Origin of the sequence: Oscillibacter acetigenes (genome assembly GCF_025567605.1) — a bacterium.
GTDB classification, from domain to species: Bacteria; Bacillota; Clostridia; order Oscillospirales; family Oscillospiraceae; genus Oscillibacter; species Oscillibacter welbionis.
This window is the reverse complement of the sequence record NZ_JAOQKG010000002.1, coordinates 135677-191244: the sequence shown is the minus strand read 5'-3', so window position 1 is coordinate 191244 and position 55568 is coordinate 135677. Positions and strand designations below refer to the sequence as shown.

Sequence of the window (55568 nt, the reverse complement as noted above, 5' to 3'; positions counted from 1 at the left end):
GCGCCAGGGCGGTTCTTTGTTCACTGCAGCTCGTCCAGGGTCAGGGAGAAGCTGTCCATAAAGGTCTCCAGAAAGTACGTCACTTCCGGCAGTTCGTAGCCCTCCAGGGCTTTCCGGGTCTGGCCGGCGGCCTGCCGGAATTCGTTGTTGCCGGCTTTCAGCTCCTCTATACACTTGATATAAGCGGAGAGCTTGTCCGCCGCCTTCACCACCTGCCGCACCTCCGGGTCGGACTGCGTCAGGATGGGCCCGTACACCCCCTGAAGCTCCGGCGGCAGCATGTGGAGCAGCTTGCCCTCCGCCACCGCCTCCACGTCCTTGTAGGCGTTTCGGATGGCCGGGTTGTCGTACTTGATGGGGGTGGGCATGTCGCCGGTCAGGATCTCGCTGGCGTCATGGTACAGCGCCGCCACCGCCACGGCGCCGGGGTCCAGGCGGCCGCCGAACTTCTCGTTGCGGATCACCGCCAGAGCGTGGGCCAGGACGGCCACCTGATGACTGTGCTCCTGGACGTTCTCCGGCGCGGTGTTGCGCATCAGGGCCCACCGCTGGATGAACCGCATCCGGGAGATGTAGGCAAAGAAATGGCTCTTCATGTCAGTCCTCCAAAAGCTCACCCAGCAGGGATGCTCCGTCAGTGCCGGTGACTTTCACATTCCGCACCTGGTTATGCAGGTCCGTCCCGTCCGCCAGCACCTCCATATAGTTGGGTGCGTGGCCGAAATACCTGCCGTCCTTGGGCTGTTCAAAGAGGACGGGATACACCGCTCCCACACAGGCCGCGAGATAGTTCCGGTGGAGCGCCTCCGCCACCGCCGCCGCCTGGCGGGCCCGCTCTTCCTTCACGGCCTTCGGCACCTGACGCATCTTGGCCGCCGGGGTGCCGGGCCGGACGGAGTAGGGGAAAATGTGCATCTGGGCAAAGCCGCACCGGCGGATGAAGTCCAGCGTCTGGGCAAATTCCTCCTCCGTCTCCTCCGGAAACCCGGTGATGAGGTCCGTGGTGACAGCGGGGTGGTCAAAATATTGATTTAAAAGTGCAACGGACTGCGCATATCGAGTGGTATCGTATTTCCGGTTCATTCGCTTCAGGGTGTCGTCGCATCCGGACTGCATAGACAAGTGGAACTGGGGGCAGAGGTTCGGCAGGGCGGCCGCCCGGCGGCAGAACTCCTCTGTGATGGTCCGGGGCTCCAGGCTCCCCAGCCGGATGCGGACAGCCGGTGCGGCGGTGCAGACAGCCTCCAGTAGGTCGATCAGGGTCTCTCCGTTCTTCAGGTCCTGGCCCCAGGAGGAGATCTCGATGCCCGTCACCACGATCTCCCGGTAGCCCTCTGCCGCCAGGGCCCGAGTCTGCTCCACGGCAGTGGGGACGGGCAGGGACCGCACCCGTCCCCGGGCGTATGGAATGATGCAGTAGGTACAGAAGTTGACGCACCCGTCCTCCACCTTCAGCATGGCCCGGGTGCGGCCCCCCAGGCCGCCGGCGGGCAGGACCTCGAACACCCGCCGCTCAAAAGGCTGGTCGATGGCCTCGATCTGCCGCTTCTCCGCCGCGGCCTCTTCCAGAAGGCGGATAAAACCCGTCCGGTCGCCGGTGCCGGAGATCAGGTCCACCCCCAGCTTCCGCACGTCGTCCGCGTGGGTCTGGGGATAGCAGCCGCACACCGCCACCACGGCGCCGGGGTGCTTCCGCTGGACGCCGTGGATCACCTGCCGGGACTTCTGGTCGCTGACTGCCGTGACGGAGCAGGTGTTCACAATATAGGCATCCGCCTCATCGGAAAACTCCGTGAGCGTGTGCCCCCTTGCCAGCAGCTCCTGCTCCATGGCCTGAGTCTCATATTGGTTCACCTTGCAGCCCAAGGTATAGATGGCAACTTTCATGGAATCTCCTTGCACTTTCCGCAAAACCTTTATATAATAACTTGATGCGTTTCGATTATACTGTAATTTTTACTGTTGGGCAAGGCCCAACTGCAAGGAGATCGTTTTTCATGATTTATCTGGACCACGCCGCCACTACGCCCGTTCCCCGGGCGGTGGCGGATGCCATGTATGAGGTGCTCACCGAACAGTTCGGCAACCCCAGCTCCCAGTACCCCATGGGGCTGGAGATGAAGCGCCGGGTGGAAGTCTGGCGGAAGACCGTGGCGGACGCACTGGGCTGTGGGGCCAAGCAGCTGTTCTTCACCTCCTGCGGCACGGAGGCGGACAACTGGGCTGTCACCGCCGCCTGCTGGCAGAACCGCCACCTGGGCCGCCACATCGTTACCACCGCAGTGGAGCACAGCGCCGTGCTGGAAGCCTGCCGCTGGATGGAGCGGCAGGGATACGAGGTGACGTATCTTGTCCCGGCTCAGGACGGCTCCCTCTCTGCGGAGCAGGTCCTCGCCGCCGTCCGGCAGGACACGGCGCTGGTGTCCTGCATGCTGGTGAACAACGAGCTGGGAAACATCTATCCCATCGCTGAGATCGCCCGGGGCCTGGCGGTGAAGAACCCACAGACGTTGCTGCACACCGACGCGGTCCAAGGCTTTTTGAAGGTCCCATGCTCCGCAAAAACGCTGGGGGCGGACTTCCTCACCATCTCCGCCCACAAGATCGGCGGGCCCAAGGGCATCGGCGCTCTGTACATCGGTCCCCGGGTCCGGAATCCAAAGCCGCTGCTGGCCGGCGGCGGGCAGGAGGGCGGCCTCCGGGCCGGCACCGAAGCCACGGCCCAGATCGCGGGCTTTGCCAGGGCTGTGGAGCTGCGGCGGGAAAATTTGGAGGAGAAACTCCTCTGCATGGCGAAAATCCGGGACTATGCCGCAGAGCGGCTGTCTGCCATCCCCGACTTGAAAATCCTCTCCGCTCCCGGCGGCGCGCCCCATATCCTCTCCATCTCTCTCGTGGGCTGGCCCAGCCAAAATATTGTCAATGACCTGGGCAGCCAGGGCGTCTGCATCTCCGCCGGCTCCGCCTGCCATCAGGGCAAGCCCAGTCACGTGATCGCGGCCTTGAAGCTATCCAAGAAGGTCTCCGGCGGGGTGATCCGCCTGAGCTTCGGCCCGGAGACTGACAAGGGCGACATCGACGCCTGTGCGGACGCCCTGCGGCGCCACCACGACACGCGGATGCCCATGCTGTAAGGCAATTTTACTTTTCAGTTTCAAGAGGTTTCGTCTTTTATGTTTCGTCATCTTCATCGGGAGCCCGGCTTCTACAAGCGGCTGTTCTTGCTGGCTCTGCCGCTGATCCTGCAGAATCTCATCACCACTTCCCTGGGATTTGTGGACACCTTCATGGTGGGTATGCTGGGGCAGAATGAGCTGTCCGCTGTCACTGCCGCCAACACGCCCATCTACCTGCTCCAGATCATCATCCTGGGCCTGCTCAGCGGACTCTCCGTCCTGGCCAGCCAGTACTGGGGCAAGGGGGACACCGACAGCATCAACCGCTGTATGGGCGTCAGCCTTTACGCCGGGCTCATCATTGCGGTTTCCGTGGCCGCTGTGCTGTTCTTCTTCCCCCTCCATGTGATGGCTCTGGTGACCAACAACGACCTGCTCATTGAGTTGGGCGCCCCCTATCTCCGGATTGTTGGCCTCAGCTATATCTTCAACACCATCAGCTCCGTCTACATCGGCATGCAGCGCAGCACGGAGAATCCCGCCATGGGCATGATCGTCTTCGGCATCTCCATGCTGACCAACACGGGCTTGAACTACATTCTTATTTTCGGCAAGTTCGGCGCGCCTGCGCTGGGGATCACCGGTGCTGCCATTGCCACCCTGACCTCCCGGGTGCTGGAGTTCGTGATCGTCGCGGTCTATGCCCCCCGCTACCGCCGAGTGCCCCTGATGCTCCGCCTGCTGCTGCGGCCCGGCGGGGCCATGGCGCGGAGCTTCCTGAAATACGCCACCCCCGTTCTGGTGAACGAGGTGCTGTGGGGTCTGGGCGTCAGCGTTATGACCGCCGTCATGGGCCACATGGCCATCAGCACGGATATGCTGGCGGCCCACGCCATCATGGGCAACATCGACAAGTTCTCCACTGTGGCCTGCTTCGGCATCGCAGGCGCCACCGCCGTGATTGTGGGCAAGCGGATCGGTGAGGGCGCCGGCCGGGAGGAGGTCTACTCTCTGGGCTGCTGCCTGCTGACGGTCTCCTTCGGAGTGGGTCTCGTGGTGTCGGTGTGCCTGGCGGTCCTCCTGCCTACGGTGTTCATCCCCTATCTCTATCCTCTGTTCCATTTGGAGGGGCTGGCGCTGGAGATCGCCGTCACCATGTGCGTCGTATATCTCTTCATGCTGCCGCTGAAGGCCTTTGACATCACCAACATCACCGGCCTGCTTCGGGCGGGCGGCGACTCCCGCATGGCCTCCATCATCGACCTGAGCTGCCAGTGGGTCATCGCTGTACCTCTGACCTTCCTGACTGCCCTGGTGTTCAACGCCCCGGTAGCGGTGGTGTGCCTATGCATCCAGTCGGAAAATGTGTGCAAGTGCCCCTGGGGTATCCTGCGGCTGCGGAGCCGGAAGTGGATCAACGATGTGACGGGCGAGGACACGTGATGGAAAGTCTTTTCCGCTGCCCCGTCTGCGGGGCGCCGCTGGACCGCGGAGACCGGGCCTATCGCTGCCCGGCCGGACACAGTTATGACATCGCCCGGGAGGGCTACACCTATCTGCTGCCCCCCAATCAAAAGCACTCCGCCGCGCCGGGGGATGACCGGGATATGGCCGCCGCACGGCGGGATTTCCTCTCCAAGGGGTATTATGACCTGCTTCTCAATACGCTCTGTTGTCAGATTTTGTCTCTTTCCGGCGAATCGCCGGTGATCTGGGACGTGGGCTGCGGCGAGGGATTCTACACCTCCGGCATCTTCCGGACCCTGGCCGCCGCGGGAAAATCCCCCCGGATGGCGGGAACCGACATTTCCAAGCCCATTCTCCGATCCGCCGCCAAGCGGGAGAAAGGCATTGCGTGGGCTGTGGCCTCCTCCTTCCACCTGCCGGCGGCGGACGGCGCGGCGGACATTCTGCTGGACTGCTTCTCCCCCCTGGCGCTGGAGGAATTCCGGCGAGTGCTGAGGCCGGGCGGGCACTTCCTCTACGTGGTGCCCGGACCGGACCACCTCTGGGAGCTGAAGCAGGTCCTCTACGACCGTCCCTATCCCAATGAGGAAAAGGAGACCCCCTATGAGGGGTTCGCCTATCAGTCCATCGTGCCGGTGGAGGGCACCATCACCCTCCCCTGCCAGGCAGACATCCGCGCCCTGTTCCAGATGACGCCCTATTACTGGAAGACCCCCAAGACAGGTGCAAAGCGTCTGGCGGACCTGGAGTCTCTCACCACCCGTATCTCCTTTCGCATCCATATTTTTCAAAAACTCTGACAGGAGGTTCTGCTGATGAAACCCAATCCCACCCGCTCCGCCCTGCTGGTCATCGATATGGAAAACGGCTTTGTTCATCCGGAGGGCGGACACTGGATCCGCTTCGCCCAGTCCATGGTCCCCAACTGCGTCCGGGCCGTGGAGCTGGCCCGGGCCAAGGGCATTCCGGTATTCTTTGTCAAGCGGCTCTACCGCGCTGACGGCAGCGATGTGGAGCTGACCCGTTACCCCGGCTGGGTCGCTGGCGGCCGGGCCTGCCGCCCCGCCTCCACCGGTCCCAACAGCGCCCAGGCACCGGAGGGCCTGCGCCCCCAGCCCGGGGACTACACCATCATCAAGCCCAGGTGGAGCGCCTTTTTCCAGACGGAGCTGGACCTGATCCTCCGGCGGCTGGACGTGCGGACGGTGATCCTCACCGGCACCACCACCCCCAACTGCATCCGCACCACCTGCTATGACGCCATCGCTCTGGAGTACAACACCGTGGTGCTGACGGACTGCTGCTCCTCCCATACCGAGGAGATCCAGCGGGTGAATCTGGAGGACATGGCCCGGGCGGGCGCCATTTTGATGGACTCGGCGTCCTTTGCCGACTACGGCCCCGGCACAGTGGAGGACCTCTCCGCCGCCATCCGGGCCCGGATGCTGGAAGAGGACACGGTGCCCGAGCCCTTCCGGTCGGAGGACGGCCAGGTATTCTGGCCCGACCTCTGGTAATCACAAAGGAAAACGGACGCCCTCCGCACAACTGCGGAGGGCGTCTTCTTGTTTCGAGTCATTCCCTCTGGATCCGGATGCGCCGGGTGGCGATCTCGTCGCAGAAGCGGGCGTCGTGCTCCACGAACAGCAGGGTCGGCCGACAGGCCAGCAGCAGATCCTCCACCTGCATCCGGGAGATGACGTCGATAAAGTTCAGCGGCTCATCCCACACGTACAGGTGTGCCTGTGTGCAGAGGCTTGCGGCCAGCAGCACCTTTTTCTTCTGGCCGCTGCTGTAATCTGCCAGGTCCTTCTCAAACTGCTCCCGTGGAACATCCAGCTTCCGCAGGATGGTCCGGAACCGGCTGCCGTCCAGACCCTGGGTCCGGACAAACTCCGTCAGGCTGCCCCGCAGGTGGTCCGTATTCTGGCTGACATAGGACACCACCAGGCCGCTCATGGTCTCCACCGTGCCGCTGTGGGGGATCTCTTCCCCCAGCAGCAGCTTCAGCAGGCTGGACTTGCCGCAGCCGTTTGCGCCCTGGAGGGCGATCCGCTCCCCCGCCAGCACCTCGAAGGTGATCTCCCGGCAGACCCTGCGACCGTTGTAGCACACGGCTACGTCCCGGAACTCCGCCAGCCGCGCACCCGTCCGGCAGGGCAGGGGCGTAACCGCCAGCGCCTCCTGCCGCTCCAGGTTCTGCAGCAGCTGCTTCTTCTCCTCCACTGCCTCCTCCCGGCGGCGCTGGATGGATTTGGACCGCTGCATCAGCTTGGCCGCCTTGTGGCCCACAAAGCCCCGGTCCGCTGCCTTGGCCCCGGTCTTGTCCACACCGAACTTGCTCTTCTCCGTCCGGTCCGACCAGCCGGAGGCACGGCGGGCGGACTCCGTCAGCCGCCCGATGTCCTTCTGCAGCTTCTCCTGCCGGGCCAGTTCAAAGGCGTCCTGCCTCCGGCGGTTCTCCCACCAGGAGGAGAAATTCCCCCGCTGGATCTCAATATTGGTCCGGTTGATGGCCAGAATATGGTCCACACACTGGTCCAGGAACGCCCGGTCATGGGATACCAGCAGAAATCCCCGCTTCCGGGCCAGATAGCTCCCCAGCTTCCGCCGTCCCTCCAGGTCCAGATGGTTGGTGGGCTCGTCGATCAGCAAGAAGGCATTCTCCTTCAAAAACATGGCCGCCAGCAGCACCTTGGTCCGCTCCCCGTTGGAGAGGCTGGAAAAGGGCAGCTCCAGTGATCTCTCTGCCAGGTCCAGAAGCCCCAGCTCCCGCTGGATCTCCCAGTCCTCCGCCTCCGGCGCGATCTCCCGCACCACCTCCAGGCCCGTCCGGGACAGGTTCGCCACCTCGTAGGGGAAGTACTCAAATTCCACAGAGGCGGAGATGGTGCCGCTGTACGGGTACTCCCCCTGGAGCAGCCGCAGGAAGGTGGTCTTTCCCCGGCCGTTCCGCCCGGTAAAGCCCAATTTCCAGCCGCTATCGATCTGAAAGCCCACATGGTCAAAGATGAGCTCCGGACTGCCCTCGTATCCAAATGTCAGATTCGAGACGTCGATCATGGACATATCGCATTCCTCCTTTGCGCAGACCCTCATGTGCGGTCTGGCGCACCGCAGACTTCGGCAAATGCCGCGCACATGAGCGTCTCATCCGTCATTTCCGATTCGCCGTGCTTTTGCGCAGCAAAAAACGGCCGCGGGAGAGCAGACCTCTCCCGCGGCCGGGCATACGGCATTCACCCCGCATCCGGGGCTGTGCGATACCTGGGTGAGATCAGCGGTCTGCCTTCCCTGCAATGGCATGGAAAAAGACGCTGCGTCTTCGCCGCAGCAACCCTCTATGCCAAAACACGAAGGTCAGATCCGCATCTTCACACCCCTCCAATCATTCATCAATCTCCGGTTATCCTAGCACACTTCCGCCGGGATTGCAAGCCCCCCCTCATGCTCCCGCCTTCGGAAAGGTAAGCGTAAAGGTGCTGCCGTGGCCCGGTTCGCTGTGGAGCTCCACCTGGGCACCCAGATAGGCCGCCCCGTGCTTGACGATGGAGAGCCCCAGTCCCGTGCCGCCGGAGGAATGGCTCTTGTCCACCCGGTAAAACCGCTCGAATACCCGGCCCTGGGCCTCCCGGGGAATGCCGATGCCGGTGTCCGCCACCGTGATCCGGGGGCCGAAGGCGGTATTTTCCACCGTGACGGTGACGCTGCCGTTCGCCCGGTTGTAGGCGATGGCGTTGTCGCAGAGGTTGTAGACGATCTCCTCCACGATCTGGGGTACGCCCCGCACCAGAGCCTCGCCGCCCTGGAGCCGGGTGGTCACCTGTTTCCGCTGGGCCGCCGGAGCCAGCTGCTCCAGGACGGCTCGCGCCTCCTCGTACAGATCCACGGTCTCCCACTGGCCCAGGCCGCCGCCCTCGTCCAGGCGGGACAGCTTGATGATGTCGTTCACCAGCCCGATGAGCCGCTCCGTCTCCCGGTGGATGTTCCCGGCGAAGTGGGGGACGTCCTCCGGCTTCACCAAACCGTTCTGCAGGATCTCCGCCGTACCCAGGATGGAGGTCAAGGGCGTCTTCAGCTCGTGGGAGACGTTGGCGGTGAACTCCCGCCGCAGCCGCTCCCGCTGCTCCTTCTCCGTCACATCCAGGATCACCAGCACCGCACCCGCGATCTGGCCGTCCTGTTCCACAGGACTGGCGATGATCTGGCGGCAATCATCGTCCTTTTCCAGCAGCTGCTCACACCGCCGACCGGCCAGAGCCTCCTCCACGCAGCGGCGGAAGCCCGCCTCCCGGTTCAGGGCGTAGACGCTCTCTCCCTCCTCTGTGGGGACCTGCGCGTAGAGCAGCCGCAGCACGGCGGAATTGTAAGTCAGCACCCGCGTCTCCTGGTCGATCACCAGGAAGCCCTCGCTCATGTTCTCCGTGATGGCGGTGAACTCCTCCTGCCGGCGCTTTAAATCCCGCATCTGCCGCTGGATCTGCCTCTGCTGGCTGCGGAGCTTGGACAGCAGGGGCGTCAGCTCCTCATAGGTCTCGCTGCCGGCGGGGTCATTGAGGTCGATGGCGTTGATGGGCTCCACCAGCTGCCGCGCCACCCGGGAAGCCAGCGCCATGGCCAGGATGAAGGCCAGCAGCATCATCAGCGCCACCGGCTGCAGCGCCTGCAGTACCAGGACCCAGACGGAATACTGGGCGCTGGACACCCGCAGCACCGTTCCGTCAGCAAGCCGCTGGGCCGCATACAGCGTCTGCTGGGAAAGCGTGTCCGAATAGCGGACCGCATGTCCCTTCCCCAGGATCAGCGCCTCCCGGATCTCCTCCCGCTGGGCGTGGTTCCCCATCTCCTCCGGGTCCTGCCGGTTGTCGAAGAGCACGGTGCCGTCCGCATCCACCCAGGTAATCCGGTAGCTGCCGGGCAGATCCTCTGTGAGATAGTCCGTGCCATTCTCCTCTACCCCATGGGCGATGTACTCTGCCAGACTCTCCAGCTCACCGGAGACCCGATCCTGGAAATAACCGTGGAGCACGCCCACGATCAGCACCAGGCTGGCCAGCAGCACTGCCAGGGACACGCCCAGGATGGAGCGAAAGATCCGTTTCGTCATGTCTCTCCAGCCCTCCTGTCAGTTCACAGGGCTGATCTTGTAGCCATAGCCCCGGACCGTCTCGATGTAAACGCCCGCCTCTCCCAGCTTCTGGCGGAGGGTCCGCACGTGGACGTCCACGGTCCGGCTCTCGCCGGTAAAGGCGTAGCCCCAGACGTTCTCGATCAGCTGCTCCCGGGAAAGCACCTGGCCGGGGTTGCGCAGCAGCAGGCACAGCACTTCAAACTCCTTCTGGGTCAGGATGGTCTCCTGTCCCCGGACCCGGACGATGTGCTGCCCCGGATCCACCTCCAGAATGCCGCAGCGGAGGGTGCCGTTCTCCGTCTCCGTCCGCCGCAGCAGCGCCCGGATGCGGGAGAGCAGCTCCATCATGCCGAAGGGCTTGGCCACATAGTCATCGGCGCCGCCGTCCAGACCCACCACCTTGTCGTACTCCGTGCCCTTGGCCGTCAGCATGATGACCGGCAGCTTGGCCGTGCGGGGCGTGGCCCGGAGCTTTTTCAGGACGCTGAGTCCATCCTCCTCCGGCAGCATGATATCCAGCAGCACCAGGGCAGGCATCTGCTCTCCCACGGCCTGCCAGAACAGGGAGGGCAGCGGAAAGCCCCTGGCCTCCATACCCTGGCTGTTCAATGTATAGATCACAAAATCCCGGATACTGTCGTCATCCTCCAGCAGATAGATCACAGATATCCCTCCCCATTCAATCTCTCCGCCCCGCTGGAGGGACGGAGGGTGTCTCCCTCCGGCGGCCGGTCAGATCAGCTGCTGCTCGTTAATCATCAGCTTGAACTGCAGGCCCAGCTTCTCCGCTGCCTTTCGACAGAGGAGCATCCGGCCCATGAAGATCTCAAAATAGTCCATGACAGAGCCGTACTTCGTGTCCACGGACAGCTTCAGCTTGATGAGCGTGTGCTCCTCGTTGATCTTCAGGACGGACTTCTTCACCGAGTAGTTCACCCGGTCATGGATGTCGAAGCTGGCCATATCCGGATTCCGGACCCGGCTGCGGCGGACGTCGGACTTGTCCGCCAGGATCAGTGCCGCCGCCACGGCGTTCACCGGCATGCCGGTGCCCTCGTCGTGGTTGCCGATGGCGGTGACGATGGTGGCGATCTCCTCCGGAGGACAATCCATGTTGTCCAGAATGCGGAAGGCCATGACCGCACCGGACTGGGAGTGATCCACCCGGTTCACCAGGTTGCCGATGTCGTGAAGAAACCCGGCGATCTTTGCCAGCTCCACCGTCCGCTCCGGATACCCCAGGGTGGAGAGGATATAGGCGGCGTTTTCCGCCACCGCCGTCACGTGGGCAAAGCTGTGCTCCGTATAGCCCAGAGCGGTCAGAGACTCGTCCGCCCTCTGGATATAGGTCCGGACCGCAGAATTGTTTTTCACATCCTCATAGGTAAGCATGGCCCCTCCCCCTTTTCAATATCGGCGCCGCGCCTGTGCGCAGGCCGCTCAGTTGTTGGAGGGGTGATTCCCCGTAATGGAGTACTCCACCCACTCCGCCACGTTGGTGGCGTGATCGCCGATCCGCTCCAGATACTTGGCCACCATGATGAGATCCAGCCACAGCTCGCCGGAGTCGGCGTCTGCGGCGATCAGCCCGATCAGCTCCTTTTTCACCTGGTTGAACAGGTCGTCCACCTGGTCGTCTTCCCGGCAGACCTCCCGGGCCAGCTCCAGATCCCGCTTTACAAAGGAGTCCACACTGTCTGTCACCATCCGGATGACGGCCTTGGACATCTCCTCGATCCGCTGGCGGCCGGGGCCGTCCGGCAGACGCACGAACCGGGTCAGCTCCGCGATGTCCGCCGCCTGGTCCCCGATCCGTTCCAGATCGGAAATCATCTTCAGCGCAGAGGAGATCTCCCGCAGGTCCCGTGCCACGGGCTGCTGCTGCAGCAGCAGCTTCAGGCAGAGGTTCTCCACCTCCCGCTCCTTCTGGTCGATCTCCCGCTCCGCCTCCCCGGCGGCGCGTGCCAGGTCCTCGTCACCCTTCATCAGGGCCTGGGCCGCGGCAGAGATGGCATCCTCACACAGGGCGCCCATCTGGATCATTTCCACGTGCAGCCGCTCCAGCTGCTCGCCAAATCTGTTTCTCACCTTACGTCCCTCCTTAGCCGAACCGGCCGGTGATGTAGTCTTCTGTGCGCTTGTCCGTGGGGGTGGAGAACAGTGTCTCCGTCCTGCCGAACTCCACCAGATCCCCCAGCAGGAAAAACGCCGTGTTGTCGGAGACACGGGCGGCCTGCTGCATATTGTGGGTCACCATGATGACAGTATACTTGCTTTTCAGTTCCACTGCAAGGTCTTCGATCTTGGAGGTGGAGATGGGGTCCAGGGCGCTGGTGGACTCATCCATCAGCAGGATCTCCGGCTCCACTGCCAAGGCACGGGCAATGCACAGCCGCTGCTGCTGGCCGCCGGAGAGGCCCAGGGCACTCTTCTTCAGCCGGTCCTTCACCTCGTCCCAGATGGCGGCGGAGCGGAGAGAGTTCTCCACGATCTCGTCCAGCTTGGCCCGGGAGCGGATGCCGTGGGTCCGGGGGCCGTAGGCCACGTTGTCATAGATGCTCATAGGGAAGGGATTGGCCTTCTGGAACACCATGCCGATCTGCTTGCGCAGCCAGGTGGTGTCCACATTGGGGGCGTAGATGTTCTGCCCGGCGTAGTTGACCTCCCCCTCAATGCGGATGCCCGGTACCAGGTCATTCATCCGGTTCAGGGTCTTCAGAAAGGTGGACTTTCCGCAGCCGGAGGGGCCGATCAGGGCGGTGATCTCATGCTCCGGAATGTCGATATTCACACCGTGGAGGGCATGGTGCGCCCCGTACCACAGATTCAGGTCCTTTACTTGAATGATGGTGGACATTTCGTATCCTCCTCGTCAGTTTTTCTTCAGCTTCCGGCCCACCAGATTGGCGGACAGGTTGATGACCAGCGTCAGCAGCATCAAAATGGTGGCGATGGCGAAGGCGATGTCTGTCTCGCCCCGCTCACTGGCATACACATACAGGGCCACGGTCAATGTGGCGGAGGAGGATTCCAGCGCAGTCACAAAGTTATTGAGCACCAGGCCGAAGCCGGCGGTGTACAGCAGCGCCGCGCTCTCGCCCACAATGCGGCCCACCGCCAGGATGCAGCCGGTGACGATGCCGTCCACCGCGTTGGGCAGCACCACAGTGCGGACCATGTGCCATTTACCGGCGCCCATGGCCAGGGCGCCCTCCCGGTAGGAGTCCGGCACGGTCTTCAGGCTCTCCTGGGTGGTGCGGACGATGGTGGGCAGGATCATCACCACCAGGGTCAGGCCGCCGGCCAGCACACCGGTCTTCAATCCCATCATCTGGATGAAGAACAGCATACCCACCAGGCCGAAGATGATGGAGGGGATGCCGGTGAGGGTCTCGGTGGCGAACTCGATGACAGCCACCAGACGCCGGTTGGTGGCGTACTCCGTCAGATAGATGGCGGCGCCCACGCCCAGGGGCAGCACGATCACCATGGACAGCAGGATGATATAGAGCGTGTTGAGGATATTGGGCAGGATACCGATGGTGTCGTTGATATAGCTGGACTGGGTAGACAGCAGCTCCCAGCTGATGAATGGGACGCCCCGGTAGAAGATATAGCCGATGATCAGAACCAGCAGCGCGCAGGTGAGGAAGCCGCAGAAGTACAGCACCACCCGCAGGCCCTTGTCGTACAGCTGGCGCCGGGGGGACAGGGTATGAGATTCCATGTTCGGTCAGTCCTCCTTTTTCCGCTTGATAAAGACGTTGAGGAACACATTGATCAGCATGATGAAGAGGAACAGCACCAGGCCGATGGAGAACAGGGCATTGCGGTGGAGGGAGCCCACGGAGGCGTAGGACATCTCCGAGGCAATGGCGGTGGTCAAAAACCGCACCGGCGTCAGCAGGCCCGGCATATTGGCCACATTGCCCGCCACCATAATGATGGCCATGGCCTCACCGATGGCCCGGCCGATGCCCAGCACAATGGCGGTGGCGATGCCGCTGCGGGCAGCGGGCACGCTGACGCGGAACACGGTCTCGATATGGGTGGCCCCCAGGGCCAGAGACGCCTCCTCATACTCCCGGGGCACGGCGCGCAGCGCCGTCTCCGACACGGAGACGATAGAGGGCAGAATCATCACCGCCAGCACGATGATAGCCGCCAGGAGCGTGGCGCCGGAGGGCAGGTCAAAGGCCACCCGGATGGCGGGCACCAGCAGGATCATACCCACCAGGCCGTACACCACGGAGGGGATGCCGGCCAGCAGTTCCACTGCCGCATGAACTACGGCGGCAAACTTAGGCGGCGCCACCTTGGACAGGAAAATGGCCGTCATCAGGCCGATGGGCACCCCCACGAGAATGGCCCCCGCCGTGCCCGCGAAGGAGGTGAGGATGATGGCGAAGATGCCGAAGTCTCCGGTAGAGGCATACCAGCGGGTCCCGAACAGGAAGTTGATGGGCCCGATCTCCAGAATGGCCGGCAGGCCCGAGATGATAAGGTAGATGCTGATGAGGAGCACGAACGCCACAGCCACCATGCCGCAGATAAAGAAGAGGGCATTCATCACCCGCTCCATGGCCTTCAGGGCTTTTTTCCCGGTCATGGGCTCCTTTTTCCTGTCGGCGGTGCCGACCAGCGCGCCGTCCATGGCGGCCTTCACAGCCTGCCCCGCGATTTCATGTTCCATAAGGTTCTCCTTTGTTCCCGGACAAGGCGTCCGTCCAGATTTCAGCGGAACGGCCGCCGCCCCAGTGGTGGGCACGGCGGCTGACCGTATATATGAGGGTGGAAAACAAGCGTTGTCTTACTGGGCCACGGGCACGGCGCCGGCGTTGGCGATCAGGTCGCTGGCGGCGGTGGAGGTGGCGAAGTCGAAGAAGGCCTGGGCCGCGTCCGACAGGGCCTCATCGGTGCGGGTGGCGAACACGAAGGGACGCTGAATGGCATAGCTGCCGTCCAGGACCGTGGCCTCAGAGGGAGCCACGCCGCCCACAGTCAGGACCGTGATGCCCTTCTGATCCTGCACGGCGGAGAGGGAGGCATAGCCGATGGCGCCGGGGGTGGTACGAACCGCCTCGATCACGGCGCCGGTAGAGCTCAGCTCCTGGGCCAGCACGCACTGGTCCTCAGTGCCGGTGATAGACTCGAAGCCGTCACGGGTACCGGAGCCGGACTCACGGCCGATCACGGCGATGGCGCCGGCGTCGCTGCCGAACTCAGACCAATCGGTGACAGCGCCGGTGTAGATGGAGGCGATCTGCTCCAGGGTCAGGTCGGAGACGGGGTTCTCAGCGTTGACGATCACGGCGATGCCGTCCAGGGCCACGATGGTCTCAGTCAAGCCGCCCGCCTTCTCGTCATCGGTCAGTGCGCGGGAGGCCAGGCCGATGTCGCAGCTGCCGTTGGACACGGCCTCGATGCCGGCGCCAGAACCGGTGGGGTTGTAGGTGACGGACACGCCGGAGTTGTCGGCCATAAACTGCTCACCCAGGGCGCCGATGACCTCCTCCATGGAGGTGGAGCCGTCGGTGGCCACAGTGCCGCTCAGCTCAGCGGTCTCCTCCTGGGCGGCGTCGTTGGAAGCGGTATCATCCGTGGTGTCGTCAGCCGTGGTGTCACCGCCGCAGCCGGCCAGCAGAGCCATGACCATGGTCAGGGACAGCAAGAGCGAAAATACTTTTTTCATATCGAAGATTACTCCTTTTCCTATGTCTGTTGCTCAAGGGACGGTCTTAGTATAAACAGCCGGAAGTAAAATCCGACACCAGGACTCTGTAAAGTCTATGTAAAATCCTTGCAAGCGCATACAAAGGCAAAAAAACAGCTCCCGGATTGCTCCGGGAGCTGTTTTCAAAAACGAATCAGGCATTTTCAGGCAGCGGGGATGGTCAGCACCTGCCCGATGTGGATCATGCCGGGGTCACGGATGGTATCCCGGTTGGCCTCGTAGATCACAGTCCAGCGAGTGCCGGTGCCGTACACCTCATAGGCGATGTTCCACAGGCAGTCTCCCGCCTCCACGGTGTAGGTCTGGGCCTGGGGAACAGGCTCCTCCGGCGTCTCCTCCGCGGGAGCCTCGGTCTCTACCGTGTAGTCCTTAGCCAGGTTCGCCTTCAGGGCGGTCACCTCGTCTGCGGTCAGGCCGGCGTCCAGCATATAGTCCTCTGCCGCAGCGGCCAGATCCACAGTGGTCAGATCCGTGCCCTCCGCAGCGCCGGTGATGTTGGTGAGGATGGAGACGATGTTGCTGTTCTTCACCGCCTCATACTGCTCGCCGCCTTCTTCCAGGTGATAGTAATTCACATAGGTGGTCATGTAGTCCGCCACAACCTCGTCATAGGTGGCGCCCATCAGGCACTCCAGCAGGGCGGAGACAAAGCCGGCCCGGTCCTTGCCCTCGGTGCAGTGGACCAGATAGGGCCCCTCATTCTCCGCGAAGAAGCGCAGGCCCTCCGCCAGGCCGGACTTGAAGTCGGCAGCGGTGAAGTCCACGCCCAGGTTCAGGGCCTTCACCTTCCCCGCCTCGTACAGAGACTGGTAGTAGGGGGAGTCGAAGCCCTCGGCGGCGATGTAGCCCTCGATCAGCTCGTTGGAATCCGCCAGGTTCATGACCGCCTGGATGCCGCCGGCCTCTGCCAGGTCATCGGCATAGGAGGCGCGGCCCAGCTCGTTGTTCACGGGGCTGCTGCTGCGGAAAAAGGCGTTCTCCCCCAGATCGCCCACAGCCACGTTGCGGAAGTTGGCGAACACCGCGTCGGAGGCGTAGTCCGCCCGCTCGTCGGTGCGGGTCAGCTGGTGGATGAGGTACTGGTCATAGTAGCCGCCCTGCTCCTTCATGGAGATGGAGACGGTGATGCTCTCCAGGGACTGGCCCTCGGGGAACTCCCAGGTGTAGGAGCCGTCCTCGGCGGTGACCTTGGCGGCCAGGCCGTTGCTGGTCGCAAAGTCCCCCATGTTGATGGCGGCGATCAGCACACCCTCGCTGTCCCGCAGCACCAGCGCGCCGGTGTCCACATCGGAGTAGTTGGTGCACAGGGGCATGTCATACCCAGTGCCGTTGACGGTGACGGTCAGCAGGTCGCCGTATGTGTAGCCGCCGTCCTTCAGGTCCGCCGGATCGATGTCCAGGACGATGTTGCCATACTTCTGGATCTCGGTTACGCCGCCCTCCAGGGTGGGGTACTCCGTCTCCGCAGCGGATGCGGGCAGCGCCAGGCTGAGCATCAGCACCAGGGACAGGAGCAGGGACAATGTCTTCTTCATACGCATTCCTCCCAAATTCTCGTCGGTCCTGTTGCGGGACCTTCTGTTTCGTATCATAGCACAGGCGCTTCCGCTTTTCCAGAGGGTTCCCTCCTTTTCACGCATTTTTTCAGGTCTTCCCGGAGCTGGCATCCGCTCTTGCGGTCCGCTTTCGGGTTAGATATAATAGAGGGGTATTTCATGGAACCTGGGAGGCACGACTATGGACTTCACGGAACTCCGCCATTTGGCGGAGCAGATCGAGACAGAGTGCGGCAAGGCCATCATCGGCAAGGGTGAGCAGATCCGCCTGGTACTCACCAGCCTGTTTGCCGGCGGGCACGTGCTGATTGACGATATCCCCGGCGTGGGCAAGACCACGCTGGTGAAGGCCCTCTCCGCGGTGCTGGGCTGCGGCATGGTGCGGGTGCAGTTCACCCCGGATCTGCTGCCCTCAGACATCGTGGGCATGAACATTTACAGCCAGAAAACCGGGGAGATGGTCTTCACCCCCGGCCCCATCATGACCAACATCCTGCTGGCGGACGAGATCAACCGGGCCATCCCCCGTACCCAGTCCGCCCTGCTGGAGGCCATGGAGGAACGGCAGGTGTCCGTAGACGGCGTCACCTATCCCCTGGCCCCACCCTTCATGGTCCTGGCCACCCAGAACCCCGTGGAGACGGAGACCACCTTCGCCCTGCCCGCTGCCCAGCTGGACCGCTTCCTCTTCAAGCTCTCCATGGGCTACCCCACCCCCAGGGAGGAGGCCGCCATGCTCCGAACCGTGGGAGATGGAGCCGCCTTTGCGGACCTCCGCCCCCTGCTCTCCCCGGAGGAAGTCAATCGGTTCACCCGGGAGATCCGGCAGGTCCGCCTGTCCGATCCGGTGGTGGCGTACATCGTGGAGCTGGTCCAGGCCACCCGGGAGCAGCCGGAGCTGGCCTGCGGCGCCAGCCCCCGGGTGTCCCGGGACCTGTTCCGGGCCTCCAAAGCCTATGCCGCCCTCTCCGGCCGGGACTATGTCACCCCGGACGATGTGAAGTATCTGGCCCGCTACGTCCTGCCCCACCGGGTACTGCTGTCCCATCAGGCGGCGCTCTCCGGCCTGGAGGCGGCCGGCGTGGTGGAGACCGTACTGGCCCAGGTGCCCTGCCGGGAGACCGGGGAGGTCCTTGCCCATGACCAGAACGCCTGAGTCCGCTGCAGTGGACTTCGCCGAGTCCAGCCTGTTCACGGGGCGCTTCTCCATCCTGGCCCTGGCAGCCTGCGGAGTGGGCTTCAGCCTGAGCGGGCGGCTGCCCGCCGCCATCTTCTCTCTGGCGGCCGCCGCCGTGGCCGCCGCGGCCCGCCTCTGGGCCCGCCATGTGCTGGACGGCGTGAACGCCGCCCTCCAGGCGGAGCGGAGCTGCGTCTTCCCCGGGGAGCCCTGTCCTCTGCGGGTGACGCTGGACAACCCCAAGTGGCTGCCCCTGGTCTGGCTGACGGTGCGCTTCCCCCTGGAGCCGGGCGGCGCCCTCCGGCCGGAGCACCGCTGGGAGACCGTGGAACTCCCGGAGGGGGGCGTGCAGAAGCCCTATTATGAAAAGAACGTCTCCTTCCTGCTGGGGCATCAGCGGATGTCCTACACCAGCCGCCTCCAGGCGGAGCACCGGGGCCTGCTGTCCTTTGACCGGATCCGGCTGCTCTCCGGCGACGGCCTGTGCCTCTGCGTCCGGGAGAAGGAAATCCCGCTGCCCAGGCCCGTGACGCTGGCGGTGTTTCCCCGGCTGGTCCCCGTGTCCACCCGCTGGTTCCTGCGCAACAGCTGGGAGCTGGAGACCGGCGCCCGGGGCTTTCAGGATGACCGGACCGTGATCCGGAACGTCCGCGCCTACCAGCCGGGGGACAACGCCCGGTCCCTGAACTTCCGCCTGATGGCCCGGGGGCAGGGCGCCATGGTGAACATCTACGAGAAAATCTCCCCCCGCCGGGCCGCGTTCCTGCTGGACGGTGCCTCCTTCGCGGGCCTGCCGCCGGAGGACTTCGAATCTGCCCTGGAGATCCTGGGCTCCCTGGCGGCGCAGCTGATGGAAGAGGAGGTGGCCGTGTCTCTGCTCATCTCCCGCCCCGCCGGGCGGCTGGAGCAGTTTGCCACCTGCCGGGACCGGCTGCAGCTTCCCGCAGTCCTGACGCTGCTGGCCGCCGCAGACACCGCTGTCTCCATTACGGCGGACGAGATCCTGCCGCGCCTCCGCACCCTCTCCGGCGCCTTTCTGATCTGCGGGGATGTCCGCCGCCTGGACGCCGGTACCTGTGCGCTGCTGGAGCGGCACCGCGTCCCCCTGCTGGCCTGGGGGGAACAGTCTCACCCCCTCCTGCGGGTCCTGGACCTGAATGCTTTTCGGGCAGGAGGCGGCCTATGAGACATGGAAAGACCACCGCCCTCAAGTGCCTGCCGCTGGCCACCGAGCTGCTGATTGTCTTCCTGACGGCCGATATTCTGTGGCAGCTCCTGTGTGGCCGGCCGCCCTTCTCCATGTGGGGGTTTCTGCTCTCTGGCGGGCTGATGACCGCAGGCAACAGCCTCTTTCTCCAAAAGCCCCGCCGCTTTTGGCAGATTCTGCTGCTGAACGTTCTTCTCTGCGCCGTCTGGATCCCCCTGCTCAGCCGCACGCTGGACCTGACCTATCCGCCTCTTCTGGTGATTCAGGTGCCCCTGTACCTCTTCCCCCTGTGCCGGGGATACCACTGGGGCGTCACGCCTGTCACGGTCCGCCACCTCCACGGGGCCGGGGAGTACATGGGCCTGTATGGGCTGTTCTATCTGATCGTGGCCTCCTTCGCCCCTCAGCTGCTGGACCGGGTGCCGGTTCTGTTGGCGCTGCTGGCGCTGGATCTGCTGGCAGTGGTGGGGATGCGCACCTCCGGACGCAACACCATTCGGGCCGGTTCTCCCTTCGGGCGGCTCCCGGCCCTGCTGGTCCCAGCGGTCCTGGCCGTGCTGGCTGTGGCCGCCTGCGCTCTGCTGCTGGCCGCCAGGGGGGAGCTGATCCCCATCTTTCAGGCCGTCGGCAGCCTTCTGGAGGGCGCCCTGACCGCTGTATTCCGGTTCCTGACGTCTCTCTTCCAGGGCCGCTCCGCCGGGTCCGCAGGGATGTCCTCCGCCGCCGGAGGCGGCAGTGAGGCCGCTCTGCCTGTGGAAAGCGCCTCCGGCCCCGCCATCGCCCCTCAGCTGGTGACGGCGTTGCTGCTCCTGTCCCTGGCCGCGCTGGTCCTGGCCGGAGTGGCTGCTCTGGTGCGCTGGCTCTGGCGCAGCCGCAGCCGCATCAGATTGCCGGAGGAGGATGATGACGACGGGCTCGTCAGGCAGCGTCTGGGCCGCCGTGGCCTGCTCTCCCGGCTGGGCCAGCGCCTGCGGGTCAGGGCATTTCTGCTGCGGTACGCCGGAACCCCCCGTGCCGCCCTCCTGGAACTGGAGCACTGGGGCGCCCGCCGCCGCTGCCGCCGTCAAAGCCAGGAGACCCCCCGGGAGTATCTGGAACGTCTGGCAGGGGGGCCCCTCCGGGACGCGTTGGATGCGCCCATGCAGGCTCGGTACAGCATTCTGGTGGACGATGTGGAGCGGAGCTTGTACAGCACGCTTCCGCCCCGCCTCTCCCGGGAGCAGGTGCGGGAGCTGCTCTCCACTGTCCATAGAAGCGCCCGCACGCCTCCTGCACGTGCGAAGTGACCGCCGACCGGTCCGCGCCTCCAGAAATGCCCGAGATTCCCGATAACCGAAAATTCAAGAAGGCAGCCGTTCGCATGAACGGCTGCCTTCTTTGTATCCAGGTCGAACCTCGGCACCGGGCATTCCTCTCCGGAGTCTGAAAATACAGCCGACGCCCGCGCTTATGTAGAGGACAGCGCCGGACGGGGCGAACCGCCCCGGGTCTTTTGGGGTGCCGGTTCCACACTAGCTGCGGAATGCTCCGCCTCCGCGGTCTGATTCATGATGAGCATCTGGAGCCGGTTCTCCACATTGGCGTAGCTGGTGTCCGGATCCAGGTCCAGGGGCAGGATCTGCACGCCGGGGAACTCCTCCTTGAGCCGCTTGGTGACGCCCCGGCCGCACACGTGGTTGGGCAGGCACCCAAAGGGCTGGAGGATGATGAAGGACCGGACCCCCTGGTGGGCGTAGTGGGCGATCTCGCCCGCCATCAGCCAGCCCTCGCCGCAGGTGAGGGTCTTGGGGATGAAGTGCTCCACGTCACTGTACAGGTCCTGAGGCCGGGCCGCCGGGTGATACAGGGGATGGGACCGGGCAATGCGCTCCAAAAACCGCTGGATGAACTCCACGGCGCCGTCCAGGGCGAAGGGATAGGGCGCCAGATGGGCACCGAAGTCCCGGATCTCGCTGATGGCCGCCTGGAAGTCCTTGCGGAACTGGTAGGTGATGCGGGGCAGGATGACCTCCATGTCGTTGCGTTCCAGGTACTCCTCCACGTGGAAGTTGGTGCCGGGATGAAAGTTCACCAGCAGCTCGCCGGTGACCAGCACCCGGGGCTTGCGGCGGGAGCGGTCATAGCGGAGCCCCCGGAATGCCTCGATGGCCCGCCGGAAGGCACCGATCATCTTGCCCAGCCCCTGCTTGGATGCGGCGGCAATCCACTCCACACATTCGCTGAACACGCGGTTCGTCTCGCCTGCCGCCGTCTCATAGGGGCGGATCTTCCGGCACAGCTCCTCCAGAATGTCCAGCATGGAGAAGGCCCACGCCGCCAGCAGCACAGACCGGGCCCCCAGCATGGACACGCCGGGGTGGATACCCTTGGTGTCGCCAGGGTCTGTGGTGAGGATGGGGACGTTTTCAAATCCGGCGCTGTCCAGCGCCTTGCGCAGAATCGCGGTGTAATTGGCCATCCGGCAGTCGCAGCTGAGCTTGGCCATGCCCACGGCCACGGAGTCCTCCGGATAGTTTCCCTTCTGCAGGGCGTCGATCAGCTCGCCGATGACCATCTGACAGGGGAAGCAGATGTCATTGTGGGTGTACTTCTTCCCCACCCGGATCTGCTCCACGCCGCCCACCGGCAGGCTCACCGCCCGAATACCCTCCCGGTCCATCAAGGCCGTGAGAAGAGTGGACACCGGGGCGGAGATATTTGGCACCAGCACAGTCCGCAGCTTCCGGTCCTCCTTGCGGTACTTCACCGCGTAGGGCTCCGGCAGGCGGCAGGCCGCCTGCTCCGCCTGGGCAGAGCGGCGCAGCTGTACCGTCTCAATAAAGGACTGGACCCGGATGCCGAGAGACCCGGCGGCCTCGCTCTCATCCACCTTCAGGATCAGGGGCGGCTTGCCGCTGCCCTCCCCCAGCAGGCGGATGATCTCATCGGACAAAATGGCATCATGGCCGCAGCCAAAGCTGACGATCTGCACGTACTCCAGGCAGGGCTGCTCCGCTGTCACCATGGCGCCGGAGAGCATCCGGGCGTGGAAGTCATTGGTGATCTCCACACGGGACCGGCGCAGGTCCGCCTTCTCCAGTCCGGGCAGGCTATCCACCGTCAGCACCGGGATGCCCCGACGGGTGAACATCCCGGACAGGTCGTGGTTGATGAGGGGGTCTGTGTGATAGGGCCGTCCCGCCAGCACCACGGCGAAACCGCCCGCCTTTCCGGTGTCCGCGATGACCCGCTTTCCCTCCTCCACCAGCTGATGGCGGAAAGAGAGGATGGCCGTCTCCGCCTGACGGTAAGCGGCCTCCGCCTGCCGCTTTGTGGCGCCGCAGTGTTCCACGGCATACCGGCAGATCTGCCGCTTCCGGTCCTGCTTGCTGAACCAGTGGAACACCGGCGTCTCAAAGCCCACGGAGAAGTGCTCCCCGGGGGACTGGAAGTTCCGCACCACCATGGAGTAGCCCATGATGACCGGGCAGACGTAGGGGCTCTTCTCCCCTTTGTTCTCTGTGGGCATGTGGAGGATATAGGGCAGGAAAATCCGGTCTACGCCCTGTTTGGACAGGTCCAGCACATGGCCGTGGACCAGCTTGGCCGGAAAACAGATGGTGTCCGACGCCACGTACTGCAGTCCGCTCTCATACTGTCTGCGGCTGCTGGGATGGGAGAACTTCACCCGATATCCCAGAGCCCGGAAGAAGGTACTCCAGAAGGGCATGCTGTCCCAGAACTCCAGCACCCGGGGCAGGCCCACGGTCTGGCTCTGCTCCTCCCGCACGGGGGATACCGGATATGTCTTGAACAGCAGCTCCTGCCGCAGCCGGAACAGGTCCGGCACTTCCTGGGCCTTATGGGCAGGTGCCGCCTCCATCACAACGGCGCCCCGGTCGCACCGGTTGCCGGTGACATAGCAGCCACCGTCCGGGAAATGCAGGATCGTCCGGCTGCAGTGGTTGGTGCAGTGGGGGCAGAGTACACCGCTCTCCCGGGTGTATTGGAAGTTTTTCACCGCGTCAAAGCCGATGAAGGCGGAGCAGCGGCCGTTGGCGTAGCCGTGGGCCTCCACCTCCTGCTTCACCGCGAGAGCCGCACCCAGAGCGCCCATCTCGCCGGGATAGGGGGCCAGGGTCACGTCCCGGCCCAGATACTCCTCCAGGGCCCGCAGGACGGCGAAGTTCCGGAAGGTGCCCCCCTGGACCACTACCCGATCCCCCAGCTCCGCCACGTTGGCGATGCGGACCACCTTTGTAAACACGTTCTCGATGATGGAGCGGCACAGCCCCGCCATCAGGTCGTCAGGCTGCTTGCCGTTGCGCTGCTCGTTGATGATGGTGCTGTTCATGAACACAGTGCACCGGCTGCCCAGCTCGGCAGGGGCCTGAGATCGGAAGGCGGCGTCCGCCACCTGGTCCACCGGCATCCCCAGGGTGGCGGCGAAGTTCTCCAAAAAGGAGCCGCAGCCGGAGGAGCATGCCTCGTTCAGCATGATGTTCGTGACCACGCCGTCCTTCAGCCAGATGGCCTTCATGTCCTGGCCGCCGATGTCCAGCAGAAACGTGGCGTCCGGGAAGAAGCGGCGGCAGCCCCGGGCGTGGGCCACGGTCTCTACTGTGTGGTAGTCGGCGTGAAAGGCAGCAGAGAGCATCTGCTCGCCGTAGCCGGTGGTGCCCAGGCCCAGCACCTCCAGCTGGATGCCCAGCTTCTCATACTTCTCCGCCAGGGCCAGCAGGCCCTCCCGGACCACCTTCAGCGGCTCCCCCTGGTTGTTGGCGTAGAAAGTGTCCGTCACCTGCTCGTTCTCGTCTATAAAGACGAACTTGGAGGTGGTAGAGCCGGAGTCGATGCCGATGTACCCCCGCAGGACCTTCCGCTCCGCGGCATCCACCGGCTGGCGCAGCTCCGCCCGGTGGCGGCGGAGAAAGACCTCCCGCTCCTCGTCGCTGGCAAAGAAGGGCCTGCCGGTGCCGGAGGGCCCTTCGGTCTGGGCCGGGGCCTTGTCCAGCCGCTCCATGGCCTCTGCCAGGGTCATGGCGTCCTCCTGTCCGGGGAACAGCTCGTCGATGGCGATGGCGGTGCCCCGGGCCACGATGGTCTCCGGGTGGTCCGGTCGAACGATATCCCTTTCCTCCAGATTCAGCCGCTCCGCAAACACCCGCACCAGCGTGGGGTTGAAGGTCAGCGGGCCGCCCTCAAAGATGATGGGGGCCGTCAGCTCCAGTCCCTGGGACAGGCCGCCGATGGTCTGCTTGGCGATGGCGTGGAAGGTGGAAAGCGCGATATCCGCCCGCTCCGCCCCCTGGATCAGCAAGGGCTGGATGTCTGTCTTGGCAAACACGCCGCAGCGGCCGGAGATGCTGTAAACGGTCTTCCCGCGGGCAGCCAGTTGCTCGAACTCGTCCGCCGGCACGTTCAGCAGCGCGGCGATCTCATCGATAAACGCGCCGGTGCCTCCGGCGCAGCTGCCGTTCATCCGCATGTCGGAGGTCTGGAGCTTTCCGCTGGCCTCGTCATAGCGGAAGAAGATCACCTTGGCATCCTGTCCGCCCAGTTCCACCGCGGTGCGGACCTCCGGATACAAGGCCCGGACTGCCGCCGCGTTGGCCACCACCTCCTGGACATAGCAGGCCCCCAGGGCGGCGGCAATGGGCCGTCCGCCGGACCCGCACACGCCGATACGGAACCGCATGCCGGGAAAGTGACCGGCCGCCTCCTCCAGCAGCTGCCGGACGGTATCCGCCTGATGGGCGTTATGCCGCTGATAGCGGGTGAACAGTACGCTGTTGTCAGCCGGGTCCAGGGCCACTGCTTTGACGGTGGTGGACCCCACATCCACGCCGAGGCGCAGAATATCCGAATTGATATGTGCCATATACACTCCTTCTAGGGAAAACGCCCCAGACCCGTACGGCAGCCTGGAGGGCGCGCCGGCGGATCGGGGGCTGGTCTCCCACATCTCTGTTTATTCGAACTCATTATAGCACGTTTTTCTCACAGGCTCTTGTATATTTTTCGTAAAGAATTCGCCGTTTTAGCTATCTTTTTCCCCAAAAAAGTCCGCCATCTTCCCATCCATTTTCGTCAAAGCAGCATCCGCAGGCACACGTCCCCGCAATCGAATCGCATAGGCGAGCGGAGCCGTATTCTTTGCGGTCCGATTGCGGGGCAGAGCCTTTCCGCCGTGCGGATGGTTCCGCTGAAAAAGAAAAGCGGGCACAGGCGGAATCCAATCCCCTGCGCCCATGAATGCATTTAGACAAAAAAACAACCACATCTTTTCGATGTGGTTGTTTTTCTGTCATGCTGTACCACTGTAGATTTTTGCCTTCATGCCAAAAATCAATTTACCCGTGTACACGACATTAAAAAATCAGCGGAGAGGGCTTTACTAAAGTTTCAAGTTGAATGAAAAGTGATTCAATATATGGAAATAGTTTTTCATTATCAAATCTTCGTAACTCTTCTATTGCATCGATGAGGTTAATTGTTGCTTGAACATCCCTAATGTCGCTTGGGCATTTCTTATCATTGACCTGCAGAGAAAATATCTTATGTGGTTCACGCTCTTGAATTTCTTTATAGCACAATGAACCCTTATGCTTTAAATAATTATACTTCCAGCGAACCGGCGTGTCAGCAAAGTCTTTCCAGAACGCGATTACAAAATCCAATGTATCACTAAATTGGGGGCACATTTTTCTCAAATATTCAAAGGGGTTTCCATCTACACCGGGATGCTGTACATAGCCTTCAGCTTTTCTTAACGCATTGTACGCTTCTTCTATAGGGGTCAATCCTTCAACTTCTACTGGCTTCCCATCAACATAGATGAAATATTCTGCTGATATGTAACAAGCTATCCAAGACAAATCAACGACTGCATTGTAAAAAAGCAGAGCTGCCTCATACCACTGAGCTTTGAGCACATTTTGAAAGTAGATATTGCCATTCTCATCTTCTAATTTGTGAAAATAGTGATCCCAATCGTCAGTTTCCAGTTCATACATAAACCTCCTCGCTGCTTGGTATTTATCAAGGGTTTCCTTTTGCTTCGCGCGAAAGAATATATCCTTATCGCTCGGCATTTTTAGGCCAATCAGGTTAAAGGTTTTGCTTCCAGATGGCATAAGATCAAATACTTCACGGTCAAATTCCATAATGAGGCCTCCCAATGTGTTGCAGAGTAGAGATTCCTATGTATGTTGCGGATGATAAACTTAGTTTTAATATATGCCTGTGGCTTATTTGCTTTCCTTATTCGGCAGTTCACCATACGTCCTAAATTCGTCAATACGATGATCTCCTACAAGGGACTGCATCATCTGCTTTGCACTGGCATTCAGCCGGAGCAGTCTCTCACTCTGGGGGACTCCTTGGCGAATCAACTCCGCATTGATGCTTTCGAGATTAGCAAGAACGATCAACTGCTGGAGGCTTGCTTCATCTCGAATATTTCCTTTGGAATCCTGATGTGTCTGACGCCATTCCTTTGACGTGATACCGAACAACGCAACATTCAGCACATCTGCTTCATTGGCGTAGGTAAAGCTCTGACGCTGTGGGGTCACATCCGGCGGGATCAACACATCCTTGATGGCATCCGTATGGATACGGTAGTTGATTTTCGCCAGTGTCCGGTTTAAATTCCACCCCAGCGCAAGACGGCTGTTTTCATCGTTTTTCAGACGTTGATAGTCTTTGATGATATACAGCTTGAATTCTGCGGAGATCCAAGAGGCAAATTCAAACGCAATATCTTTCTGGGCAAATGTTCCGCCATAGCGCCCAGCCTTAGAGATGATGCCGACCGCTCCGGTGCCGTCGATCCACTTCTTCGGGGACATGGTGAAGGCATTTGATCCAGCCTGTGTTCTAAACCCGTCGAATTCGACGGGTTTAAATTCCGGATTATTGAGCTGCTCCCACAGTCCAAGAAATTCAATCGTGTCACGGTTGCGCATCCAGTTTTTAATTACATCATCTGGTGCATCGCTCTTATAGCGTGCAATATCTGTCAGGGAAATGTAGTCATCGCTGTTACCATTGGAAAGCACGGCGATATTTGTGCCTTTGGCGTGAATGCTGTCTCTGAATTTTCTTGATGTAGGCATTCATTATACCTCTTTTCTAATGATTGAATCCAGCAATCCCTGGCATCCCGCCAGTACATCCTGCCAGGTTGCCTCGAAATCGTCGGTGTACCACGGGTCGGCTACATCGCGGGGATGGTTGCTGTAGTCCATCAGGAGGTGCAGCTTGCCGGCAAAATCGCCGCCGCAGATGCGGTACATATTCCGCAGGTTCGCGCTGTCTATGCCAATCAGCAGGTCGTACTTGTCGTAGTCCTGATTGGTGAGCTGGCGCGCCGCATGGCCGTTGCAGGAGATTCCATGCTCCGCCAGCTTGCGCCGCGCCGGAGGATAGACCGGGTTGCCGATCTCCTCTCGGCTGGTGGCTGCCGACTCGATATGGAATTGCGACGCCAGCCCAGCCCTTTTCACCAAGTCCTTCATCACGAACTCGGCCATGGGGCTGCGGCAGATATTGCCGTGGCAGATAAACAGGATATTCTTCATACTGGTTTTTCTCCGAAAACTCATCATTTTCTACAGTATAGCAGGTATCCACGCTTTCGCCAAGAGCAATTTCCGAATGTTCGGCTCTCTCAATCATCCGCAGCAGCTCTGTTTTGGATAAACCGCTTTTGGCGACCTTCCGAATGTACCAGCACCTCTCGTCCATGGTCAATCCGGCCTCCATGATGACCACATTCTGTGTCCAGTTTAGGCGCATTGCCTCCACCAGCAACTCCGGTGTGTCGCCGTACATCCGGTAGAAGTCCCGCATACGGCGCACATTGCGGGGAGAAACGCCCTCGGCTGTGGGATAGGCCGCTTGCAGGCGTTCCGACGCCGCGACAGCCGCTCCTTTCTCGACCCTGCCGCTGACCACTCGACCGATCTCGCAGTACAATTCTATCTGCGGGAGCTGCGCCGCAACAGCGGCGTCCAGCGCGGTGAACAGGGTGGTGTAATCTGTGGGCTTGCGGATATTCATAGCTTCTCCTTTCCGGCGTGGTGCGCCTGATCAACGCTCAAAGCAGAGAAAAGCACGGCGGTTCACCGTGTTTTCCTCTGCTTTGACCTGTTTCAGATGACTCGCACGATCTGCTCCCACAGCAGGATGTGCTTTTCATCAATGGCTCGGTTGTCGTGGTAGTGGCCGAACAGCCAGTAGTGGTATTTTGCTCTTTCCTGCACCTCCTGCAAGAAATCCGTGAGCCAGTCCGCCTCGTTGTGGCGGCTCCCCATGAGGACGATGCTGGTGGGAGCGCAGTGGGTGATGATGTAGTCCACCTGCCAGCCGACCGCGTCGAGGTTTCGCCGCGCTTCGGCATATTCCTCATCGGAGGGCAGTTCCTGCGCCCACCACGAGATATGGTTGATGCGGTATCTCGCTCTGGGCTTGCGCTGGAGCGTCATGAGCCTTCGCTCAAAATCCGGGGCATCCGGCTCCAGAATCCCATCCTCAATATCGTGGCTTTTTGCGCCGCCCATGGTGAAGAAGCGGCTGCCCTCCAGCTCAAAGATCTGGCCGCGCATCAGGTGCAGCACATGAGGGCGAACGCGATGTACCTTGCCGCCGTGCCACTCCGCTACGGGATATCGTTCCAGTGCGTCATAGTTTTCATGGTTGCCGCAGACGAAGGCAAGCGTGAAGGGCAGGCGTTCCAGCCAATCCAGCGTTTCATCGTCGCGGCTGTCGCCAAACCACACGCCGCCAAAGTCTCCTGCGCAGATCATAATGTCCTGCTTTGTCATCCGCGCCTGTTCGGGAAAGTATTTTGGTTTGAATCGCTCAAAATTTCCGTGGAGGTCGCCGGTCACAAATACCATTTTCCCATCTCCTTTTTTAGTTTGATATGCTCTGCCGGATCTCGATGCCGCTCTTGAGCGTCACGCTGATCTCGTTCTTGGACAGCACCTTCACCTGTGCCACCAGCTGCCGGACGGCACTCTCGTCCCATTCCGCGATGTGTGGCACGGCGTTTTCCAGCATCCCCGCGGCATCCCTGATACGCCGATCCGCTTCGGCGTGTTCCTTATTCTCGGCAAGGATGGTTGCCCGCAGCTCCTTTAGCGTGGTCTGCTCGTCCAGTATCTCCTTGAACTGATCCCCATAGGCGATAGGATCATCCGCCGCCTTTTCCAGCAGCCTTTGGAACTGTACCTCCAGCTCCGCCAGTCTGCGGTCGATGTCGCCAAGGCTCATGCCGCTGCCGGGGAACGGGATGACCTCCGCCTCCAACGCCTCCGTGATCTGGCGGATACGGCCATCCAAGTCCGGCAGGACGGTGTTGAGGGTGGCTATGATCGCCTGTTGGAGCGGCGCCTCGTCCAGCGTGGGCGAGCTGTGGCAGTATTTCTTGCCGTAGTCCAGGCGGCTCACACAGCGCCACACGACGCGCTTTCCATCGGGGCGCGTCCATGTGCAGCGGCGGTACAGTGTTCCGCACTCGCCGCACACCAGACGGTCTGAGAGGGCGTAGCGGCTGGTGTAGGCGGCAAGACCGGTGGAGGCTCTCTTGGAGGGGCTTTTTGCCGCCTTGCGCCGCGCCATCTCCGCCTGCACCGCGTTGTACTTCTCACGGCTGACGATGCCCTCGTGGTGGTTCTCTATGAGGTACATGGGGAGCTGCCCTGTGTTTTTGATGACCTTGCGGTTGATGACATCCTGCTGAAAGGTTTTCTGCATCAGCACGTCGCCGCAGTATTTCTCATTCCGCAGGATGCTCTTGATATGAGGCAGCGTCCATTGCGGTGACTTCTCGGAATATATCACGCCCTGCTCATGCAGCTCGTCCCGCAGCATCCGTGTGCTGGCTCCGGCGAGGTATCGCTCGTAGATCCAGCGGACGACCTCTGCCTCCTCCGGGATGATCTCCGGCTTATCGTCCGCGCCCCTGCGGTAGCCGTAGAGGTATTTGTACTGGATGGTCGCCTTTCCGCTCTCCATGGCGCGGCGTTTGCCCCATGTGACATTGGCGGAGATGGATTCGCTCTCGGACTGCGCGAAGGCGCCGGAGAGCGTGATGCGCAGCTCGCTGTCCTCCTCCAGCGAATTGATGTTCTCTTTTTCAAAGATGACGGCGATGCCCAGCTCCTTGAGCGCCCGTGTGTAGTAGAGGCAGTCCACCGTGTTGCGGGCGAAGCGGGAGACTGACTTGGTGAGGACGACGTCTATCTTCCTCTGGCGGCAGTGGCGGATCATACGCATGAAGTCCTCGCGCTTTTTCACCGAGGTGCCGGTGATGCCCTTGTCGGCGAAGATGCCCGCCATGGTCCACACGGGGTTGGACATGATCTTGTCGGTGTAGTATTCTTTTTGCACCTCGTAGCTGTTTGCCTGATCCTCCTCCTTGGTGGAGACCCGGCAGTAGGCGGCGACCCGGAGCTGTCTTTGTAGCTCCGCCTGCCGGACCGACTCCGGCTTTGCGGGGATCTTAATGACTCTTGGGGCGGTTTCGTTCACAGCTGATCTCTCCTCTCTATGGTCTGCCCGTTCTTCAGCGTCACGGTCACGCAGTTGTTCGTCACACGCACCTTTGACACCGCACTTTGCAGCAGTTCCGCATCCAACTCCGGCATGGGCATTCGGCCGGTGAGCAGCCGCCGCAGCCGCACGGTTTCGTATTCCGTGTTCCCAATGGCGTCGTACTGCTCTGCCGCCAGTTGAAGGAGCAACGCTCTGGCGTTGTCCTCGTCGATGGGCTGCCGCTCCAGCGCGGAGGTCAGCTCCTCCCGCGTTTTTCCGCAGGCAGCGCCGACTACTTGGGATGTCGATGGCCGGACACGGTCGGGGCAGCGTATGAGCTCGTTGAGCAGGTCGGTGACGATCTTCTCCACCCGCTCGGAGGGCGGTGCGCCGCAGAGCCGCCGCAGGGCCTTCTGCGCGGGCGTTTTCTGCGGCGGGCGTGCTCTTGCCGTCCTCTTTTCCGCTGCCACGCGGAGTTGCTCCGGCTCGATGAGTGCCGGATAACCTTTCCCTCCGATGTATCGGCCATCCTCTAAAATACGGGAGACCATGTTTTTGTTCCATGTCCGCCCCTCATAGTAGGGAATCTCCTGCCGGCAGAGTGCCTTGGTCAGCTCCCCCAGCGTGGCTCCCATGCTGTAGCCTTGGAAGATAAACCGTACCAGCTCCGCTTCCTCCGGCAGGATCGTGATCTCGCCCAGCGTCATACGGTAGCCGAAGGGCTGCTTTCGGTTTCCCATTATCGCACCGTCCTCTCAATGGATTCCCGCAGCTCCAGCCCGTTATGCAGGCGGAAGCGGAGGGTGTCGTTGCTCTCCACGATGATTTCCGCAATGAGTGCGCCGCACAGCTCTGTGTCTGGGTGGTCGAGGAAGTCCGGCCCATCCTCCAGCAGGGCTATCAGCTCCTGCGTCCGCTGGGCGGTGGCATCCCCCTCGGCAGCCATAAGTTCCTCTTTGTCCAGCTTGGCCTGCCGGAGCTGGCGGGTCAGCTCGTTGCTTTTGGATATAAAAATGTCAGGATCAACGAGGCCGTTTTGCTTGAGGAAGGCCAGCGTTTGATTCTGACTGGAGAGTTCAGATATTTTTTTGTTGAGGGAAACGATGTCCTCGCTCCAGAGCAATCTGCGATCACGGATCGCCCGGAGAGTCTCGAGCATCTGCTCCAGAATGGGGAGGCTCTGATGCTTGAGCTTATAGTAGAGGCGGCGGAAGGCTTCATCCGTCTGCGCTTCCGGCACGGGCTTGATGGCGCAGTCGCCTTTTTCATCGTGTCGGCAGCAGCACCAGTACCATCTGCCATTGACTTGCTTTGCCCGGATGCGGGAGCCGCAGGAGCAGCGCATCCGGACGCAGAGCCTTCCATGGGTGACAGTCTGCCCGACGCTGCGTCTTTGCCGCAGTTCTTTTGCGCGGTCGAATAGCTCCTGTGGAATAATGGCTTCGTTGCTATCCGCCACATAGTACATTTCGCGCTCCCCGTGGTTGATCTTCTGCTGCTTGGGGAGGGTAGCGGTCGTGTATCGCTTCTGCAGCAGAGCGTTGCCTGCATAACGCTCGTTTTGCAGGATGTAATCCACAGACTTATATTTCCATATCCGTCCCGATGTATCCTCGGCGTTCAGGATTTCCGCAATCTCTCGCGGATTCCTGCCGGAGAGGTATTCGAGGAAGATACGCCGCACGATCTCGGCTTCATCCTCGTGGACGGCAAGGCTTTTCCCGTCCAGCCGGAAGCCCCAGGGGGCGCGGCAGGTGTTGAACTCGCCGCTTTCCATCCTGCGCTGATAGCTCCAGCGCATATTGCCGGAGATGGATTCGCTCTCCTTTTGGGCGAAGGCGGCGTAGATGGCGGTGATGAGCTCGCTGCTCACATTGGCGATGTCGATGCCCTCGCGCTCGAAGCGGACATTGACGCCCAGCTCCTTCAGCTCCCGCACTGCCTCCAGACAGTCCTTTGTGTTCCGGGCGAAGCGGGAGATGGATTTGACGAGGATCTGGTCGATGAGCCCTCTGCGGCAGTCCGTCATCATGCGTTGGAAGTCCTCACGCTTTGCGGCGGAGGTGCCGGTGATGCCCTCGTCGGCGTAGATATCCACCATGCGCCATTCAGCCTTGCCGGAGATCAGCTCGGCGTAGTAGCGGTTTTGCGCCGCGAAGGAGTTGCGCTGGTCATCGGAGTCCGAGCTGACGCGGGTATAGGCCGCTACCCGCAGCTGCGCATTCTGCGACTTCTCCGCTGCCTCGATCTTGATGACGCGGGGCTGCGCTGTCAGCGCCGTTGTGCCGTCTGTCAGATGCTTTTCCGCCATGCCTGCTCACCTCCTTTTTTGCAACACAAACACTACCACAACCTTGGTCATAAAGCTACTGAAAGATGGAGGAAATCAGAGAGAAATCATAATGTCCGCGCCGCTGTCCGCGGCGATCCGTGCCGCCACCCTCCGCAACTCCTTTTCGCTGAAGCTGCCGCTTTCCCGAAGCTGGCGCAGCAGAAGGATGATGCCGTAATAATTGACGTTCTGATCCATATCGGTACCTCTTTTCTGAATTTTGCCTTGCGGCACAAATATGAGGATCGTCCGGGGCGATAAGGAGGGAGTGAATGCAGGCCGTTCAGAGGATTAAAAGAGAGAAAAGAATGGATGGCGGAAAAGAGAAAGAGGAGGTGGACGATCCCCATACTTCTGCCGCAAAGCAGAAAAGGCCGCTCCGTATCGGGGCGGAACTGCTCCTTGCGGAGCGGCCTTCTTGCTCTTGCGTTGCTGCCTGTGTTCGACACTACTTCCCCAGGCAAGGGCGGCGGCTGGAACCGCGCTGGCGCGCGTCACGGGAGTTTCACCCCTCCGAGGTTCTCTCGAAGCTGCGTACAGGAGTATCATTGTAAGCTGACGGGGTCATGGCGAAGCAGCCTGCCAAAGCTGCATTTGACCTGGGTTGGTATCGCTCTGCACCTTCTATTGGCCGTCCTAATATGCGGAGAATGCTCCGCACAGGTGGTCCTCGCGCACCCGGTCTGACGCTCGCGCCGTCAGCAAAGGTATTCCAGTCACCGGATATGACCGCCTGGGCGGTGTTTTTCAAGGTTCAGAAGATGGGGGATACTTGTCCCTTCACTAATCATCTTTTTTCAGGCTTTTTCACAACCATTTTTGGACCCCTTTTCAAAAATTTTCTCGATTTTTTCAAAGCGGAGACCAGCGATTTAGACACAGCCTGCTGCGTGACGCCTTCTGCTTCGGCGATTTCGCTCTCTGTTTTCCCTTCGATGCAATACTGCCGGAGTCTATAAAACTGTGCACCAGTCAGTATGCTTCTGATCCCAGAAACCGCTGCCTCCGCACAACGAATCTGATCTTCTCTGACCTGCCTTTCCTCTGCCAAAGCATCCTCATTGGGAACAGCAAGGGCGGCTTCCGGAACCATGTCCATAGATGTGGTGTGGTCGCTTTCCTCCACATCGCTTTTGTCCTCTGCGTGAAAGTCCTGGTCCGACCACCTCTTCCAACGGCGAAACTCTGCTTCATCGGTGAAATCAGCGCAGGTCAGGCAGATCAGATTTCCATCGGCGTCTGGAAGTACAATGGCGTCTGGATTTTTCTTGTTCAGTGCGTAGATGCTCCGTCTGTCATACATTTTTGGTTCCTCCATATTCTGAAATCTGTTGGATGTAAATTTCAGAACACAGGAGGGCTACGGCAGCGAGGCTGCCCAAAGGGCGCAAAAAAGCCCACAGCGACACCGCTGTGGGCATAAGGATATTCGAGGTTAGTGGTGGTGGGAGGGGGAGGCATATCCTCAAAAGACCGCAAAAAGTCAGGGCATCCGATGCCCGTACTTAGAGGGATGAGTGTGGGCTGCCTTTGGACAGCGTCGACAGTGCCGCAGATGTGAGGATACCTCATAAGAACCGCCTGTCCCGGCTTGGAGCCATGTTTTTTCATTGTCGTGCAGGTTCGGCCTCTCCGCTCAAAGCAGGAGATCACGACAGAAAAGCGGAGAGATTGCTGTATCGCAGTCTCTCCGCTTTCGACATGGATGGCTGTTCAGAAGATCTGAACAGGGGGAGGTATCAGATGGTGTGTTCTCAGTGGCCGAATGCCTACTGGATCTTTCTTAGGCGGATATAAAATGCTGCTTCAACTCGCATGTTTGTTGCCTGCCGATTGGCCTCTTGCATCCTACATTTTGCTGACAACAGCCCTGATATCTACCACTATAAAGGCTATCCCTCGCTTATTCATCTGCCTCCGATCATCCTTCTGGTAATCGCTCATTTGTATGCTTCCGTCGATAGCTGGACCATAGTTGAAGTCCCACTGGGACAAACGGGCTGGTAACGTCACATAGCTGCCGCGTTCAGCCGGATGCATCTGTTCCTGTGTTCATTTTTGAAATGATGTCAGAGAGGAAGCTGTCTGCGTTCCCGGACCTCAGGTCCTTTTTCTGAAGCAGCAGCGCGCATTCATCGTCGCAGACCACAAGCCACAGATGCAATGATTCAAAGGCGCTCTTTATCCGTGTATAAGAGAGATGTTCTTCGTTCTCCTCCGCGCAGATCGTTATGCCGGCATCCTCGAAGCGAATGGTGGTTTTGAGCTTTTCCCAATCAATGGTCCGCCGCAGCTCCAGCGCTTTCTGCGCCTCCTTTTTGCAGGACGCCGGTATGCGCGGCGGCGTTCTTCCGCGAGCAAGGGTAAACTCCAGAAGGCCTGCAATGATCACGGCTCCGCCCACAATGATCACATCGGTGGTTCTTGGCGGCATCAAGCCGAGAATCAGCGTCAAAAGGCCCAGCGCCAGCAGAAACACGCCATAAATGCGGTAGCGCACTGTCCGCTTTTCGCGCGCCGGGCCTTTCGCGGCGTGAGTTCTGATGCGGTCTATCGCATTCCATATAGCGGGCAGCGCCGCCGGCTCTCAGCTTCCAAATGCCGGTGCAGCAGTTCTGCGGTTTCTCTGTCCACGGCGGGGTCATCGTAGTTGCTTATTTGAAAAAGATACATGTGCTTCTCCGTTTCGAAATCGGCTCATTGAGAGTGGCGGAAAATTCCATTCACAGCATATCGGACTGCCACCGGGCAGTCCGATATGCTGTGATGTGCTGATAGTTCCTTGCATGAGAACTGCCGACTGCTTGCGTCCTATTTTTCAAACAGGTACAGCAGGTATCCGTAGCCCTCGGCCTCCATTTTTTCATAGGGGACGAAGCGCAGGGCCGCGCTGTTAATGCAGTAGCGCACGCCGTTGGGCGACTCCGGATCGCCGGTGAACACATGACCGAGATGGGAGTCTCCGGCGCGGCTTCTGACCTCCGTGCGGCGCATCCCGTGGCTCAAATCCTCTTTTTCCACCACAGCGGGGCCCTCGATAGGCTTTGTAAAGGCGGGCCAGCCGCAGCCGCTCTCGTACTTATCCGTGGAGGAAAAGAGCGGCTCGCCGGTCACGACATCCACATAGATGCCCTTTTCAAACTTGTCCCAGAACTCGCCCGTGAAGGCGCGCTCCGTGCCGCTCTCCTGCGTGACGCGGTACTGCTCCGCCGTCAGCTTGTCACGAATGGACTCCGCCGCGGGCTTCTGATAGTCGCCCGGGTCGATGCGCAGCCGGGAAAAAAGCTCCATCTCCGCGCGCGGGATGTGGCAGTAGCCGTTCGGGTTCTTTTCGAGGTAGTTCTGGTGGTATTCCTCGGCGGGATAGTAATTCTTGAGCGGGCCGATCTCCACGAAGAATTTCTCGCTGCGGCCGCGCTCGATCTCCGCGATACGCTTCACCGTCTCTCTCGCGCTTTCGTTGGTGAAGTAAACGCCGGTCTGGTACTGGCTGCCGCGGTCGTTGCCCTGCCGGTTTTGCACCGTGGGGTCGATGACATAGAAGTAGGCCAGCAGCAGCGCGTCAAGGCTCACCTGCTCGGGGTCATACTCCACGCGCACCGTTTCCCGAAAGCCGGTCTCTCCCTTGCAGACGGTCTTGTAATCGGCGTCCGCCTCGCAGGTGCCGTTGGCATAGCCGCTCTCGGCGTCGATAACGCCGGGGATGGACTGCATCAGCTGTTCCATGCCCCAGAAGCAGCCGCCCGCCAGATAGATGACATTGTCTGTGGTATCCATATAGGTGATCTCCTCGTCAGACCGGTCAAAAGCCAGTCCGTCCATGTTTGCTTCCTGTCCGCTCTTTTCCTTCGGCACAGTCTGCTGCCCGGCGGCGCAGCCGCCCAGCAGCAGCACCGAGGCGAAAAGCAGTGCCAATACGCTTCGATACATCGCGTTTCCTCCTTTCAGGGGAAGCGGGGCTCACTCCGCCTCTTGCCCGCCGAGGGCAATGCAATGGCGCACAGCAGGCGCTTTTTTAAATCTCGGGTCAACCCATATCGGCGGCGAGCGCCTGATCGATGAGCTTTTGCAGTGTCTCCGCCTGCTTCTTTTCCGTGATGGCGCCTACGATGGGTTCACCCACGATATTGCCGCTGCGGTCGACCACATAGGTGGTGGGATAGGCAAAGATGTTGGTGGTAAACTTTCCCGCCTCACCATCGGAGTCAAAATACACATTCTGATAGGTGGCGCCCTTCTTGGCCAGCACGTCCTTCGCCTCGGAAATCGCTGCCTCGTCGCCGTCCAGCGTGAAGGTGTTGACGCCGATGAGGGAGCCGCCCTTCTCCGCGAGTTCCTTATTCAGCGCGTCCAGCTCGGCAAGCTCTCCCACGCAGGGATTGCAGGTGGTGAACCAGAAATTCACTACGGTGACGGCGTTGCCGGAGAACAGCTCGTCGCTCTTCACCGTGTTGCCATCCAGGTCTTTACCCTCAAAGGCGGGGAACTTCTGCATACTGCCGTCGTCGGGAGGGGTGCTCGTGTCGCTGCCCGCGGGCATACTCATATCGCCGTCCATGGATTTCTGCATGATCTCGGGATACTTCTCTTCCAACTCGGTCAGCTTGTTTTCAATATTGCTGATCTCCGTGGCCGACTCCTTCAGCCACTCATACTCCTTGTCAGTGAACTGCTCTTTCGCGGCCTCGACGGTATCCAGCAGGAAGTCGCCGTAGTTTTTGCCGTCCTCGATCATGGCCATGCCCTTGTCAGCCGCCATGAACACCTTCTCCCAGAGCTCGGCATTTCCCGACAGGAGCGCGTTTTCCCGCTCCAGCAGCTCCTTGTGCATGGCGAGCGCTTCCTCGGCGGTTTTCGGCTCACCGGTCATGGCGGAGCCGTCTCCGCTCATATCCGCCTGCCTGTCGTTGTCCTTTGCGCCGCAGGCCGCCAGGGCCAGCACCATCAGCACGGCAAAAGCCAGTGCAAAAATTCTCTTCATGTTCATTTTGATTCCTCCATCGTTGTTTTCTTTGGTGTCTCTTCCCCGCTGCCGAAGCCGTAGCGGAAGCACACGGCGTTCGTCGGGCAGGCGCGGACGCACATTCCGCAGCGGATGCACTCGGTATGGTTGGGCGTTTTCGTCACATCCACATCCATCTTGCAGGCTCTGGCGCATTTCCCGCAGGAGATGCACTTATTCTTATCCACCTTCATCTGGAAGAGGGACACCCGGTTGAACAGCGCATAGAACGCGCCCAGCGGGCAGAGCCACTTGCAGAACGGGCGGTAGAACACCACGCTCAGCACGATCACCGACAGCAGGATGCTGAACTTCCATGTAAACAGCTTGCCCAGCGCCGCCCGGATGCCGGCATTGGCAAGGGACAGCGGGATGGCTCCCTCCAGCACGCCCTGCGGACAGAGGTACTTGCAGAAGAAGGGATCGCCCATGCCCACGTCGTTCACAAGGAACGCCGGCAGGAGAACGACCATCACCAGCAGGACGGCGTACTTGAGGTATGTCAGGGGCTTGAGCTTCTTTGTGGAGAGCTTCTTTGTCGGGATCTTATGCAGCAGCTCCTGAAACCAGCCGAAGGGACAGAGGAAGCCGCAGATAAAGCGCCCCAGCAGCACGCCCAGCAGAATGAGAAAGCCTGTGATATAGTAGGAAAAGCTGAACTTCGATGACCCCACCACCGCCTGAAACGCCCCGATGGGACAGGCCCCGGACGCTGCCGGACAGGAGTAGCAGTTCAGTCCCGGCACACAGACGGTCTTCCCCGCGCCCTGATACAGCCCTCCTTTGAGGAAGTTCGGCAGGTGCAGGTTGGTCAGCAGCGTCGCACCCGCCTGGATCCAGCCCCGGAAACGGGACATGGTCTGTGAAACGCCTGAAAACTTTTTACCCAATGCCCACACACTCCAGACATAGTTTGATTGCTTTGCTCAGCACCGTCGCCGCCTCGCCCCGCCAGACGCCGAAGCACAGCATGGCGGCTCCGGCCATCAGCAGCACGATCTGCGCCGCGGCCTTTTTCCCGCAGCTCATTTTTCATCACCCTTTCCGATTTTGTACCCCCATCATAGCGTGGGAGAGTTAAAGTCTCTGTTAAGAACGAAAACTTAACGTAAACCTTATCTATTTTTGCTATAATGAAAACAACACAAAAACGGAGAAATAAAAAGGAGGGCTCTCATGCACCTTTTAGTAATTGAAGATGAACGCGCCCTGTGCGAGACGATCGTCCGCAGCCTGCGGCGGCTGGCCTACAGCGTGGACTACTGCTATGATGGGGAAAAGGCGCTGGCGCTTCTGGGCGTGGAGCGCTACGATCTGGTACTTCTTGATCTGAACCTGCCGAAAAAGGACGGCATGACGGTGCTGCGCACCCTGCGGCAGACTGACCGGGAGACGCGGGTGCTGATCCTCTCCGCCCGCAGTGAGGTGGAGGACAAGGTCGAGGGGCTGGACGCCGGGGCAAACGACTATCTGGCAAAGCCCTTTCATCTTGCCGAGCTGGAGGCCCGCATCCGCAGCCTGACCTTGCGGCAGTTCACCCAGCAGGACGTGCTGCTGAGCTGCGGAGACCTGAGCTTCGACACCCGCTCCCGCACCGCCGCCGTCAGCGGACAGGCGCTGACGCTGACCCGCAAGGAGGCGGGAATCCTGGAATATTTAATGGTGCATCAGGGGCGGCCCGTGAGTCAGGAGGAGCTGATAGATCATGTTTGGGACAACAGCGTGGACAGCTTCAGCAATTCCATTCGCGTCCACATCTCCGCCCTGCGGAAGAAGCTGCGCACCGCGTTGGGCTATGACCCCATCCGCAACCGCATCGGCGAGGGCTATCTGATGGGAGGCGAGGAAGCATGAAGCGGCTCTCCCTGCAGTGGCGCATCACGCTGATGTCCGTCCTGCTCATCGGCATCACCTGCGTGGCCATGAATTTGCTGCTGTGCTCCTCCGGTGTGTACTATATGGACACCATTGCGGACAGCTTACAGGGCGGCGGCACGGTGATCCTGAATGATGGCGGAGCGGCGAGCTTTGACCCGCAGCTCATAGCGCCCAACGAGGAGTTGACCATCGTCGTCGATGGGGTGCAGGGGCGCTTCCGCACCACCAACTGGTACATCACAGCGGCGGTAACACTGCTCAGCGGCATCCTCGCCTATTTTGTCAGCGGACGCGCCCTCAAGCCCCTTCGCAGCTTTGCCTCGCAGGTGGAGCAGGTGCAGCTGAACAATCTTGCCGATATGAGGATCGATGAAGACGCCATTTCGGAGTTCCGGCAGCTGAGCCGCTCGTTCAACCAGATGCTGGAGCGGCTGAACAACGCCTTTGCCGCCCAGCGGCAGTTCACCGGCAACGCCGCCCACGAGCTGCGCACGCCGCTGGCGCTGATGCAGGCGCAGCTGGAGCTGTTTTCCGCGGAGCATCCCGATGTGCGGCCGGAGACGGCGGAATTCCTCACGCTTTTGCGCGAGCAGACGGAGCGGTTGACGCAGATGACCAAGACGCTGCTGGAGATGAGCAATTTGCAGCAGGTGGCGCGGAACGAGCAGATCCAGCTCGCCCCCATGGTCGAGGAGATCTTCACAGATCTCGCGCCGCTGGCGGAGAAGCGAAGCATCACGCTGGATGCGGCGGGCGACGCCGCCCTGACCGGCAGCGACGCGCTGATCTACCGCCTGCTCTTTAATTTGACGGAGAACGCCGTCAAATACAACCGTCCCGGCGGCTCGGTGCGGGTCGAGCTTGCGCAAGGGCAGGAAAAGTGCATCATTCGCGTTTCCGACACCGGCTGCGGCATTCCGGAGGAGTATCAGCGGAGCATTTTCCATCCCTTCTTTCGGGTAGATAAATCCCGCAGCCGCGAGTACGGCGGCGCGGGACTGGGGCTTTCTCTGGTGTGGGAGATCGCCAATCTCCACGGCGGCTCCGTTTGGGTGGAGGAAAGCTCGGACAAGGGCACGACCATCGCGGTAGAGCTGCCGGCAGGGGCAGAAAACGATTCCCCCGGCGCGGATATCCCATAACGGTCCTCGGCTGACTCATGGCGATCGTTTTTCAACCTCCACAACATTACCGCAGCAGCTCTCGATCAGCTCCCTGTCATGGGTGATCACGAGAATGGTTCTGCCGTTCCGCTCTTCGCTTTTCAGCCTTTCCGCAATCAGGCGCATATTTCGCCCATCAAGGCCGCTGGTAGGCTCATCGAGTATCAATATCCTGCGGCCGGAAAAGATGGCGCAGGCAATGGCAAGGCGCTGCTTCTGCCCGCCGGACAGGGTGGACGGGTGCGCATCCCTGTACTCGTAAAGCCCAAACTCTTTCAGCAAATGTCTGGCACGGTCTTTGTTTTCTTCCGTCAATTCGGTATTCAGCAGCAGCTCCTCCGCCACGCTTGCCGTAAAGAACTGCGTTGACGTGTCATTGCCGCAGTAATAGATCTCCCTGCGCCGGACTGCCGCTCTTGCTTTTTTCCCATCTATCAGGATATGACCCCTTGTATGCTTCGCCAGCCCGCAGAGGATCTGCGCAAGTGTGGTTTTCCCCGCGCCGTTTTGTCCCGTTATGGCGGTCACGCTGCCCTTTGGAACGGACAGCGAAATATCCTCAAAAATGACTTCTTTGCGTATTCTTTTCGAGAGCCCTGCTGTCTTCAAGACGGCAGGGTTTTCGTCTAATACGGAGGGAGCGGGAAGGCTCTTTCCCTCGTGCGGAGAGCGCAGCCCCATGCCTAAGATGTCTGCTTCCGGCAGAAGGAGTAAGTCCCGTGGTGCATACTCGGCCGCTATTCTACCCTCCCGCAGATATAAAAACCGGTCTGCGATCCCCATCAGCCAGTCGATCCGATGCTCCGTGAGGAGCAGGGTAAAGCCCTGCTCCTTGAGCTGCCGAAGGGTCTGCGCAAGCTGCCTCGTCCCGGCGGCGTCGAGGTTGGCCGTCGGCTCATCGCACACAAAGACCTTTGGCTTCATGGCATATACGGACGCAATGGCCGCCCGCTGCTTTTCTCCGCTTGAGAGGACGTCAACTGCCCTGTCTTTCAAATGGGACAGCTTCAACGCCTTTATGGCGGCGTCCGTTCTCTCCCGTATCTCCCGGGCGGACAGGCCGTAATTCTCGCAGGGAAAGGCCACCTCTCCGGCAAGCTCAGCGGAAAAGAACTGGCTTTTGGGGTCCTGAAAAACGCTTCCCACCAAACGCCCGATCTCCCATGTGGAAAGCCTTGATATGTCCTTGCCGTCTATCCGCACACTCCCGCTGAAAACTCCGGGATAGTAGGACGGCGCAAGCCCGTTGACAAGCCTTGTCACGGTGGTCTTGCCGCAGCCGGAGAGTCCCGTCAGCACGACGCATTCGCCGCTTTTTACCGAAAGGGAAATGTCCCGCACACCTCTGTCCGAGTTTTCGTATTGAAAGGAAGCGTGTGTAAGCTCGATCATGCCATGCTCCTTTCCAAAACCAAATAGGAAGCCGTGACTATCGCACATGCGGCTGCCGCGATGTGATCCCGCGCCCCGGCCCTTTTCTCATAATAGCTGCCGCGCACGCCCGGGCGTTCCGCGCCCCTTGCAACGGCGGAAACGGAAAGCTGATCGGCAAGCTGCAATACCCGAAGAAGAAACGGAACCAGCACATACTCCATGCTCTGCACGGGATGTGCGAGCAGCTGCCCCGCCGCGGTCAGCCCTCGGTTTTTCATCGACCTGCCTACCCCCTTTAGCTCCGCCCGCATGGTGGGGAAGAAGCGAAAGACCACAAGAAGCCCGAGAATGAACGGGGTGGGCATACGGAGGCGGGATAAGAATGCGGAGAGCATCCCCGGCGGCGTGGTGATCAGATCCCATGACACCAGAAAGATCGGCGACAGATTCCAGAACATCAGCACATAAAACTCCGAAAAGGCCGGCATGCGCAGCCCATGAAAGCGGATGCCGTAGAGCAGCAGCGCCAGCAGCAGATAAAAGCAGCCATAGGACGCGGCAAGTCGGAAGTTCCGCTGTAAGACGAGATAAAGAAGCGCCCCGCCGGTCAGGATGCAGGTGAGCAGCACATTCCCGCCGATAGTCACTCCGGCAAAGACGCACAGCAGTGCCCACAGCTTGACCGACACCGCAAAGGATGCGTCCGCTCTCATAGAACGCCGGCCTTCTTAAAATGCCTGCGGATCAGCCGACTGCCCACCATGCAGCCTAAAAAGCCCATCAGCGTCGTGAACAGCAGAATAAAGGCCAGCCAGCCGGGAGAGGTGTAGTAACGCACATAGGAATCGATATAGCTCTGCTCCATGCCGCTTGCCAGCGCAAAATCATAGTAGGTGTCCCAGAAAAACCAGATGGGCAGCAGATTGACCCCGTTGTACAGCAGGCTCGCCGCCGTCCAGGCGGCAGTCAGCCGTTTCGGTTTTTGGCAGGAGCCTTCCTTCCAGAGAATCACCTCGCAGATGACGCCCGTGACGATAAAGTAGGGGAGCAAAAACCAGTTGCCCATCAGGAGAAAAATCACGCCAAGCAGCGTCATATAGATCAGCGTCACAAACCGCTTGCCGATCCGGCTGACCATGAGCATATAGACCGGCGCGCAGAGGAACATGGTGATCCCCACCGACAGCACCATGCTGACAAAGTCGTTGGCCATGCAGACCATGTTGATAACGAGCTGGATCACGATCAGCACCGCCGAAAGCAGCACCGTTGTAATAACATCCTTAACAGACCATTTATTTGTTTCTTTCATAAACGCCTCCTTGTTTTCGACACTTTGTTTTCCAATATTACACTTGGAATCCTGTTTATCTCGCAACTTTCTACGCCGTCCACGCCATGCTCTCGCTCTGGAGCTGCGCCATGTGGCGGAACAGGCCGTTCTTTTTCAGCAGCTCGGCCGGAGAACCCATCTCAACCACGCGGCCGCCGGAGAGCAGGACGATCTGGTCGGCGTTCATGACGGTACGCATACGGTGCGCGATGATGAGCACCGTCTTATCCTTGATCAATCCGGACAGCGCCGCCTGCACCGCCGTTTCGTTTTCCACGTCCAGCGAGGCCGTTGCCTCGTCCAGCAAAATCACCGGCGCGTCCTTCAAGATGGCGCGGGCAATGGAGATGCGCTGCCGCTCGCCGCCGGAGAGCCGGGAGCCGTTTTCTCCGATCAGGGTATGGTAGCCCTCCGGCAGCTTGGATACGAAGGCGTCGCACTGCGCCGCCTTCGCCGCCGCCAGCACCTCCTCGTCGGTGGCGTCCCGCTTGCCGAGGCGGATGTTTTCCATCACGGTGTCGGCAAACAGCACCACATCCTGAAATACGATGGCGTAGTTCTTCAGCAGTGCCTCGCCGTCCACCGTGGACACGTCCACGCCGCCCAGCCGCACCGTTCCCTCCGCCGGATCCCAGAAGCGGGCTGCCAGCTTGGCTGCCGTGGACTTGCCGCCGCCGGAGGGGCCCACCAGCGCCGTCACCTGCCCCTGCTTCGCCGTAAAGGAGACGTCTCTTAGCACGTCCTCTTTTTCCCGGTAGGCAAAGGTCACGTGCTCAAAGCGGATGTCGTAGCCGTCGGGATCATATTCGGTCAGTCCGGTCATGCGCTTTTCGCTCTCGATCTCCCGCATACGCTCGATGCGCACCTCGCAGGCGAAAACCGCGGCCATGTTGGCAAACATGGAGCCGATGGGGTCATATACCCGGGTGGCGGCGATAAGGAACATCAGAAACGGGATCAGCGCCAGGTCGCCGCGGCTCATCAGCGTTACCCCCGTGAGGACGGTGGTGGCAATGCCCAGCTTTAAGAAGGATTGCGCCGCCGTGACTACGGAGCCTGTGAACAGCTCGCCCCGGATGGTGTCCCGCTCCGCCTCGTCCAGCCTGCGGTTCAGGTCAGCGATATACCGCGCCTTTTGGTTGCACGCCTTGATCTCCGGCGCGCACTCCAGCACCTCCTGCATGGCGTCAGTGGCCGCGCGGCGGGTGACGAGACCCTTCGTTATATGCCGCTTTTCCATGCGCCGGGAGAGATAGACCATCAGCAGCGACGCGGGCACCACCCACAAAAGAGCCAACGCCATCCGCCAGTCGTAAAGCAGCATGCCTGCGGAAATCAGCGCCGTGGAGAGGAGCGCGCCGTGCATGGCAGGGTAAAAGTGGGAGAAGGCCTTTTCCAGCGTCTCCGTATCCCCCATGATGGTGGTGGTCAGGTCGGTCAGGTCACGGTTTCCGAAGAAGGACAGCGGGAGCTGGCGCAGCACCTCCGCCAGCCGGATGCGGCGGTTGGCGCTTTCCCGGTAGGTAGCTTCGTATAAGGCTTTGTATTGGATCAGGAAGGTCACAAAGAGCGCGGCGAGGGCAAGGACGCCCGCGACCAGAAAGCGCGTAAGCCCCGTCCTTGGGTCTGTGCCGTTTGTCAGCGCCTCTACGATGCCGGAGAGTGTCGTGGCCAGCACGCCTACGGGCAGCATTTTGCTGATGTTGACCAGTACGGACCAGAACACGGCGGACACATAGTCCCTTGCGCCCTTCTCCGTCATGGCGTATTTTTTGCTGATGCGTTCGATCATGCTGCACCTCCTACCTTCCACTGCGCGGCCTTTTGGTATTCCTCCCACATGGCGGCGTATACGCCGCCCTTTTCAAGAAGCTCGTTGTGCTTTCCTTCCTCGGCGATCTCGCCGTCCCGGATGACGAGGATGCGATCCATGTTCCGCACCGTGGACAGGCGGTGGGCGATCATCAACACGGTCTTACCCTTCATCAGCGCCTCGAAGGCCTTTTGTATCTTCGCCTCGTTCTCGGGGTCTGCAAAGGAGCTGGCCTCATCCAGCACCACGATGGGCGCGTCCTTTAAGATCGCCCGGGCCAGCGCGATTCGCTGCATCTCGCCGCCGGAGAGGTACACGCCCTTGGCGCCGATCACGGCGTCCAGCCCGCCCGGCGTCTTTCCCAGAATATCGCCGCACTGAGCAAGCTGCGCTGCCCGTAATATCTCATCCTCTGTGGCGCTCGGCCGAGCGGCGCGGATGTTGTCGCGGATGCTCTTCTTAAACAGGCGTACCTCCTGAAAGACAAAGGAGATCTGCTCCATCAGCTCCGCGGTGGGGATGCTGCGCACATCCCGTCCGCCCAGGAGCACCGCCCCTGCCTGCACATCGAAAAAGCGCGGGATCAGCCGGGCGATGGTGGTCTTGCCGCCGCCGGAGGGACCCACCAACGCCCACGCCTCCCCCTGCGGCAGATGGAAGCTCACATTCGTCAGCGCGGGCCTGTCCGCGCCGTCATAGGAAAAGGTGACATTCTCAAAGGAAATTCCTCTGTCCGCGGGCTTGCTTCCGCTGTCCGCCGCAGGCTCGGGAAGGGGCGACTCCCGGAGTATCGCCTCCAGCTTGTTCACTGCCTCGGCGGCCTCCATCTGTGCGTTGACCGCGTACATCAGCCGCTCCATCATAAAGGCAAGCTGGGGCGCGAAGAAAATGTAGAATACCAGATCGGCCAGCACTGCCCAACCGTCTGCCGCTCCGCCTACGAGAACCATCCCCAAGGGCATGAGAAGCAGGAACATGGCGTTCAGCACTACTGTAAACAGGGTGTAGGGCATACGGCACATCATGGCGTAGCCGCTGGCAAGGTCGCGGTAGCTGAGGATGGCGGTATGAAAGCTCTTGAAGGAGTAAACCGTCTGCTGGAATACCTTCACCACCGGGATGCCCCGGACATACTCCGTGGCCTCGGCGGAAATGCGCTCTCCGGCGCGCTGGTATTCCTCAAAGAACTTCATGCCTCTCCCGGTCATCATGGTCATCAGGCAGACAAGCCCGATGATCATGGGGATCAGGCAGGCAAGCCCCATGCGCCAGTCAAAGACGAAGAGCAGTCCCACCGCCAGTATCGGCGTTACGATTCCGCCCACCGCGTCGGGGATGGTGTGGGCAAGGAGCGTTTCTGTCAGCGCCGCGTTGTCGTCGATCTGCTTGCGCAGCCGTCCCGTGAGGTTGGCGTTAAAGTACCCCAACGGCAGGTCAATGAGATGAGCGGCCGCCGCCTTTCGCATATTCGTCGCCACCCGGAAGGCCGCAAGGTGCGTGCACATAAGCCCGGCGAAATAGATCGCTGCGCTCAGAAGTGCCGCCGCCAGCGCATACCAGCCGTAGCGGGCAAGCCCTGCCGGAACGCCGCCTCCCGGCGTTAAAATGCCCCTGGCCGCGTACCAGACAAAAACGAATGGGAAAATGCCGACCGCCGCCGAAACGCCGGACAGCCCGCAGCCCAAGACGGACAGCCACTTATGCCCTCCGGCGTATTCCAGCAGCCTGCCCAGCACCGGCGGCTGCTTTTCTTTTTTCTGTTTGCTCATATTCCGTGTTCCTTTCTTAAAATATATGGATTTGGTGGAGGATGTGCCGCATCGGTTAGAGGCGACTAACCAACAGTTATTTTTTTAAGGCTCATTCGAGCCTTAAAAGTCCGCTCCAGCCGGAGTGGAAAAAGATAGCCAGTTCATCAACGTATTTCATGGCTTCCTCTCTCGGCATGTTGTGGACGATGGTTTCACACACCGCCGTAAAGTAAGCTCTTGTGATCATGTGATGAAGCTGACGAGTCATGCTCCCGGAGAGCATACCGTTTTTTCTGAGGAGGGCGTAGTATTCTTCGGATCGATCGACCTCCAGTTCCACCAGCACCTCGATGAAATCCGCGTAGCCCGTTCCCTCCGCCCGGCAGAGGATCAGCTTGAATTCGTCGAAATGGTCGTACATGAACGCGACAAGCTCGTGCAGGTGTTGGGTGGAAAGCTCCAGACTGTCTTTTGCTCTCCCTTCCGGGATGAGGTCAAAATAATCATCCTGTGCCGCCTTGAAGCGGGTGAGCAGCTCCTTTGCGGTCTCACCCACAAGGTCTTCAAACAGAGCGGTCTTATCCGGGTAGTAGCCGTAGAAGGCACCCTTCGTGAAGCCTGCCTCCGCGACGATTTTATTCAGAGATGCGTCCTTAAAACCTTTTTCCAGAAATTCTTTTTTCCCAACTTCGAGGATCTTCCTTTGGGTTTCCGTTCGTTCCATTTCCTACGCCTCCTGATATACCAGCAGTACATACCACTGGTATATTATAACCGCGTAGATTTGGTTTGTCAATGGGAGTGACACATTTTATACTAAACACATATACCCTTGCTTGGAGGATTCGCGATATTCTTTTGCGCATGGAAGGGAGTTCATACAGCCATATATGGAATCTCCAGCGAAATGCCTGCGGCACTTCGCTGGAAAAGCACTTAAAACAGCAGCTATGGCTGATTTTTTGACTTGCCCTTCATCTCACCCATTCTATCACCGCAAAATATCCTTTGCAACGCAAATGGTTCATCGGAGTGCCGCCTGCGCGAGGCAATCTCTGACCGCTTCACGAATGGCATCGCTGGTAAATGTTGCGGATGAAACGGCATCCACATCCCAAGTCTGCGCCTCCACGATCCGGGAAGGGAGTTCATCTATTGCGCGGTCTGAGATATTTACTGTTTCGCTGTGAGATAGGACATGTACAGACAATATGCTACTCCCGTCAAACTCTACCTCTACGGTAACCGGACCGGAATAACCTTCAGCGGAAGCCGTATAAACGCCCGCCGTGTAGATGTCTCCCGATTTGCCGCATCCTGCGCACAGCAGCAGCGCACCCACCAGCACGGAGAACAGCACTGATTGCACCCCTTTTTTCATGTGTTCGAACCTCCTGTTTTTTTGTTCTGCTCCGTTATCCTGAAGGGGAGGCATACCGGAACATTTAATACCGGATGTGTAATGACCTCCGCTTCTACATCAAAGATTTCCCGCAACGCCTGCTGGGTAATAACCTCTTGCGGCGTACCTGCGTTGTGCAGTGTCCCGTCTTTGATCGCCACCAAATAGTCGGAAAACATGATGGCATGATTTAAATCATGAAGAACCATTACGATGGTAACACCATTTTCCCGGTTGAGGCGGCGCAGAAGGTACAATATATCCAGTTGGTGCGAGATGTCCAAATAGGTCGTGGGTTCATCCAGAAACAGCAATCCGGTTTTCTGCGCCAACGCCATGGCGATCCATGCCCGCTGTTGTTGACCTCCCGAAAGTCTCTCCATTTCTCTGTGTTCAAGGGAACTCATGCCTGTACTGGCAAGAGCCCACTGAATGATCTCCCGATCCTTTTCACCGAGACCGCTCAGCGCCGACCTATAAGGAAAACGCCCGTATTCCACAAGGTCGCCGACTGTGATGCCGGCAGGGGCTTGCGCTCCCTGCGGCAGCAGCGCAAGCCTCTGGGCAACACGCTTTGTCGGCATTTCGTGGATCGCTTCGCCATCAAGATATACTGCGCCGGAATCCGGGGAAATGATCCGGCACAGTGTCTTCAGTATGGTGGATTTTCCAGAGCCGTTGGAGCCTATCAAGGTGGTTATGCTGCCTTCAGGGATTTTTAAGTCAAGCCCCCTGAAGACGGCCTCCCCGTTATATCCGGCAGACAAACCCTTTGCCTGCATATGTGAAAGCATAGACATCCTCCCTTAAAAATACCTGCGGAGCAGGAACAGAAAATACGGAGCCGAAAGCACGGAGATCACGATACCAACCGGGATATCCCTCGGCTGAAAGGCAGACCGTCCCAACGTGTCTGCCAAAAGCAACAGCAGCGCCCCCAGCAGCATGGAGGCAGGCATAAGGGCATGGTGTCTGCCTCCGATCAACCTTCGTGCCATATGCGGCGCTACCAGTCCCACAAAACCGATCCCTCCGCTGACGGCAACGCAGGCAGAGGTAAGAGCCACCGATGCAATCAGGAGCAGTCTTAACTCCCTCTCTACGGCTATCCCCAGAGAAATGGCCGTATTCTCTCCTAAGAGCAGAATATCCAGTATATTCGACTTTGTAAGAAGAAAAGGAACCAGTATGAGCATATATGGCAACAGGGCAAGAACCTGATGCCAGCTCGTTCCCCAAATATTTCCTGCAAGCCATCTTGCCACGAGTTGATAGCTGCTGTTGTCCATGTTCGCGGCCATGATCAGCATAAAAGAAGAAAATAGGGACGCAAGCCCGATGCCGCCCAACAGAAAATATATTGGGATGAGTTTTCCGTTCCTCTTTGCAAAAAGATACAGCAGTCCCGTTGTGCAAAGCCCGCCCGCTATGGCAAATATCGGCTGGTACGCCATGGTACGTATATGCAGTGCAGGGAAAAATGTCAGGAACAGCATAACGGCAAATCCCGCCCCTGCGTTTATGCCCAATATCCCCGGATCGGCCAGCGGATTCCCCGTGACAGTCTGCATAACGCATCCGGCAAGTGCCAGACCCATCCCACATAGAACGGCGAGGACGATTCTCGGAACGCGAAACTGCGCTACGACTACGGAGGCTCCATCCGTATGCGGTTGGAATATGCTGTGAACCGCAGTCGAGAAGGAAATTCTTGCGTAACCACTGTTAACGGATAAGATAGCCGCAGCTACAATCAGGATAAGAAGACCGTTGAGGATAAGGAGCTGTCTGGTTTTCTTTTTCATAAGACCATGCCCTCCTTCCTGAAAGTAAGCGCAAAAAAGACGGGCACGCCGAGGATGGATACCAGTGCGCCGACAGGCGTATCAAAAGGGGCGTTTATCATGCGCGCCGCAATATCCGACAGCACCAGCACAACGCCGCCCATGAGCGCAGACACGGGAACCAGCCTGCGGTAATCACCGCCCACAAGAAGTCGGGATATATGCGGCACAATAAGCCCGATAAATGCGATGCCTCCCACGAGCGATACACTGGCTCCCGCAAGCAGCAACACCACAAGCATACCGAAAAGCCTGACCGTGCGGACATTTACGCCCAAGCTGGCGGCGCTATCTTCTCCCAGTGCCAGCGCTGATAGTCGGCTCGATAAAAGTAAACCAAGCGCACTGGCTGAGAGAATCACCGGGGACAGCATTTTCAAGCTTTGCCATGTCACGCCGGACAAACTTCCCGCGCTCCAGAAAGAAAGGGATTTCACGATTCCAAACGCCAGAGAAACCGCCTGACTCAACGCGGTAAGCAGGGCTGATACAGCAGCGCCTGCCAGAATGAACCGGAAAGATTCGGATCTATGTTTGCCGGCGCCGAAACCATAGACCATGAATACCGCAAGAGCGGCTCCGGCAAAGGCGGCGCATGTTTTCACGATGTCTGGTGCGGCGGGAAACAGAATTGCGGACAGTGCAACAAAGAAACCGGCTCCCGCATTGATCCCCAGAAGGCCGGCGTCCGACAGGGGGTTTCTGGTAATTCCCTGCATCACAGCGCCGGAGAGAGCGAAGGCCATTCCTGTCAGCCCGGCAGCCAGCGCCCTGGGCATACGCATTTCCAACATAATCATTCCAACACCGGAAGCCTTAGCGGGGGACATAACCGTTTCCGCAAAGACCTTGAAGCTACCGCCAGCAATGCCGGTGCAGACGGAGAGAACCATTGAGAACCCAAGCAGCAGCACCAATGCGGCAAGAATAATCAGAAAAGCCGGCGCGGAGCGTTTGTATCTCTCTTGTCTCTGCGATATTCCCGCAACCGCGCCTGTTTCCTTACTCAACGTCCCCATGGTTCAGAATCGCGTTCGCGAGCTTTTCCAAATAGAGTTCCTTTCCCATCGCCGTAAAAGCCATATTATACTGATCTTCGTTGATACCAAAGTAAACGTTGCCGGCTTTGACCGCTTTCATATTCTTCCACACGGCAAGGTTCCCCGTGTCTCCAGCTCTGCCGTCGTCGCTAAAGAAGAAGATGTGATCTGCATCGATCAGGGAAAAGTATTCCGCATCGACCACTTCACCCCAGACATTCTCCGGTACTCCGGCTGATGGTGTGAGTTTCAGCTCATCGTAGACAAGCTCACCCGGCCCGCCGCTGCGATAGATGTAATAGGAACCAAAATGAACGGAATTGGCCTCCAATACAGCAAAGGTTTCGTCCCCAATCATATCCCTGATTCTCGCCGCAAGCTCCGCAGCTTTGACGTCGTAGTCGGCAAGCCATTTTTCTACGGCTGCTTCTTTATCAAACCACTGCCCCAGTTGCTTAAATCTTCCGCGCCAGTTAACATAGCTTATGTCATCATCGATCATGACCGTGGGAGCAATAGCCGCGAGTTGTTCATAAACCTTCTCGTGGCGAATATTCATAATGATCAGATCAGGCTTTAACTCCGCGATCTTTTCGAGGTTCAGGTCTCCGGTAGAAGAAGACCCGGAGTAATTGCCGACAACCTCAATACCTCTTTCGGCAAAAAGCGTTGTCAGATGTTTGGGGACAGACACCCCATCGAACATGCTGGTATTAGCCGAGGCAATTACCTTCATATCCAGAATAAGAAGTTCCTCTGTCAAGCCAGCTACATCAACGATGCGCTGTGGATTTGCCGGGATGGCAACCTCGCCCTTCATATCCGTTACCGTGACGGTATCCGAGACCGATCCCTGCGGCGTGGTATCCGTTCCAGCACAGGCTGCAAGAGCAAACACAAGCACAAGGCACAACATGAGCATTGCGGATTTTTTCATTCTGATGACCTCCTGAGTAATAAATCTTTAGTTAGAGTAAGCTAACCAACGGGCGCGCATAGCGAAATAACAGAACAGCTGAGTCTTTTAACCGTGTGGGGTCAACCTTTTCTAACCGCCTACCATTATACAGTCGGCGAAAGGAAAAATCCCCCCGAAAACGCCATGTCTTTCCCCTAAAGCGCCATGATGCTCAGTGCAGTAATAGAATAATTCATAAAGCTATGCTATAATCAGAATCATTGCTCAATAGACAAACCGGAATTTATGGAGGTGTTTTTTTGCGAGTATACAAAAGCAAAGAAGAACTCAAAGCTGAAATCAATAAAACTTTTGAAAAATATATTTCGGAGTTTGATAGCATACCAGAAGCCTTAAAAGATAAGAGGGTTGATGAGGTTGACCGGACCCCGGCAGAAAACCTTGCCTATCAGGTGGGTTGGACAACATTGGTTCTTAAATGGGAGGAAGATGAAAGGAAGGGGCTTCAAGTAAAGACGCCGTCGGACGAATTCAAATGGAACCAACTTGGCGAGCTGTATCAGTGGTTCACGGATACCTACGCTCATTTGTCTCTTCAAGAGTTGAAAGCCGAACTGAACGAAAATGTCAAGTCTATCTGCGCAATGATTGATTCGCTCAGTGCGGATGAATTATTTAAGCCGCATATGAGAAAATGGGCTGATGATGCTACAAAAGCAGCTGTATGGGAAGTTTACAGGTTCATTCACGTTAATACTGTTGCTCCTTTCGGAACTTTTAGAACTAAGATCAGAAAATGGAAAAAGGCGGCGCTGTAACTTCCGGTTCATCAAGCCAATATGCCCTTAAAACACGAGCGGCGGGACAGCCTTTATCTGTCCCGCCGCTCTGCTTTTTCAGCGGTCAAAGTTTTACTTATGCGTAGGCTCGTTTACAGCCCCGCGCGAATGGTTAATTCCGCCCAGCACTAACATCAATGTGTATGCCGCTGCTGAGCAACTCACATTTCAAATGATATAGTTTCCACTGGGCAAGATCTTCCTCGAAATGTGCTGCCTACTATTCTGGTTTTTCAAGGGAAGATGCAATCTTTGTAATTTCCATCCAAGTAACCACAAGAGAATACACCTGTGTCTTTGCTCTTATGTTTCAGAATGGTAAGCTCCGCTTATATTCACTCGGAGTGCATCCAAACTTTTTTCGGAAGGCGTCGCTGAAATGGCTGATGTTGCTGTACCCCACCAACCCTGCTATGTCTTTCACCTGAGCATCGGGCACAGACAACAGTTCGCAGGCGTGCTCCATGCGGCGATTTAACATATATTGATATATGGTGATTCCATAGTGCTTTCGAAATATCTCACGAAGTTTGGATTCACACATAAAGTGCTGTTTGGAGAGCTCCGCGATGGTCACGGGTTCCAGAAATCCCTCATCTATCTGTCGCCTGACCCGAAGTAACGTCTCGCTATCCGCCCAGCTCAACGACCCCTTCACAGCAACAGAATTCTGATCCATCATCTCGTTCGCAAAGGCTGCAACAAGTTCCAGTATCTTTCCTTCTTGATACAATGACTTTGCACAATCATTGTAGTTACACTGCAATATCTGGCGTATTGTGGCTTCTATGGTAGCGGTGATTCTATGTTTTGGTGGAGTTTTACCCCCGCTAAAGGCGGTGCAAGCCTTTTTCTTCTGCAAACCATCCATCACAGAGCGAAACCGACAGGGATGCAGGTTCAGCCCGACACCTATATATCTCTGTCCTGCCTCATAGATATTTTCCGCATCAAACAGACCGCTGCCGTATACGCAGCAATCTCCCTTTTCCAACAACGTTTTTTTGTTTCTGCCCGAAGCCTTCCACTCCAATGCGTCGGAAAGAGAGAAAATGACGGAAAAAGAATCCTTATACACTTGCTCCCGCAATACTGTGTCCCTGTAAAACATTACATCGCAGATATACATCTCGATATTGGGGCACGGTGAAATATAGCGGAAATATCCTTCTCCAATGTCGCTTGGCAAAGCAACCTGATTGTCTTTCATAATACCGCAAAGCTGCTGCATTGCGGGGGAGAAAAAGTCGCTGCGATCCGTTTGCCCATGAAGAAAATCATATTGTGCTTCTTGCATACCAGGCCACCTCCTCCGACACATGATTAGACACTTTTATGCAAATTGGTCCATTCCACCTTTCCAGTTCCAGTTCTGCACACTGGTTAGCCTGCTCTAACCAGTGGATGAAATAAAAGGCAGACTGCCTGTACGCAGTTTGCCTCAAATCCGACGGCACAGCGCCTGTAAAAAATATTTTACCATAAGCGCGCAGGGATTTCAATGTAGAACACCAGGCATCCCTGATTTTCCTGCGAATTTTCCGTTTGCCCAATGTCATCCGTGTGCCGAGAGGGAAGGCCTCAGTGCTTTCAGCGAAAAAATCAATCGATTCAAACACGTTTTCTTATTCGGCTTTACGTCTACTCAACACAGAGCCTCTCTGTTCACATGTCTTGGATGCTTGAGCATATTCTTTTTCAATACTCGCCATACAGCGCAAGGCAGGAACACCGCAAGAGGTGTCCCTGCCTTTTCGGATAGGCTGTTTGGCAAATGCAACCCGCGCAATCTGCCGCTAAAGTTACCGTCAATGGCAGGCATCATTTTTCATTCCACCAATGCCTTGCCCAGAGCGCGGCAGGCTTCAAGCGCCGCGTCGTCGGGAGTCTCCGTGCAGATCACGCTCTCGCAAACGAGGTTCACCCCTGCGCTGTCGCAGTCACTCTCCCAGGTACGCATCCACTCG

The 55568-nt window shown here is 59.3% G+C and carries 50 protein-coding genes and 1 pseudogene (1 of these 51 cut by a window edge); 10 read left to right on the top strand and 41 right to left on the bottom strand.

Translation table 11 applies throughout. From position 1 onward, the window contains the following. Positions 1-20: 20 nt before the first annotated feature. Positions 21-596 carry a 5'-deoxynucleotidase gene (gene yfbR, locus OCV80_RS04815; RefSeq protein WP_267288246.1) on the bottom strand — a complete coding sequence of 192 codons (576 nt, stop codon included), beginning with the start codon at positions 594-596 and terminating at the stop codon, positions 21-23. Position 597: 1 nt separating this feature from the next. Further along, positions 598-1887 carry a tRNA (N(6)-L-threonylcarbamoyladenosine(37)-C(2))-methylthiotransferase MtaB gene (gene mtaB / locus OCV80_RS04810; protein ID WP_119310574.1) on the bottom strand — a complete coding sequence of 430 codons (1290 nt, stop codon included), beginning with the start codon at positions 1885-1887 and terminating at the stop codon, positions 598-600. Between the two features lie 110 nt (positions 1888-1997). On the opposite strand from mtaB, the gene OCV80_RS04805 reads away from it, so the two are divergent. From OCV80_RS04805 to OCV80_RS04790, 4 genes are read left to right on the top strand one after another with little or no spacing between them, the layout of a single operon-like run. Next, the gene (locus OCV80_RS04805) at positions 1998-3134 is read left to right on the top strand and encodes a cysteine desulfurase family protein (RefSeq protein WP_119310573.1); all 1137 of its coding nucleotides are present in this window, start codon (positions 1998-2000) and stop codon (positions 3132-3134) included. Positions 3135-3173: 39 nt separating this feature from the next. After that, complete coding sequence (locus tag OCV80_RS04800) at positions 3174-4559, top strand: MATE family efflux transporter (RefSeq protein ID WP_021748879.1); 1386 nt, start codon at positions 3174-3176, stop codon at positions 4557-4559. Next, positions 4559-5383: a putative RNA methyltransferase gene (locus OCV80_RS04795; protein WP_021748878.1), complete on the top strand. Its 825-nt coding sequence runs from the start codon at positions 4559-4561 to the stop codon at positions 5381-5383. Before OCV80_RS04800 ends, OCV80_RS04795 begins: the two co-directional genes overlap by 1 nt. A gap of 15 nt (positions 5384-5398) precedes the next feature. Continuing rightward, positions 5399-6100, top strand: a complete 702-nt coding sequence (locus tag OCV80_RS04790; protein ID WP_021748877.1) for a cysteine hydrolase family protein — start codon at positions 5399-5401, stop codon at positions 6098-6100. Positions 6101-6158: 58 nt separating this feature from the next. Here the strand turns inward: OCV80_RS04790 and abc-f are convergent, their stop codons facing one another. The 10 genes from abc-f to OCV80_RS04740 all read right to left on the bottom strand — a co-directional run bounded on the left by abc-f (position 6159) and on the right by OCV80_RS04740 (position 16983). Then, the gene (gene abc-f / locus OCV80_RS04785) at positions 6159-7652 is read right to left on the bottom strand and encodes a ribosomal protection-like ABC-F family protein (protein ID WP_025544789.1); all 1494 of its coding nucleotides are present in this window, start codon (positions 7650-7652) and stop codon (positions 6159-6161) included. Positions 7653-8028: 376 nt separating this feature from the next. Beyond that, entirely contained in the window at positions 8029-9690 is a 1662-nt protein-coding gene (locus tag OCV80_RS04780) for a sensor histidine kinase (protein WP_021748874.1), read from the bottom strand. 18 nt (positions 9691-9708) lie between these two features. Beyond that, positions 9709-10377: a response regulator transcription factor gene (locus OCV80_RS04775; protein ID WP_136891473.1), complete on the bottom strand. Its 669-nt coding sequence runs from the start codon at positions 10375-10377 to the stop codon at positions 9709-9711. A gap of 69 nt (positions 10378-10446) precedes the next feature. Then, the gene (locus OCV80_RS04770) at positions 10447-11106 is read right to left on the bottom strand and encodes an HD domain-containing protein (protein ID WP_021748872.1); all 660 of its coding nucleotides are present in this window, start codon (positions 11104-11106) and stop codon (positions 10447-10449) included. 48 nt (positions 11107-11154) lie between these two features. Continuing rightward, positions 11155-11802, bottom strand: coding sequence for a phosphate signaling complex protein PhoU (gene phoU, locus OCV80_RS04765; RefSeq protein WP_025544788.1), 648 nt, complete (start codon positions 11800-11802; stop codon positions 11155-11157). Between the two features lie 13 nt (positions 11803-11815). Next, on the bottom strand, positions 11816-12571 hold the full coding sequence (gene pstB / locus OCV80_RS04760; RefSeq protein ID WP_021748870.1) for a phosphate ABC transporter ATP-binding protein PstB: 756 nt from the start codon (positions 12569-12571) through the stop codon (positions 11816-11818). Positions 12572-12586: 15 nt separating this feature from the next. Next, entirely contained in the window at positions 12587-13441 is an 855-nt protein-coding gene (pstA, locus tag OCV80_RS04755; RefSeq protein ID WP_021748869.1) for a phosphate ABC transporter permease PstA, read from the bottom strand. A 6-nt stretch (positions 13442-13447) separates the two neighbouring features. Then, positions 13448-14296 (bottom strand): phosphate ABC transporter permease subunit PstC, encoded by an 849-nt coding sequence (pstC, locus tag OCV80_RS04750; protein ID WP_394802909.1) that lies wholly within the window; start codon positions 14294-14296, stop codon positions 13448-13450. A gap of 228 nt (positions 14297-14524) precedes the next feature. Further along, positions 14525-15406, bottom strand: a complete 882-nt coding sequence (locus OCV80_RS04745; RefSeq protein WP_021748867.1) for a phosphate ABC transporter substrate-binding protein — start codon at positions 15404-15406, stop codon at positions 14525-14527. 185 nt (positions 15407-15591) lie between these two features. After that, entirely contained in the window at positions 15592-16983 is a 1392-nt protein-coding gene (locus tag OCV80_RS04740; RefSeq protein WP_051365626.1) for a tyrosine-protein phosphatase, read from the bottom strand. 202 nt (positions 16984-17185) lie between these two features. Between OCV80_RS04740 and OCV80_RS04735 the strand changes: the two genes are divergently transcribed. From OCV80_RS04735 to OCV80_RS04725, 3 genes are read left to right on the top strand one after another with little or no spacing between them, the layout of a single operon-like run. Further along, on the top strand, positions 17186-18160 hold the full coding sequence (locus OCV80_RS04735) for an AAA family ATPase (RefSeq protein ID WP_267288245.1): 975 nt from the start codon (positions 17186-17188) through the stop codon (positions 18158-18160). Next, positions 18144-19367, top strand: a complete 1224-nt coding sequence (locus tag OCV80_RS04730) for a DUF58 domain-containing protein (protein WP_267288244.1) — start codon at positions 18144-18146, stop codon at positions 19365-19367. The genes OCV80_RS04735 and OCV80_RS04730 overlap by 17 nt, the downstream gene beginning before the upstream one ends. Then, positions 19364-20674, top strand: a complete 1311-nt coding sequence (locus OCV80_RS04725; RefSeq protein WP_119310568.1) for a DUF4129 domain-containing protein — start codon at positions 19364-19366, stop codon at positions 20672-20674. Before OCV80_RS04730 ends, OCV80_RS04725 begins: the two co-directional genes overlap by 4 nt. Before the next feature lie 161 nt (positions 20675-20835). Here the strand turns inward: OCV80_RS04725 and OCV80_RS04720 are convergent, their stop codons facing one another. From OCV80_RS04720 to OCV80_RS04650, 16 genes and pseudogenes are all read right to left on the bottom strand, one after another. Then, positions 20836-25248, bottom strand: coding sequence for an acyl-CoA dehydratase activase (locus OCV80_RS04720; RefSeq protein ID WP_181446411.1), 4413 nt, complete (start codon positions 25246-25248; stop codon positions 20836-20838). A 490-nt stretch (positions 25249-25738) separates the two neighbouring features. Continuing rightward, positions 25739-26533 (bottom strand): hypothetical protein, encoded by a 795-nt coding sequence (locus OCV80_RS04715; protein ID WP_055245585.1) that lies wholly within the window; start codon positions 26531-26533, stop codon positions 25739-25741. 84 nt (positions 26534-26617) lie between these two features. After that, positions 26618-27487, bottom strand: a complete 870-nt coding sequence (locus OCV80_RS04710) for a KilA-N domain-containing protein (protein WP_055245586.1) — start codon at positions 27485-27487, stop codon at positions 26618-26620. A 3-nt stretch (positions 27488-27490) separates the two neighbouring features. Next, positions 27491-27952 carry a low molecular weight protein-tyrosine-phosphatase gene (locus OCV80_RS04705; protein WP_267288243.1) on the bottom strand — a complete coding sequence of 154 codons (462 nt, stop codon included), beginning with the start codon at positions 27950-27952 and terminating at the stop codon, positions 27491-27493. Positions 27953-28043: 91 nt separating this feature from the next. Beyond that, a pseudogene (locus OCV80_RS16540) lies at positions 28044-28433 on the bottom strand (DUF1016 N-terminal domain-containing protein); the annotation flags it as partial. A 92-nt stretch (positions 28434-28525) separates the two neighbouring features. Next, complete coding sequence (locus tag OCV80_RS04700) at positions 28526-29272, bottom strand: metallophosphoesterase family protein (protein ID WP_267288242.1); 747 nt, start codon at positions 29270-29272, stop codon at positions 28526-28528. Between the two features lie 16 nt (positions 29273-29288). Then, positions 29289-30908: a recombinase family protein gene (locus OCV80_RS04695; RefSeq protein ID WP_267288241.1), complete on the bottom strand. Its 1620-nt coding sequence runs from the start codon at positions 30906-30908 to the stop codon at positions 29289-29291. Then, on the bottom strand, positions 30905-31651 hold the full coding sequence (locus OCV80_RS04690; protein WP_055245591.1) for a recombinase family protein: 747 nt from the start codon (positions 31649-31651) through the stop codon (positions 30905-30907). The genes OCV80_RS04695 and OCV80_RS04690 overlap by 4 nt, the downstream gene beginning before the upstream one ends. Continuing rightward, positions 31651-33222, bottom strand: coding sequence for a recombinase family protein (locus OCV80_RS04685; RefSeq protein WP_110440252.1), 1572 nt, complete (start codon positions 33220-33222; stop codon positions 31651-31653). Before OCV80_RS04685 ends, OCV80_RS04690 begins: the two co-directional genes overlap by 1 nt. A gap of 75 nt (positions 33223-33297) precedes the next feature. Beyond that, a complete protein-coding gene (locus OCV80_RS04680) occupies positions 33298-33441 on the bottom strand; it encodes a hypothetical protein (protein ID WP_172678064.1) in 144 nt (47 codons plus the stop codon). Positions 33442-34030: 589 nt separating this feature from the next. Continuing rightward, positions 34031-34546 carry an RNA polymerase sigma factor gene (locus OCV80_RS04675; protein WP_110440251.1) on the bottom strand — a complete coding sequence of 172 codons (516 nt, stop codon included), beginning with the start codon at positions 34544-34546 and terminating at the stop codon, positions 34031-34033. Between the two features lie 723 nt (positions 34547-35269). Then, positions 35270-35743 carry a YcxB family protein gene (locus OCV80_RS04670; RefSeq protein WP_110440250.1) on the bottom strand — a complete coding sequence of 158 codons (474 nt, stop codon included), beginning with the start codon at positions 35741-35743 and terminating at the stop codon, positions 35270-35272. A gap of 311 nt (positions 35744-36054) precedes the next feature. Further along, entirely contained in the window at positions 36055-37173 is a 1119-nt protein-coding gene (msrB, locus tag OCV80_RS04665; protein ID WP_110440249.1) for a peptide-methionine (R)-S-oxide reductase MsrB, read from the bottom strand. Between the two features lie 97 nt (positions 37174-37270). Then, positions 37271-38230, bottom strand: a complete 960-nt coding sequence (locus OCV80_RS04660) for a TlpA disulfide reductase family protein (RefSeq protein ID WP_110440248.1) — start codon at positions 38228-38230, stop codon at positions 37271-37273. Continuing rightward, entirely contained in the window at positions 38227-39102 is an 876-nt protein-coding gene (locus OCV80_RS04655; RefSeq protein ID WP_256153235.1) for a 4Fe-4S binding protein, read from the bottom strand. The genes OCV80_RS04660 and OCV80_RS04655 overlap by 4 nt, the downstream gene beginning before the upstream one ends. 25 nt (positions 39103-39127) lie before the next feature. After that, a complete protein-coding gene (locus tag OCV80_RS04650) occupies positions 39128-39274 on the bottom strand; it encodes a CD1871A family CXXC motif-containing protein (protein ID WP_165643166.1) in 147 nt (48 codons plus the stop codon). A 147-nt stretch (positions 39275-39421) separates the two neighbouring features. Between OCV80_RS04650 and OCV80_RS04645 the strand changes: the two genes are divergently transcribed. Both OCV80_RS04645 and OCV80_RS04640 read left to right on the top strand, forming a co-directional pair. Continuing rightward, positions 39422-40099, top strand: coding sequence for a response regulator transcription factor (locus OCV80_RS04645; RefSeq protein ID WP_110440246.1), 678 nt, complete (start codon positions 39422-39424; stop codon positions 40097-40099). Continuing rightward, positions 40096-41265 (top strand): sensor histidine kinase, encoded by a 1170-nt coding sequence (locus tag OCV80_RS04640; protein ID WP_256264207.1) that lies wholly within the window; start codon positions 40096-40098, stop codon positions 41263-41265. The genes OCV80_RS04645 and OCV80_RS04640 overlap by 4 nt, the downstream gene beginning before the upstream one ends. A gap of 15 nt (positions 41266-41280) precedes the next feature. On the opposite strand, the gene OCV80_RS04635 is transcribed toward OCV80_RS04640, so the two are convergent. From OCV80_RS04635 to OCV80_RS04585, 11 genes are all read right to left on the bottom strand, one after another. Next, positions 41281-42678 (bottom strand): ABC transporter ATP-binding protein, encoded by a 1398-nt coding sequence (locus tag OCV80_RS04635; RefSeq protein WP_267288240.1) that lies wholly within the window; start codon positions 42676-42678, stop codon positions 41281-41283. Further along, positions 42675-43373: an energy-coupling factor transporter transmembrane component T family protein gene (locus tag OCV80_RS04630; protein ID WP_055245604.1), complete on the bottom strand. Its 699-nt coding sequence runs from the start codon at positions 43371-43373 to the stop codon at positions 42675-42677. The genes OCV80_RS04635 and OCV80_RS04630 overlap by 4 nt, the downstream gene beginning before the upstream one ends. Beyond that, entirely contained in the window at positions 43370-43972 is a 603-nt protein-coding gene (locus OCV80_RS04625; protein WP_055245605.1) for an MptD family putative ECF transporter S component, read from the bottom strand. Before OCV80_RS04625 ends, OCV80_RS04630 begins: the two co-directional genes overlap by 4 nt. 70 nt (positions 43973-44042) lie before the next feature. Next, on the bottom strand, positions 44043-45785 hold the full coding sequence (locus OCV80_RS04620) for an ABC transporter ATP-binding protein (protein ID WP_055245606.1): 1743 nt from the start codon (positions 45783-45785) through the stop codon (positions 44043-44045). After that, a complete protein-coding gene (locus tag OCV80_RS04615) occupies positions 45782-47575 on the bottom strand; it encodes an ABC transporter ATP-binding protein (RefSeq protein WP_055245607.1) in 1794 nt (597 codons plus the stop codon). The genes OCV80_RS04620 and OCV80_RS04615 overlap by 4 nt, the downstream gene beginning before the upstream one ends. 91 nt (positions 47576-47666) lie before the next feature. Continuing rightward, positions 47667-48281 carry a TetR/AcrR family transcriptional regulator gene (locus OCV80_RS04610; RefSeq protein WP_055245608.1) on the bottom strand — a complete coding sequence of 205 codons (615 nt, stop codon included), beginning with the start codon at positions 48279-48281 and terminating at the stop codon, positions 47667-47669. A gap of 300 nt (positions 48282-48581) precedes the next feature. Then, positions 48582-48938: an FMN-binding protein gene (locus OCV80_RS04605; RefSeq protein ID WP_055245609.1), complete on the bottom strand. Its 357-nt coding sequence runs from the start codon at positions 48936-48938 to the stop codon at positions 48582-48584. Continuing rightward, complete coding sequence (locus tag OCV80_RS04600; RefSeq protein ID WP_055245610.1) at positions 48935-49753, bottom strand: ABC transporter ATP-binding protein; 819 nt, start codon at positions 49751-49753, stop codon at positions 48935-48937. Before OCV80_RS04600 ends, OCV80_RS04605 begins: the two co-directional genes overlap by 4 nt. A 12-nt stretch (positions 49754-49765) precedes the next feature. Next, complete coding sequence (locus tag OCV80_RS04595) at positions 49766-50764, bottom strand: FecCD family ABC transporter permease (RefSeq protein ID WP_055245611.1); 999 nt, start codon at positions 50762-50764, stop codon at positions 49766-49768. Beyond that, a complete protein-coding gene (locus OCV80_RS04590) occupies positions 50761-51822 on the bottom strand; it encodes a FecCD family ABC transporter permease (protein ID WP_110440244.1) in 1062 nt (353 codons plus the stop codon). Before OCV80_RS04590 ends, OCV80_RS04595 begins: the two co-directional genes overlap by 4 nt. After that, on the bottom strand, positions 51806-52780 hold the full coding sequence (locus OCV80_RS04585) for an ABC transporter substrate-binding protein (RefSeq protein ID WP_110440243.1): 975 nt from the start codon (positions 52778-52780) through the stop codon (positions 51806-51808). Before OCV80_RS04585 ends, OCV80_RS04590 begins: the two co-directional genes overlap by 17 nt. 281 nt (positions 52781-53061) lie before the next feature. On the opposite strand from OCV80_RS04585, the gene OCV80_RS04580 reads away from it, so the two are divergent. After that, a complete protein-coding gene (locus OCV80_RS04580; RefSeq protein ID WP_055245614.1) occupies positions 53062-53580 on the top strand; it encodes a ClbS/DfsB family four-helix bundle protein in 519 nt (172 codons plus the stop codon). Between the two features lie 331 nt (positions 53581-53911). On the opposite strand, the gene OCV80_RS04575 is transcribed toward OCV80_RS04580, so the two are convergent. Then, positions 53912-54898, bottom strand: a complete 987-nt coding sequence (locus OCV80_RS04575) for a helix-turn-helix domain-containing protein (protein WP_162598951.1) — start codon at positions 54896-54898, stop codon at positions 53912-53914. Positions 54899-55429: 531 nt separating this feature from the next. Beyond that, on the bottom strand, positions 55430-55568 hold the 3' end of the coding sequence (locus OCV80_RS04570) for a flavodoxin (protein ID WP_256151945.1). It continues 284 nt past the right edge of the window; only the last 139 of its 423 coding nucleotides appear in the window; its start codon lies off the right edge, out of view — the gene reads right to left on this strand; its stop codon occupies positions 55430-55432.

Excerpts from the sequence above, each read along its gene's own strand:
- yfbR (WP_267288246.1), bottom strand. The coding sequence starts at position 596 with ATGAAGAGCCATTTCTTTGCCTACATCTCCCGGATGCGGTTCATCCAG.
- mtaB (WP_119310574.1), bottom strand. The coding sequence starts at position 1,887 with ATGAAAGTTGCCATCTATACCTTGGGCTGCAAGGTGAACCAATATGAG.
- OCV80_RS04805 (WP_119310573.1), top strand. The coding sequence starts at position 1,998 with ATGATTTATCTGGACCACGCCGCCACTACGCCCGTTCCCCGGGCGGTG.
- OCV80_RS04800 (WP_021748879.1), top strand. The coding sequence starts at position 3,174 with ATGTTTCGTCATCTTCATCGGGAGCCCGGCTTCTACAAGCGGCTGTTC.
- OCV80_RS04795 (WP_021748878.1), top strand. The coding sequence starts at position 4,559 with ATGGAAAGTCTTTTCCGCTGCCCCGTCTGCGGGGCGCCGCTGGACCGC.
- OCV80_RS04790 (WP_021748877.1), top strand. The coding sequence starts at position 5,399 with ATGAAACCCAATCCCACCCGCTCCGCCCTGCTGGTCATCGATATGGAA.
- abc-f (WP_025544789.1), bottom strand. The coding sequence starts at position 7,652 with ATGTCCATGATCGACGTCTCGAATCTGACATTTGGATACGAGGGCAGT.
- OCV80_RS04780 (WP_021748874.1), bottom strand. The coding sequence starts at position 9,690 with ATGACGAAACGGATCTTTCGCTCCATCCTGGGCGTGTCCCTGGCAGTG.
- OCV80_RS04770 (WP_021748872.1), bottom strand. The coding sequence starts at position 11,106 with ATGCTTACCTATGAGGATGTGAAAAACAATTCTGCGGTCCGGACCTAT.
- pstB (WP_021748870.1), bottom strand. The coding sequence starts at position 12,571 with ATGTCCACCATCATTCAAGTAAAGGACCTGAATCTGTGGTACGGGGCG.
- pstA (WP_021748869.1), bottom strand. The coding sequence starts at position 13,441 with ATGGAATCTCATACCCTGTCCCCCCGGCGCCAGCTGTACGACAAGGGC.
- pstC (WP_394802909.1), bottom strand. The coding sequence starts at position 14,296 with ATGGAGCGGGTGATGAATGCCCTCTTCTTTATCTGCGGCATGGTGGCT.
- OCV80_RS04745 (WP_021748867.1), bottom strand. The coding sequence starts at position 15,406 with ATGAAAAAAGTATTTTCGCTCTTGCTGTCCCTGACCATGGTCATGGCT.
- OCV80_RS04740 (WP_051365626.1), bottom strand. The coding sequence starts at position 16,983 with ATGAAGAAGACATTGTCCCTGCTCCTGTCCCTGGTGCTGATGCTCAGC.
- OCV80_RS04735 (WP_267288245.1), top strand. The coding sequence starts at position 17,186 with ATGGACTTCACGGAACTCCGCCATTTGGCGGAGCAGATCGAGACAGAG.
- OCV80_RS04730 (WP_267288244.1), top strand. The coding sequence starts at position 18,144 with ATGACCAGAACGCCTGAGTCCGCTGCAGTGGACTTCGCCGAGTCCAGC.
- OCV80_RS04725 (WP_119310568.1), top strand. The coding sequence starts at position 19,364 with ATGAGACATGGAAAGACCACCGCCCTCAAGTGCCTGCCGCTGGCCACC.
- OCV80_RS04720 (WP_181446411.1), bottom strand. The coding sequence starts at position 25,248 with ATGGCACATATCAATTCGGATATTCTGCGCCTCGGCGTGGATGTGGGG.
- OCV80_RS04715 (WP_055245585.1), bottom strand. The coding sequence starts at position 26,533 with ATGGAATTTGACCGTGAAGTATTTGATCTTATGCCATCTGGAAGCAAA.
- OCV80_RS04710 (WP_055245586.1), bottom strand. The coding sequence starts at position 27,487 with ATGCCTACATCAAGAAAATTCAGAGACAGCATTCACGCCAAAGGCACA.
- OCV80_RS04705 (WP_267288243.1), bottom strand. The coding sequence starts at position 27,952 with ATGAAGAATATCCTGTTTATCTGCCACGGCAATATCTGCCGCAGCCCC.
- OCV80_RS04700 (WP_267288242.1), bottom strand. The coding sequence starts at position 29,272 with ATGGTATTTGTGACCGGCGACCTCCACGGAAATTTTGAGCGATTCAAA.
- OCV80_RS04690 (WP_055245591.1), bottom strand. The coding sequence starts at position 31,651 with ATGGGAAACCGAAAGCAGCCCTTCGGCTACCGTATGACGCTGGGCGAG.
- OCV80_RS04685 (WP_110440252.1), bottom strand. The coding sequence starts at position 33,222 with ATGGCGGAAAAGCATCTGACAGACGGCACAACGGCGCTGACAGCGCAG.
- OCV80_RS04680 (WP_172678064.1), bottom strand. The coding sequence starts at position 33,441 with ATGGATCAGAACGTCAATTATTACGGCATCATCCTTCTGCTGCGCCAG.
- OCV80_RS04675 (WP_110440251.1), bottom strand. The coding sequence starts at position 34,546 with ATGTATGACAGACGGAGCATCTACGCACTGAACAAGAAAAATCCAGAC.
- msrB (WP_110440249.1), bottom strand. The coding sequence starts at position 37,173 with ATGTATCGAAGCGTATTGGCACTGCTTTTCGCCTCGGTGCTGCTGCTG.
- OCV80_RS04660 (WP_110440248.1), bottom strand. The coding sequence starts at position 38,230 with ATGAACATGAAGAGAATTTTTGCACTGGCTTTTGCCGTGCTGATGGTG.
- OCV80_RS04655 (WP_256153235.1), bottom strand. The coding sequence starts at position 39,102 with ATGTCCCGTTTCCGGGGCTGGATCCAGGCGGGTGCGACGCTGCTGACC.
- OCV80_RS04650 (WP_165643166.1), bottom strand. The coding sequence starts at position 39,274 with ATGAGCTGCGGGAAAAAGGCCGCGGCGCAGATCGTGCTGCTGATGGCC.
- OCV80_RS04645 (WP_110440246.1), top strand. The coding sequence starts at position 39,422 with ATGCACCTTTTAGTAATTGAAGATGAACGCGCCCTGTGCGAGACGATC.
- OCV80_RS04640 (WP_256264207.1), top strand. The coding sequence starts at position 40,096 with ATGAAGCGGCTCTCCCTGCAGTGGCGCATCACGCTGATGTCCGTCCTG.
- OCV80_RS04635 (WP_267288240.1), bottom strand. The coding sequence starts at position 42,678 with ATGATCGAGCTTACACACGCTTCCTTTCAATACGAAAACTCGGACAGA.
- OCV80_RS04630 (WP_055245604.1), bottom strand. The coding sequence starts at position 43,373 with ATGAGAGCGGACGCATCCTTTGCGGTGTCGGTCAAGCTGTGGGCACTG.
- OCV80_RS04625 (WP_055245605.1), bottom strand. The coding sequence starts at position 43,972 with ATGAAAGAAACAAATAAATGGTCTGTTAAGGATGTTATTACAACGGTG.
- OCV80_RS04620 (WP_055245606.1), bottom strand. The coding sequence starts at position 45,785 with ATGATCGAACGCATCAGCAAAAAATACGCCATGACGGAGAAGGGCGCA.
- OCV80_RS04615 (WP_055245607.1), bottom strand. The coding sequence starts at position 47,575 with ATGAGCAAACAGAAAAAAGAAAAGCAGCCGCCGGTGCTGGGCAGGCTG.
- OCV80_RS04610 (WP_055245608.1), bottom strand. The coding sequence starts at position 48,281 with ATGGAACGAACGGAAACCCAAAGGAAGATCCTCGAAGTTGGGAAAAAA.
- OCV80_RS04605 (WP_055245609.1), bottom strand. The coding sequence starts at position 48,938 with ATGAAAAAAGGGGTGCAATCAGTGCTGTTCTCCGTGCTGGTGGGTGCG.
- OCV80_RS04600 (WP_055245610.1), bottom strand. The coding sequence starts at position 49,753 with ATGCTTTCACATATGCAGGCAAAGGGTTTGTCTGCCGGATATAACGGG.
- OCV80_RS04595 (WP_055245611.1), bottom strand. The coding sequence starts at position 50,764 with ATGAAAAAGAAAACCAGACAGCTCCTTATCCTCAACGGTCTTCTTATC.
- OCV80_RS04590 (WP_110440244.1), bottom strand. The coding sequence starts at position 51,822 with ATGGGGACGTTGAGTAAGGAAACAGGCGCGGTTGCGGGAATATCGCAG.
- OCV80_RS04585 (WP_110440243.1), bottom strand. The coding sequence starts at position 52,780 with ATGAAAAAATCCGCAATGCTCATGTTGTGCCTTGTGCTTGTGTTTGCT.
- OCV80_RS04575 (WP_162598951.1), bottom strand. The coding sequence starts at position 54,898 with ATGCAAGAAGCACAATATGATTTTCTTCATGGGCAAACGGATCGCAGC.